This window comes from Parapedobacter sp., assembly GCF_053550995.1.
In genome coordinates, this window is record NZ_JBMQOC010000121.1 from 1 (window position 1) to 57,671 (window position 57,671).

Here is a 57,671-nt window from a genome sequence, read left to right on the forward strand (position 1 = left end):
ATAACCGGAGTCAACGGGTCTAGATTGATAGCCGAACTCAAAGGCCCACCGAACTCGCTGTTTGTGGCTAACGAACCTTGGCTGTTGATATAGGAATAACCTAAATTTTCACCGAAGCGTAGCCAACTTTTAATGCGATGTTCCGAATTGATACGCGCATTATACCGGTCATAGTTTGAAATTTCCGGCGTAACCACGCCGTCTTGTCCGAAATAGCCAAACGAGGTATAGAATGTAGAACGGTCATTCCCGCCACTGATACTCAATTCATGATTTTGAATCGGCGCATTGTTTTCGAATATGGTGCTCTGCCAATCCGTCCCTTCGCCCAATGCGGCTGGTTCGGGGAAAATGATGCCGCCTCCATCGTTGAGCGACACTTCGTTGCGTATGGTTGCGTATTCTGTAGCATTCAATAGGTTGAGTTTTTTGGCAGGAGCTTGTGTGCCATAATACCCATTGTAGTTAACCGCCATATCGCCTGCTTTACCTTTTTTGGTGGTCACCAAAATTACCCCAGCGGCTGCCCGCGTACCATAGATCGCTGCCGATGCCGCATCTTTTAGCACTTCGATGGATGCAATATCTGAAGTATTGAGGTAATCGATGCCACCGGCGTCTACAACTACGCCATCCACTACATAGAGTGGCGTATTATTGTTCATCGTTGTTACCCCTCTAACCAAAATGGAAGCACCCGATCCGGGTGCGCCCGAATTGGTGGTTATGGTGACGCCGGATGTACGCCCTTGGAGGGCGGTTTCCAAGCGGCCCACCACCTGGTTCTCGATATCGGAAGCACGCACACTCGTAATCGCACCGGTTACCACACTTTTCTTCTGTGTGCCGTACCCGATGACCACCACCTCTTCCAACGTACTCAAGTCTTCCTCCAACGACACGTTGACGGTGCCGCTGGCTGCCACCACGAGTTGTTGCGTGGTCATACCCAATTGCGTGAATACCAATGTGGCCCCCGCCTCGGGGACAGTAATCGAATACTTACCTGAGTCATCCGTGCTGGTTGCGGTGTTCGTTCCTTGCACGGTTACGGTTACGCCCGGCAAGGGCTTGCCGTCTGCCGTTACCGTCCCTGTTACCTGAAGGGCTTGTTGGGCGGTCAGCACAAATGGGAAGAAGCACATACATAGCACCATCAATGCATGTAAAACTCTTTCTTTCATAATAACTGCTCTTATTAAGGGTTAAAAAAATTGGTTCAATACGTTCGCCTATTCTAATGCGGAACCGTGAAACAAAACTAGATGATGGGATGCGGAACCTGTTTATAACTGCATGCTACAATACCCCTACAAGTAATCCAAAAAAAGGAGATAGCAGGTCGATTTAGGCCTACAATACCCCTACAACATGGTCTTAATTAACTGGTTGTTAAATATTTGTGAAGAAGGGGTCTTTTTTTTCAAAAGGTTACGTTTTGGCGGCGATATGTAACAAAAACTCATAGAGATTCTGGTCGGGATCGAGTTTAAGCTTCTTGCGGAGCCGGTATCGACCCACTTCTACCGCTTTGATGGTAATGTTCATCAATTGGGCAATTTCTTTGGAAGAAAGGTTCATGCGTAGAAAAGCACACAACTTTAGCTCGTTTGGCGTGAGGTCGGGGTACTGTTCTTTGAGGTTGGTGAAAAAGCCTTCATTTACATGGTTGAAATGCACACGGAACTGCTCCCAGTCTTCATCGGTCCGCTCAGCGTTCCGGATGAGGCGGATGAGTTGCCTGAAGTTGATGGAACTATCGGTGAAGTCATGTTTCTTGACGACGGACAGGATGGTTTCTTTTATTTTGGCGAGCACTTCGCCGCGCTGAACCAGATGCATGGTCATGTTGGCCAGTTCCTTGTTTTTAAAATCTATCTCGGTTTCCAGCTTTTCATTTTTCAACCGTACCACCTCTTTTTCGCGTCGGTCCAATTCCAGTTGGCTGAGGTATAGCTCGCGTTCGTGCTTCTGCTGTAGTTTCCTTTTCTGCCATTTGAACAGTAGGAAAATCAGCAGGCAAATCAGCACGCCGTAGCATGTATAGCTAATCGCGTTGGCATACCATGGTGGTGTTATAGCGAATGGGTAATCGCTTACGGCCGATTCGTTTCCTTCGGTGTTCCGGGATTTTACTTTAAACACGTAGCGTCCCGGTGGTAAGTTGGTATACTCCTTTTCGCTGCGGTGGTTCCATATAGACCATCCGTTATCAAAACCTTCCAGCATATAACTGAATTCTACATTGTCCTGCTGGTCATACAGCGTGGTGGCGAACGAGAAGTGGAAGGAGTTGGATGGGTAATCCAAGGTGGGCGAAGTGACCTCGCTGGTTTGGTGCCCGCCATATAGCACCTGTTCTTGTTTGTCGCCGTCGATTACCTTTACCTGGCTAAGCAATACGTCAGGCCGGCTGATCGCCATCTTGTACCGTTTGTAATTCAGGTGTATTGCCCCTTTGTTTGCTCCAATGAAAATGTTCTCGTTGTCGAGGGCATAGACGGTTTCAAATCCACCAAGCACTTTGCCGTTCAGTTCCGGGAAATAAGTGACCGTAAATGGTGCCGTGCCATGGGGCTGGCTGAAGTCGGCCACTCCTAGCTTTTTATGGCTTACAAACCAGACATTCCCGTCACGGTCTTCCTTCAGGTATTGCAGTTCCATTCCTTTGAAATGATCGTAGAACAGGGGCGAAGGGATAAAACTGTCGGAGGCCGCATCGTATTCATAAATACCGTCATTGGTGGCTACGGTAATTTTATTTTTGATGAGGAACAGGTAATTATATAATGTGGACGGTAGCCCTTCCGATTGGGTATAAGTTTTTTGGAGGTTTACTTTGGAGTAATCCGCCGACAACTGCATTTTGAATATGCCCCGATAAGGATGCGATGCCCAAATCGTGTGATAGTTGTCATCATAGTGGATAAACCGTAAGGACTCATAGGGACTGTCTACCCGACCAGAATCATGAAAATTATGGCCGGAATCGAAGGTAATATGTTGTAAACCAAGGTAGGTGCCTGCGATGATGTGGGTGGAGGGGAAGACGCGCGAAATGGGCTGGAACAACCATGTTCCGGGGACAGTGTAGATGCTGCGTGCTTCGCTGCCCACAATCTCAAACGCACCATCTTCATGTCCCATCAGCAGCCGGTTGTTGATTTCATTGAGCCCCCAGACCTGTCCTTCGGTATGGCGTACCTCGGTGAATTCCGCATCGGAAAGGCTGATGTCTGATTGTTTGGCATCAATAGGCGACATGTATAAGCCGTTGGATGTACCGATATAAAGCCGCCCGTCAAACATCCAGATAGCATAACTGCTTGTGGGGTTTGCCGTGTTGGGTTGGATGTATTTCACCGCACTGTTTACCGCGATAAAGTCGATGCCATCATCAAGCGCCAGCCAGAGGTTTTGGTTACGGTCGATGAATAAACCCCGGACATTGTTTTTTTGTAGCCCCTCGCCGTATACATATTGTTGTACCAGTTTATTGGCGCGGTTCATAATCAGTACGCCGGCAGATGTGGTGCCGTAGACAAACCAGTCGTTGTTGATGGGAAGCCCGCAATAAATACGATCCGCTGTAAACACGTGGTCCAGTGGCGTTTCTTTACGGATGAGTGTATGGTGGGTAAGGTAATAGAGCCCGCTTTTCAACGTACTTACGAGTAGCGTATCCTGGCTGTAGGGCATGATACTTGTTATCACGGTTCCTTCTAGGTCAGGGTGATTGGCTAACGGCTTCCAGAAACCCGCATCATACCGCATGATACCCTGATGCATGGACTGTGCGTAAAGTGCCCCTTCGGCCATACCAAGGAACTGCCATTCAGTCGTTGCCTTGTCAACCGTCATGCGTCCATCCTTATAATGCAAAATTTTGGTATTGGTCCTAAAGAATACTTCGTTGTTCCTGACGGCGATGTCCCATACATCAGCAAACTTACGCTCAGTTTCAGGAATGAGATCGACCATGGAATGGTATTGGAGCCTTCCCTTGGAATCCGCTTGGAAGTATCCAAGCTCGTCTTGCCCACCTACGTAAATCCGGTTATTTTTATCGATTGCCACCGATCGGACCACGGTTGCATTAGGCAGTGGAAAGATATTCCAATATCGGCCATTAAAGGTAAGAAGCCCTTCATTATTACCGAAATACATGATGCCCTGTGAATCCTGGGCGATATCCCAATTTTGCAGCCCCCCTTTGTATTGGTTGTTGTTATAGTTGATGATTTGGGGGATAGCTACCCGATGTTGGGCAACCCCATGGAAAAACGCAACGACAATACAGCAAGCTAATAAGGTTCTTTTCATGGGTTATCGTCAGAATGACAAAGGTAATGATAATTGGATAATTTGGGTGTTTTGAGTAAGTTTGTGTCAGATACGTAACAACAAACAGATTCGCATGGCTCAAAGAGTATCCCCCTTATTGTTGGGATTGCTTGCTTTACCGCTGCTACTGGTGGTGCCTGCCTACGCCCAAAGTCAAGTGTCCATTATCCCTAAGCCTACTGTCGTCGAAATGCACGAAGGGGCATATGTGTTTCCTTCGGCTACGCCATTAGCGGCATTCGATACATTTATGGATGTAGCCGGCTTGTTATACGATCACCCCGTTGTCAATTTCATGGAGGTGGAACGTATCAAGTCACATAAACGTATTCCCGAAAGCGGTGTACGCCTTGTCAAAGCACGGGATGAAGATCGGTTAGCCAACGATGCATATCGATTGGTGGTCGATACCTCTGGTATTGTCATTACGGCACACCAGGAGCCAGCGATGATTAACGGGATACTGACCGTTCTTCAATTGGCCTATACGCAGGCTGATGGGCGCCGATTGCCGGCCATGGTCATCGAAGATAAACCGCGGTTTGGTTACCGGGGCCTCCATCTCGACGTTTCCAAGCACTTCTACCCGATGTCCTTTCTAAAGAAGTTCATCGATCTGATGGCGTTGTATAAATTCAATACTTTCCATTGGCACCTCGCAGATGGGGCAGGGTGGCGACTGGAAATCAATAAATATCCCAAATTGACCCAACAGGCTGCGTGGCGGACCCATCCGGTCTGGAAAGAATGGATGCAGAATGGACAGCGTTATTTGCCAATGGGCCAACCCAATGCCAGTGGAGGTTATTACACACAAGCCGAGGCACGCCAACTGGTTGCCTATGCCGCTCGTAAAGGCATCACCATCATTCCTGAAATCGAAATGCCCGGCCATTCCGAAGAAGTATTAGCAGTTTATCCCGAGCTCTCTTGTACCGGTAAGCCCTATCGGCACCATACCTTTTGCGTTGGTAATGAGGCAACGTTTACTTTTCTCGAAGATGTGTTGACCGAAGTCATGGCCATTTTTCCATCGGAATATATCCATATCGGTGGTGATGAAGTTGATAAAACAGCATGGGCAACCTGTGATAAGTGTAACGCCAGAGTGGAGCAACTGGCATTGGACAGTATAGACGCACTGCAACGCTATGCCGTGAGTCGTATAGACAGTTTCTTGCGTACGCACGGGCGGAAGTCGCTAGGCTGGGATGAAACGATGGCTGGGGGGGCGCCGCCGGGCACTACCATCATGAGCCGGCATGGTGAAGCCACCGGTTTGAACGCCGCAACCGCCGGTTATGATGTCATTATGACCCCTGATACATACCTCGGTTTCGATCAATACCAAAGCGACCCGCGCACGCAGCCGGAAGCGGCCCAGGGCGATATCCCCCTATCGGCGGTGTACGCCTATGAACCTATCCCTGCAGGGCTGGCAGCTGACAAAGTTAAACACATATTGGGCGTTCAGGGGAATATCTGGACAGGATACATGCCCACCACGGAACAGGTCGAATACATGACCTTTCCACGCGCGCTCGCTTTGTCGGAAGTCGTATGGTCAGGCCCTGAGGGTCGCAACTGGGACGATTTCAATAAACGGTTGCAACGGCATTATCAATTGCTACAGCGATGGGACGTCAATTACTGCCGCCCTTCTTATGCCGTTGGTATCGATGTGGACTTCAATGCCGATACGTTGACCAACACGATAACGTTAGCTACGGTGCAATCTACCCCTGGCATCCGTTACACAACCGATGGGCAGGAACCGGACGCAGGGTCAGCACTTTATTCTAAGCCCATCGAGCTGGCGGTGCCGGCCACGATTAAAGCTGCTTTTTTTGTGGATTCAGCCCGGGTGGGGCCCATTGCTGCGGCGAAAGCGGATATCCACAAAGCAATTGGTAAAAACATCACCTACCAAACTGCGTGGGATGAATCATTTCCGGCACAGCATGACAGCACGTTACTCAATGGCCAAAAAGGCGGGGTACTCGCTAACGATGGACAATGGCAGGGGTTCGTGAACAATGTGGATGTTACCATCGATTTTCAACGTAGAGAAGCCGTCAAGTCGGTCGCGATCGATTTCCTTCAAGACCCGTCGGCCAATGGCTATCTGCCCGGCGACGTAACCGTCCTCCTTTCCGATAACGGCAAAAATTTCCGGGAGGCCGGTACGTTTTCAACCGAGGCATCGGCAACGGATACTTTTCGTGAGATTAAAACCTATGCGTTCAATTTTGAGGGCGCGCAGACCGCACGATATGTCCGGGTGGTGGCTACGAATACACAAAATGCACTATTATTTACCGATGAGGTCGTTGTATATTGAATGGTCGCCCATTAGCCTGTTATTTTTCGCTATGCCCATCGTTTTCGATAAACAGGGCTACCAACACCTGTGCATACCATCGGGATAAATAATCGTTGGTATGGTTGATGTTGTTGCCGGTCATGTCTTGGTATGACTTATGAGTGAGCAGCCATTTATGCCAATAGCTCATATCAGCTATTGCTACGCCGGTATTCTCCAATGCGAGCAAAGCCGGCCGATAAGTCTCTTGCAGCTTATTTTGGATAGCTTTGGGGTTCGCAAGCATGGGCGTGATTACAATGAATTCGCATGTTGGAAGTCGCCTACCCACAGCGTCCATCATGCCTTGGATCTGCTTGGTGAACAGATCGGACGGCACCCCCGCGGAGCCGTCGTTCATGCCAAAGCCGATTACGACTAGATGAGGTTCTTCAGCAATCACTTGATCGATATTTTCCAGACCCCACGCTGCCATTTTGCCGCCCACAGCAAGATTCTTGTAGGATACGGGCGTGCCGAAACGCCGCCGGAGCTGCCGAACGAACAGTTCGGTCCAATTGGGCATGAAAGGAGGCACATGCTGGAAGCCGCTGCTGTTTGCGCCGGTTTCGATGCTGTTTCCCCAAAAAACCACATGTAGGTTTTCGCGCCCATCAAGTTTACCCATGGTATGGGGCAAGTAGCTTGTTGGAGGAGGTAAGCGTTTGGTTGCCTCACTTCCACGTCGGTCGGGGATATAAGTTACCGCCAGTTGCTTAGACCGTATGAGTTCACCCTCGCTGAATAAGACGTAGGTCCCTGGTACGGAACCTGGCTGGGAAATACCTTCTTTGACTTCGTTGTAAACCAATTGATGGTTATGCCAGAATGGTATGCTTGATGAGTCTGTGAGCACAATTCGTTGGCCTTCCCACACCCAATCTTTTCCTTCTTCGTATACGGTGCCTAGGTACGTGTCGCGGACAGATAACACTGCCTGCACGGGGAATAACAGGCCTCCACTTGGTAAGGCGTGTCCGTTCTTGATGGGCATCACCAACTCATCGTAGATGGTGTCTGCCGTCAAAAACGGCTGCATATATTGGTCAAGATCAATATATGCTGGCCAATGCCTATTCAATGTATCAATAGACTGCGCTGCGAGGCGGTTGGCCGCTCCGCTAAGCGTCAAGGATAATACACTACCTACGATGAGTTTGCGTGACAACATGTGATTTTATTTATGTTTCTTAACTGCCAATAGATCAAATTCGGTGAATTCGAAGCCCGCGTCGAATGTGCCCGGAACTTCCCATCCGAGGTTCATCCCCGATATCCCGAAATCTTCAAAGAACGAGCCGGTAAGGTATCCCCTTTCTTTAGCAAGTTCTAAGGCCCCTACAATCAGTGGATAGATATCTTTTTCGATGGTTATCCAGTTTCCTGATTGAAACGACCCCTCCATAAAATCGGAGCTTCCTGCGCTGTAGATGAATTTCCCGGTGGCATCGCCCTTACCCACGTCTTGTGCTGCATATAGTGGGATTTGCTCATACCGATAGTCGTAAAATGGAATGCCAAACCACAAGTAATCTCCGTGATATGCGGAGGCAGGGTTCAGGTCCTGTACGGTGATAAAGAGCTGGAATTGTGCCGTATGCAAACCGGGGTTGAAGTCCTTTGCATCCATTTTCATTTCGGCACCCGTTAGTCGGCCTTTAAATTTTAACACCAGTCCTTCCAAATCTTTCACCAGTGGTTTTTCAGGGAACGACTGTTCAATCAATAGGTGGGGCCACGCTTGGTTTTGCTGGCGAGGGGCATCATACTCTGCTGAGGTATATACATCCATCCTAACTTTTACATTTCCTCCGTCCTTTTCAAAGGCGATAGCCTTTCCCGCATTCGCATAGGTGACGCGTCCGCCATCGTCGGTTGTTTTATCAGCCTCTTGTAACTCGTGCTTTGTCCCCCACTCAGCCATTTCCCATAGGGGTGGCGTTGTTGCAGCACCAAAGGGATAGATGTTTCCGGGAGATGGTATGTCGGCGCGCTTGCGTACAAGGCCACGTCCGAAAGCGCGGTCTCCCAAAACGGACAAGGTATCGTATTGGGCCGTGGTCGGTTGGGGGGGCGTCCCTGTATCGCCGCCGGCTGAGCACGAAGCAAGCAAACAGACACCGCTAAATCCGAGACATGCGGTTAGTGTTTTTATTGTTTTCATGGTTATATAAGTTATAGTAGTTCTAAGTGAAAATCATCGAAAGCGATTACCACGGGATTGGCCAACCCGAAGTAGTAGACGCCTGGAGAGCCGCCCAAATACGGGGCAGGGTCTTCTACGGCCTGTTCAAAAAGAATCCCATTGGTGTCTTTATTGGTCACCTTTATCCGGAAATTGCCGGGCTGCGATGAGGAAACCGTTACCTGGTACGGTACGTTTGGTGCAAATCCTTCAAATGTTTGATTCACCATAATGTTTACCCAATGACCTAGCCCATTCTCGCCCGTTTTCAAGAGCTGCAACATATTGTTTGTGGTACGGAGTAGATAGAAGCGCTTGTTATCGCTCTGTGCATTAAAAATGATACCGGCAAAAGACTCGGGGGAGCTGCTCATCGTTGCTGTCAGCTCAAAATAGCTGCCATCGCCCACCTGCATATCCAGGTCCGCGTCACGGTAAAGCATATAAGATTCCAACCCTCCCTCCGAACTGAATAACCGATTTTCGTTCAATGAGAATTTGCCATTGATAATCTGCCAGTTGGTGCCAAGCGGATTGGGAACCGTCGGCGATCCCACCGATGGGATGTCCGGTCGGTCAAAATTATCCTCGAATACCTTCGTGCGTACCAGCGAAAGATTTTGTTTGTTCGAGATCTTGCCTCGGCTACGGACCGATACGCCCACGATATTACCCTCCATCGCGGGTACGACTACCTGTATTAATGTGTCTGAAACGGCGATGGTTTCAATGATTGATTGGCCAAATTTGACTTCGTTTTCGGTAGCATTTTCCGAAAAATTGATACCAACAATCGCGAGGGTATCTCCCTCAGCGGCATTGGCAGGTTCCAATGCGAGGATACGTGGAATCGGGGCGGTGTTTATCGGTGCGGATTCCTCTTCTTCACAGCTGCCGGCAAGCAATATGCACGTGCAGAGGTATATTTTGAGAATGTTCGTTTTCATTTTATTATGAGTGTGTTCTGTTAATTGCCTTAGATGAGGTTATTCCCATCCCGGATTTTGGTCCCACAAGGGCATCAATGTCAGCTCGCTCAATGGTATCGGGAAAATCAAGTGGTTATCTGTCCACGATTTCCGCCGTCCGGTCACGATACGTTTTCCAGTAAATGTGTTTCCAGATTTTGTCCATTCCATGCCCGTCGTCAATCTATCAGTGCGGTCCAGTATTTTCCAGCGCCTTACATCCCAGAACCGGTATTCTTCGAATGCCAACTCCACGCGCCGTTCGCGGTGGATGCGCTCGCGCATCTCCTCCTTGCTCAATCCACTGGGCAACGCAGGCATGTTTACCCGGCTACGGATGGTGTTGATGGCGTCATAGACCTCCTGGGTAGGACCATAGGCTTCGTTTGCGGCCTCGGCATAGTTGAGGTATAGTTCGCCCAGTCTGTATTTCTTAAAACGCGCCGTACCCGTGTTGGGGTCCAACTGCGCGGGGTCGCGGAATTTCCTCAGGTAGTATCCATTACCTGTACGCTGCATGATGTTGGAAATCCCGTCGGCGCCGCCCAGATAAGATTGGATATAGTAGGGCTGCCCGTTGATTTCGCCATAATAGGCGTTATTATACCACACGGTAGCATAAAACCGTGGGTCGCGGTTCTCATAGGGCTTTGATTCGTCGTAACCCGATGCCGTATTGATGATGGGATAGAGGTGGTCTTCGTCATAGTAGCCCGTAATGGCGGGCTCGCCATTGACCATGTCGTAGCTATCCACCAACTCTTGTGAGGGGCTCACACCCGCTTTGTCACCACCCAATGTGGGAATGGCATGCATGCGGAACATCAAATGGCTGAATTCGTGTGCCCGATAAGGCTTGATCTCGAAGATGGTTTCTTTATCGGCCGGATTTGCACTGATATCCGTACGGCTGTCGAAATACGCTTCATAATCGGGGTGGAGCACGTAATTGTTGGCCAGTAATTCATCCAATGAGTTTTTGCTGGCTTCCGCGGCTTCGGCCCATCGTGTTTGGTCACCCGTATCGTTCCATAAGGGGCTCGCGGCGAATAACAACGCCTGCGATCGTATGGCATGTGCTACCGCCTTTGTAAATCGGCCGCGTTCCGGCTCTGTCGTAATGCGATAAGGTAGGTTACGTTCCAGGATAGCCTCATCGCAGTTCTGTTTAATGAAGTCGACACATGCTTGGAACGACTGCCTCGGTAATGACTCGAACTGGAAATCCCCACTGAAAGGCTTATCGACAACGGGCATGCCACCATACATCTTGATGAGTTCCCAATAGAAAAATGCCCGTAGCACTTTCACTTCCGCGATCAGGCGTGCTTTCATCTGTGGGTTAGCAAAAGGTGTACTGCTGATTCGTTCGAGGAAGACATTGGTCTGCCGGATGCCTGTCCAGTTTTTCCTGTAATAGTTCCCGTTTGACTCGGTATTTGAAGAACCGGTGGAAAATTGGATATCCAAGGGATTCCAATTTGGCCGCAATTCCCCATTGTACCAGCGGGAAGGGGCGCGAGCCATATCCTGCGGAAAGTCATTGTCGTGCGCTTCATCGGAGAAGCCGGCAAGCATGGTAAAATAATCATATGCCGTACCATATGGATTGATGTTATCGTACATGGTGTTCACATATTCCGATGCCATCATTTCATCGGCAAAGATTTCCTCCAGTGTGAGGCGCCCATCAGGCATGATATCCAGAGGGTCTTTTTGGCAACTTGTCGTTACCAGTATCAGCGCTATGAATAGCTTATATTGTAATCTTTTCATTTTCTCTTATCCCAAAATCATTAAAAAGTGACATTTACTCCGCCGTTGAATACCCGGTATACCGGATAGCTCAATGAATTGTTTACCTCCGGGTCGAAGTCGTCGGTACGCATCCAATCCCAAGTAATCAGGTTAAGTCCATTCACATAAAACCGAACCTCTTTTGCTGCAATACGGCCAGCAATGGAGGCGGGTAGTCGATAGCCTATTTCCGCATTTTTCAGGCGAATGAAGCTGCGGTCTTCGATAAAGAACGCATTGGCATCCCGTTCACTCACCGAGCTCCCCAAGCTTAGTCGGGGGTATCTGATTTCTTCGCCGGCTGCGGCCCGTTCAGCCGTCCACGCATACCGGTGTCGGTCCCTGAAATCATACATGCCCATCGTGCCATAGCCTGACAACGGCTGGGTAACGTTCATGATCCCCTGAAACAGGAATGAAAGGTCAAAATTCCGGTAGTTGACACTGAACGCCCCGCCAAAGGTATACTCGGGTATCCCCGAATAGCCAATGGGCACCATATCGCGTTCATCGATTATCCCGTCGTTGTTGGTGTCCTGGTATTTGAAGTCGCCCGGCCTTACCGTATAACCTACATAGTTTAGGCCTTCGGCTTCAATTTCCTCATAACTGGTATAATACCCCTCGCGTAGTGGATAGCCAAACACCTGACCGATCCGGTAGCCGGTTTGGCGGTAGCGGTATGCATAGTCATCGGGGTACTGCAACTCGTCTGAGTACACCACTTTGTTGCGTGCAAAGTTGTAATTCAGTTTGGAAAGGACAGACCAGTCGTCATTGATCTGTTTGTTGTAATTGAGTTCGATCTCATATCCATGGTTTTCTACCACGCCCATATTCACTGGGCTCATGCGAGATGCTTCCACACCATACACCATCGGTATCGTTTGCCGGTTGATTAAAATATTGTCGCGGTTTTCTTTGAATAGATCGACCATCAAGGTGAGTTCGTTCATCAATCCGATTTCCAACCCGACATTGGTTTTCTCGGCTACCTCCCATTGGATCAAGGGGTTTCCCAAGTAATTTTCGGCAATCTTGCCGCCCCTGCCGAGGGATCCACTATATCCGCCGCCGGTTTGGCGCTGAATGTCGTCGAGGTAAAGAAAGCGCCGGCCCCCTAATCGATCGCTGCCCACGCGGCCATAGGAAGCACGCAGTTTAAGCATGGTTAGGTATTCGTTTTCTTTCAAGAAATTCTCGTTGGAAATAACCCAGCCACCGGAAACCGTCGGAAAGAATCCATACCGGCGGCCTTTGGCGAATTGTTCGGATCCGTTATACCCCGCATTGAATTCGGCAAAATACGTGTTGTCATAATTATACATCGCACGTAGTGATACGCCCCTCAGATTAAATGGTAGCCGGTCGTTCGGCATCACTTTCATTTCCTGCTGGGCAAGGAGCATACCCGTTACCGTATGTTTTCCGTTGAACGTACGCTGGTAGTCAGCGGTGAACTGGAAGTTGAAAAACGATTGGAAATTTGAACCACTGCCAATGCTTAACGGAGTATTTTCCAATTCCAGAAACATCCGTCGGTACTCCACGCTATCCATGCCCAGATGGTTTGATGTGTTTGGGTCGATAACCTGTATCCACCGCTGGTATTCTTTAGCAGCGGTGAGCGAGTAGATGGTGCGCGTGTCAAATGATGCCATAAATTTGGCGGACAGTCCGTCGGTTACCCTATCGAGGTCCTGTTTCAACCCCCAGGAAGCGGTGATGTTGTTGCGTGTTTCTTTCCGGTATCCCGATCGGTTGATCAATGCCCACGGCGATACGTTATAATTGCCCGGTCCGATCAACACTTCACCCTCCGGGGTTAATGGTCCGGGCAACACCACAGGGAAATAACTATATGTCCTTCGGAAAATCTCGTCGGTATTGGCGTTCGGCGAGTTGACCTGTTCAAAATAGCCCGCCGCATTCAAGAACGTGCTCAATGTGCCCGACTTGTTCAGCTTGGCATCGATGTTGGAGCGAAAGTTATACCGCTTCAAATAACCGGCAGGATCATATTCCGTTACATCGGGACTTATTTTCCATTGACCACCTTGGTCGAGGAAGCCCACGTTGACAAAATATTGCACATAATCGCCACCGCCGCTGATGTTGAGGTTGTACCGTTGCTGGCCCACCCAGTCATTAAACAGCAATTCCTGCCAATTGGTATTCGGGTATGCCGTCGGATAATCCTGATACAGGAATCTATCGAGCGCGTATTCGGAGTATGGTGGTTGGTTTACGGGATCGTTGGGGTCCGCATGGGGGTTGTCGTTTGACCATGCTTGGTTACGGAGGCTGGCCCATTCATACGAGCTTAAAACCGATGGCGTGCGTGTGAAGCCCTGCAGGCCTTGTTCATAAGTAAGCCCAATGGTAGGACGTCCGCTGTCGCCGCGTTTCGTGGTTACCAGGATAACCCCGTTAGCTCCACGGACGCCGAACAATGCAGTGGAAGATGCATCTTTCAATATCGAGACACTTTCTACCTCGTTGGGGTCTATGTACGTCATTTCGCGCTCCACACCATCTACCAAAATAATGGGTGCGGTAGCGTTCAATGTGCCCATGCCGCGTAAGAACAGGGCCGTGTTATCCCGTCCCGGCTCGCCGCTACGTTGTAAAGCGGTAAGGCCAGGTAGCCGACCCGCCAATGTCACGGCTAGGTTGGCGGCGGGGCTTTGCTTGATTTCCTTGGTTTGGATGGAAGCTATGGCACCGGTCACCGAGATTTTTTTCTGGGTGCCGAATGCTACCACAACGACCTCGTCCAAATCACTCACAGAGGGGACCATAGAAACGTTGACGGTGTGATCGGTGTTGCCGATAGCAACCTCTATTCGTTCATATCCAACCAGTGAAAATACCAGTAGCTTTCCACTTTCCGGAAGCGTGATCTGATAGCTACCCTTGTCGTCAGTGGTGGTGGCCGTCACCGAACCTTGCACACTTACCGTTACCCCCTGTAACGGGCCACCTTCGGTATCCGTGACCTGGCCACTTATTATGCGCTGCGGTAACGGCGCGACGGGTATGGAGGCTGGTTGTGAGGATGTTGCCCGTTCCGTAATCACGATGGTATTTTCGGTGATATGGTAGGCCAAGGATACGGGTTTCAGCAGCACTTCCAGTGCTTTGGTCAATGACATGTCATTGACGTGGATAGAAACCGGGGTGGACCGGTTCAGTAAACGGTCGTTTGATATCACCATCAGGCTGGTTTGCTTTTCAATGGCCTGAAATACCTGCCCAATCGGTTGGTTTTTGACGTTTAAAGAAACGGTCTGCGATCGCGTTGCTGCGCTCAAGTGTAGGCAGACGGTCAAAAGCAATAGCGAGGTCAATTTCATAATTCGAAATACTGGCTTGATACCAAGAGGTATCTTTGTCTTTCCCAATAGGGAAAAATCATAATTTATCATTACGTTTGTGCGTTTAGATAAGTTAATTAACTAGTTTTAATTCGCGTTTTATTACTGGTTTTTCTGAACAGGGGAAGTGTTCGCTGCACTTCCCTTATTCATGTCAGGCTCGTGTTTATCCCATATCTTATTTTTTAAATTTATCTATCGGCTATTTCCGTTCCTTTCAGTTTATAATGATGCGTTTGTTTTCTAACGTTACATCAATCTTTGATAGTCGTAGGATGTCTATTACGCCTTCTAGCGAAACATCTCTCCTGAATTTTCCAGTGAATGTCTCGTTAGGTATTCCTTTTTTATAGACAATATGCACGTCATACCATCGGGCAATCTGTTTGAGCATTTCTTCCAATGGAGTAGATTCGAAATGGAATATCCCTTGTTTCCAAGCGATAATTTGATTGGTGTCCGCAGTTGTTATGTGGATGTTTCCGTCTTGTACAATAGACTGCTGGCCGGGCTTAATAGCCATGGGCGATCCGAGGTTCGTGCGGGATGCCACTTGTACGCGCCCGGTCACCAAAGTGGTTTTAGTATGCCGCTCATCGGGATAGCCGGATACGTTGAATTGGGTGCCCAGTACTTCCACTATCTGGTCGTCACTTATTACTTTGAAGGGCTTCCCCTGTTGTTTGTTGACCTCGAAGAAGGCCTCACCTTCTAATTCCACAATTCGCTCGTTACCATTGAATTTACTTGGATATTTCAATGACGAAGCAGCGTTTAGCCACACTCGCGTACCGTCGGACAGTACGATTTGGTAGGTGCCCCCTCTTGGCGTAACGAGTGCCAGTGGCACGCCGCCGTTATCCGTATGTGCCAAGGCTTGGCTGTCGATAACCCCGGTTCCATCGAGGTACGTCAACGAGTCGTTTATGGCTATGCCCGCATGATCCTCACTCAAAATCAACGTGCGGCCGTCGGCCAATGTCAGCGTTGCTCGGTTACCACCGGGTGGGGTATCCCGGGCGACTATTTCGAGCGCAGGCGTAGGGTCGGAAGCTTTATCTATACTATACCACACCCCAACGGCAGCCAACAATATCGCTGCGACATAGGGTAACCATCGTCGGATCAGTTGCCGGGTTACGTTCTTTGCAGGTCCGATTTTCTCCGTGAGTTGCCGATACATACGAGCTTTCAATTGTTCGGCATTGTCCCCGTCCATCGCCGATAATATTACGTTGGTATCGTCAAAACCGTTGTACCAGCGGGTTAACTCCGCTATCTCCGCGTCGGTGATGTTCCCGGCAGCTAATTTGGCAATCAGGCTATCGATGCGGTTTTCGTATTCCATCTACGTCTTTGTTTTTTCTATAGACACCAAAAAGATGGGGGAGGGTAGGTTATTTTTGAAAAAAATAGTAAAACACAGCCAACCACACCGTGACGTCGAGGTTTCCTCGAATGTTTCGATGGGCTTTCTTCAGGTGATATTTGACGGTGTTCTCAGAGATGCCTAGCTCGTCGGCAATCTGTTTGATGGTCTTACCCTCGTCCGTGCGCAAATCAAAGACAATCCTGCATTGGCTGGGCAGGTCTTTAATAGCGCTGTCGATGCGGTGTTGCAACTCTTGGACGATCAGGAGGTGTTCGGGAGAAAGGTTCTCCGTTTGCGGCATTTCATATCCGGTTGCACGCAAGCGCTCGCGGTGGCGTTTCAACCGGCGGTTGAATACCTGATTCCGCATCCCCACGGCAAGGTAGGCCGATAGGTCGTCGTTTTCGATATACAGTGTCTCGCGCAGTCGCCATAATTTGTATAGCACGTCTTGCACGCATTCTTCGGCTTCCTGGGTATCCCCCATGCGGTTGGCCGCCACCGCAAACAATCGGTCCCAATACCGCTCATATATTTCAGAAAGCGCAGCCTCATCGCCCTGCCTTAATTTTGCGACCAGTTCCTTGTCGGTATGGTATTGATAAGCGGATGCCATGGCGTTTGTAGGGGCACCTGAGCGCCCCGGGGCTATTGTATTTTATGGAGGCCTTCAAACATCCAGTAATGCTCTTTGATACCGATTTCGTCCATCAGGTTCCTGATTTCGATTGTTTCCCAGTTGTGCGTATTGTATCCTTTTCCGGCATCGTTGTCATGCAGCCACTTTGGCGTTGGCCATAGGCAAGCCCGGAAGGTTATGTTACGGTAAAAATCCTTGCTTACCCCATTCTGCCCATGGTGGGCCATTTGTAGGTAATCGCAGTTGAGTTCGCCGCGGTATGGGCCGTTCCACAATTTGTTGCCGCTTTCTGTTCCCAGATCGGCAAGGAATAGTGCCGATTTCTTGGTGTCCCATACTTTGATGACCACACTTTGGTTGTTATACGGGTTTATAGTGATTTCCTCGTTCTTTACCCCCAATACCTTGAATGTCGTTTTACCCATCTTGAGAACCAAGCCCGGCTCCTTCATGTCCACGACCTTTCCATCGAATTCCCTTAGTCTATCATAGAATTCTTTGGTTAATGCTTCACTCCCTTTCTCATATTGCTCCACAAACGAGGTTGAAAGTTCCGAATGGTAGATGCTGTGAATTTTTAGGCCGGCCGGTGTTTTCAGTATTTCATTCAACGCACCGATGTGATCACTATGTGGATGGGTGATGAACCACGCTTCCACTTCATTTCCCATGGCTGCGAGAAATCCCCTTAAATAGGGGGCATCTGCGGCTGTACCGCCATCCATTACACATAGCTTGCCGTTGTCGGTTAGCAACACATAGGAGTTCATTTGGGAGGGCGATTGCGCGGGCAATTGCCACAATGTAAACACGCCAGGTCTCTTCGCGCCCAAAGCGGTTGCACAAGAGATAAGGCCACATACGACTAGCGAAAGCCATAAATAACGAAAGTTGATATTGCTCATAATTTGAAGCTTAGGCGCCTAAAATAAGAATAAACTCCCACTATGCCATCCCGGTACATCCTGTATTCAAAGTCTCTGATTCCTTCGGTATCTGAGGCCAGTCTCGATTTTTGCGTTTATGACTTAAATTAAAAATATGTGTATAAAAAAAACTAGAATAAATACAAATATTGCTTGTTTAATCGATTAAATTTTTCCTTCTTTGTATCGATCAATTATATATAGCAATGTCAAAGAAAGTTTCCATGAAGCGTATAGCCACCGAACTAGGAGTATCGGTGGCGTTGGTTTCGTACGTATTGAATGGAAAGATGACCGACCGAATCAACGAAGATACGGCCAAACGGATTCTTGATTTGGCGAATAAGCTGAACTACCGGCCGAACCAGATTGCCAAGAGCCTGAAGAACAATAAAACCTATACTATGGGGCTGATTGTGGCCGATATCTCCAATTTCTTTTATTCACATTTGGCCCGTTACATTGAGGAAGAAGCGAATGCGCATGGCTATAATTTGATATTCGGAAGTGCTTATGAGGACCCCAAGCGATTCGAAAACATCCTGAATATTCTTATCGCGCGCCAGGTAGACGGATTGATCTTAGCGATTCCCGAAGGGGCGGAACATTGCATTTCCTATCTTAAAGAAATGGAAATCCCGTTTGTGCTTATTGATAGGGAGTTTCCACAATTCGAGAAAATTACAACCATCAACCTCGATAATTTCAAGTCGTCAAAAAGCGTCGCCAATCACTTCCTTTCACAAGGCTTTAAGCGATTGGGTGCCGTGGGCTTGTCGACCAAGCTGCACCACCTTCAAGAGCGCAAGCGGGGTTTTATGGAAACGGCTTTGGCGAGTTTACCGGCTGATGCCGTGCACAGCTATGAAATCATAGAAGAGCAATTAAATGAAGAAATAGAGCATGTAATCACAGCGGCCATACATCGCGATCGATTAGACGCGTTGTGTTTCTTTACCAATAAGATTGCCATGGCAGCCTTGCCAATAATTGTTAAACTCAACATAAAAGTACCCAATGACATTGCTATCATTTGCTTTGATGAGGCCGAAGCGTACAAGCTGTTTTCGTGTCCGCTTAGCTATGTGCGGCAACCGCTCCAAGCCATGAGCAATTTAGCGGTAAACCACCTTACGGATAGCGGGCGCCGTCTGGAGAGCAATCATATCAAATTCGATGCGGACCTTGTTATCAACAAATCATCTTTACGTGTCTAATACATCTTGTATTACTCAAACAGATAGCGACTAAGAACATGAAGCAAGCAACATTAACATCGCCGGGACACATTCGGTTTTCTACTGAACCGGCGCCGATTACCGTAGGTGAAAGCGAGGTGCTGATCAACATCAGAAGGATCGGAATCTGTGGCTCGGATATCCATGCCTACCACGGCAAACATCCCTTTACGCCGTTTCCCGTTGTTCAGGGGCATGAGTACAGCGGTGAAGTGGTGGCGGTGGGCAGCGAGGTGAAAACGGTGAAAGTGGGCGATAGGGTAACGGGCAGGCCACAGCAGGTTTGCGGAACATGTGGCCCCTGCCGGGCGGGCCGCTATAATGTATGTTCGCACCTTAAGGTGGAAGGTTTCCAAGCACCCGGTGTTGCACAGGATTACTTTGTCCTACCCGAAAATCGTACCTACGTTGTTCCCAGCGAAGTCAGTTTCGACGAGATTGCACTTTTGGAGCCTGCCGCCGTAGCCGCCCATGCTACCTCCATGGTTAAGGATATTGGAGAGAAGACCGTAGTTGTTGCGGGTGCAGGCCCCATAGGGAATCTCATTGCCCAATTTGCGAAGATACGGGGGGCGAAACGCGTCATCGTCAGCGACTTCAATCCGTTCAGGCTCGACCTTTTGAAGAGCTTAGGCATCGAAGATGGGATTAATTTATCCGAAGAAGGCTTTAGGGAAGGTATCAAACGGATTTTAGGTGAAGAAGCATTTCAGGTGGGCATTGAAGCGGTGGGCGCCGAACCGGCACTCCATAACCTCGTAGACAATGTGGAGAAGGGCGGACAGGTGCTTATCGTAGGTGTCTATGAAGAGTACCCCCGGTTAAATATGGGGTTCGTAGGCGAGCATGAGTTAACTGTGCAGGGTAGCATGATGTACAAACACGAGGACTATGTAAAGGCAATTGAATACTTGATATCGGGCCAACTGCAGCTATCGGCATTAATCACACATAGATTTGGGTTCACTGCGTATAACAAAGCGTATCAGTTCATCGACGAGAACCCGACTCAAACTTTAAAAGTATTAATAGATGTTAATTAAGTATGATAAACAACAGGAAAAGTTCCAGAAAAATGAGTATTAAATTTCAAATTGCAGGTCTGTTGATTGCCATGTCGCTACTTGGCACTACCGCTTATGCACAGCAAGCCGAAGTAAAGCTATTCGCGCACCGGGGGGGCGCGCACGAGTACGATGAGAACACCATTGGTGCTTTTCAGGAAACCTACAACAAAGGGCTGCGGGGGTATGAAACCGACGTAAGGCGCACAAAGGATGGTCAACTCGTTATTTTCCACGATGCCAATCTGAAACGGATTGTTGGTAATGAGGAAGCCATCGAAGACCTGACGCTTGCTGAGCTTAAGCAACTACGGACGAAGAAAGGGAACGAGATCCCAACGCTTGATGAGGTGCTTGCCTTCTTCAGCGATAAGCCATGGGTATATATCGAATTTGAAATGAAAACCAATAAACCCATGTACGATGAAAAAACGCTTACAGCATATTGCGACGAGCTTTATGAAAAAGTGTATGCCGCTATGCCCCCCACATCGAATTATGTGCTTACCTCTTTCGACACGCGGCCGCTCCGCTATCTAAAGAAAACATATCCTACCGTAGACTTATTGCTTATCAAGGGGGCACCGCTAAGCCAGGAAGTGCTTGACGAAGCAAAAGAAATGAACATAGACCGAGTAGGGTGCAACATCGATGGTACCACCCGTGCCATGGTAAAGAAAGCAAAAAAACAAGGCTTCAAGGTGAGCCTGTGGCCAGGGCACTCCGTGGCGGATTTCCTGCTGGGTGTGTCTTTGGGCAGCGATTACCTCTGCTCGGATGTGCCGGTGGCGGTTACCGACTGGGTAAACGCCAACGCCCCATGGATTACGTTGAAATAGCCAGCAAATATGTTATCTATGCGTGCAATCATTTATCATCGTCGCCGTGGCCCGGCTCTGCTGGGCGTATTGCTTATGCTGCTGCTCGCGGGTTGCCTACCTAAGGAGCAGGCCCGTAACGACGGCCCATCGGGAGGGGAAGCGGGCCTCCAGTATGTGTCGGCCCGAGATTTATCCAATATCAAGGTGGGTTACAGTGGTCCCTCAATGGTGGCTCCTTACTATGTGGCGCTAGAGACCATCGTAAAGCAGAGTGTAAAACACTACGGCATGCAGTATTACATGGCCGATGGGCAAGAAGACGTGGCTAAACAAGTTGCTGCTATTGAAGACCTGCTTTCCAAGGGGATCGATGTGTTGATCTTGAACCCACTGGACCCCAAGGCAGCCGTACCGGTTGTCAACCGGGCCGCCCAGCAGGGGGTTCGGATTTTCATCGTAGATTCGATGATCGATGACGGAGCCTCTTATATCTCGTCAGTGGTGGCAGATAATACCATGAACGGCGAGAAGTTGGGGTTATGGCTGGCGGAAAACAGTAACGAGGAATTGAAAGTGGCCATCATCAGTGGTAACCAGGGCAACCCCGTAGGGCGCGAAAAAAGGCTGGGGTTTGTACGGGGACTGGTGGATGGCCAGCTGCACAAGCAGGCCAAGACGGATTTTTCAATTGTGGCCCACGGCTGGGGGCAATGGAATAATAACGGGGGATTGAAAGCCATGGAGGATATCCTGGTTGCTCACCCGTATGTCAACGTGCTTCTGGCTGAGAATGACGCCATGGCCATCGGAGCCCTCAAGACCATCCGCGAAATGGGAAAAGAAGAGCAGATTACGGTACTGGGATTTGATGGTCAAAAAGAAGCCTACGAGTTGATTGAATCCGGTTCTTTTGCCGCAACAGCTCAAAACAGTCCGAAGATACTAGGTGAAATGATTGTGCAAATTGCGGTCAAACACCTCAATGGCGAAGAGGGAATCGCCAAAACCAATTATACACCCTCTGTATTGATATCGAAGGATAACGTGGGGGCATTTTATGATCCTAATGCATTGTTTTAATGCTGGTTTTAGAAAAAATATCCAAATCGTTTGGGGGCGTGAGAGCGCTAAGTGACGTCGATCTGGACGTTCGTGCCGGCGAGATTCACGCGCTGCTCGGCGAAAACGGCGCAGGTAAATCGACGCTGATGAAAGTGATTTCGGGTGCCCACGCGGCCGATAGCGGCCGGATCATCATCGATGGTGAAGTCGTTGCCCACAACGATCCCCATCGTGCCAAGGCGCGCGGTGTCAGTATTATCTATCAGGAGTTTTCACTGATTCCCGAGCTAACGGTTTCCGAGAATATTTTTTTCGGAAAAGATGGGGGATGGCTCGACCGGAGAAAAATAGATAAAGATGCTGAGGCATTGATCCAATCGCTCGGCTTTGACATTGATGTGAAAAAGCGGGTAGCCCAGCTGAGCGTCGCCCATCAGCAAATCGTCGAAATTGCGAAGGCACTATCGCGGGATGTGAAACTGTTGATTTTGGACGAACCGTCGGCCGTGCTTGGCACCAAAGAGGTGAAAAAGTTATTCAGCCTGCTTTTTGCACTCCGCGACAAGGGGGTAGCCATCATCTATATATCGCACCACTTGGAAGAGCTGTTGGCGCTTACCGATCGGGTTACTGTTTTGAAAGATGGAAAGACGGTCGACACATTGTCCACGTCTACGGTTGATAAAGACCAGTTGGTCAGCTTGATGGTAGGTCGGGAGTTGACGCAGCTATACCCCGAGAAGCTGGGTACCCCGTTTGCCCACGAAAAAATCGTTGTCGATAATGCGTATGGCAACAACGCTAACCAACCGCTATCCTTTGAAATCAGAAAGGGCGAAATCCTGGGCTTGGGAGGCTTGGTTGGTGCAGGGCGGACGGAGCTATTGGCAAACCTGTTCGGTGCACTACGGCAGCAACCGGCCAAGTTGCGCTGGAAAGGCCAGTCCATAAGCTACCGCTCGCCGCGTGAGGCTATCCGCGGAGGGTGGGGCATGGTGCCCGAAGACCGGAAAAAGCACGGTGGTGTTCTTAGCCTGAGTATACGTGACAACATCAGCCTGGCAAACTTGCGCCAGGTAGCCAACCGGTGGGGGTTTATCAACCATCGCCGGGAAGACGAGATTGTCCGCGAATTGATTGGGCGGCTCCGTATCAAAGTGGGTGATATCAACCATCCACTCGCCACGCTAAGTGGCGGTAACCAGCAGAAGGTGGTTTTGGCCAAATGGTTGAACCGCAGTCTGAATGTTCTATTGATCGACGAGCCCACCCGTGGTGTAGACGTAGGTGCACGTGCAGAGATCTACCAGATCATCCAGCGGTTGGCCGACGAAGGGATGTATGTTGTCATGGTATCGTCCGATATGGATGAATTGCTGGGCATGTCCGACCGCATCATCGTGATGAAGAACGGCGTGTTGCAGGGAACCGTTGATCGACCCAATTTTAGCGAAGAAAATATCTTGAGGATGGCCATCGGGGCCAATTAAGTAGATGTGCAATGAAAGAAAAGCTCCTTCAAAATAACACACTGATTATATTTCTATTGTTGCTCGTGGTTTCGAGCTTCACGTCCGATTCGTTTTTAACGATGACGAATGTCACCAACCTACTGCGCCAGGTGGCCCCTATCGGGCTCATCAGTATCGGCATGTTCCTGGTCATTCTAACGGGTGGGATCGACCTATCCGTTGGTTCCATCGTAGCGTGTATCGGTGTGGCTTTCGCGCTGCTCTCGTATGAGGTATATTTCAGTGCCGCACTGCTGCTAGCGCTACTGTTGGGTATTGCTATTGGTGTTGTCTCCGGTTACTTGGTGGCCTACCGTGGCGTGGCTGCTTTTATCGCCACATTGGCGCTTATGACCATTGTGCGGGGGCTCGGGTTTCTGCTATCAAAAGGGGCACCCATCACCGTAGGGCCGCATTCGTCAGCAATACTCAGCTTGGGCACGGGCAGTGTCCTCGGCGTACCGCTTTCGGCCATCCTGCTGGGCGCGGTATTCATCATCGTGTTTATTGTGCTTAAGTACCATGTGTATGGTAGGCAGATTATCGCTGTAGGCTCCAATGAAGAAGCTGTGCGGTTATCAGGCATATCGGTAGAGCGGATCAAATTTTCGGTCTATGTCATTGCTGCATTCCTTACCGCGCTGGCCGGTTTATTAATGGTGGGGCGCACGGGGGTAGGCACACCCAATATCGGTGTTGGTTTGGAACTCGATGCCATCGCTGCCGTCGTCATCGGCGGAGCCAGTTTGTTCGGTGGCAAAGGCTCCGTGATGAATACCTTACTGGGGGTTTTGATTCTGGGTATGATCGGTAACATCATGAACCTACTCGATATTACGGCTTACATGCAGCAATTGATCAAAGGGGTGATTATCATTTTGGCGGTCATCTTCCAAAAGGCACAACAATAGCAATGGCAAGGTTAAACAAGAAAACATTAGGTCAGCTGCCCGTAGCGGTACAAAAGCCCTCGCCCACTAGCGGCAGAAGCAAAAACCACATCCTGCATATTGGGGTCGGGGGATTCCATCGGTCGCATCAAGCCTACACGTGGCATAAGCTGCGGCAACGGTATCCGCAGCAATACGCCGATTGGACCATTCTAGGGGTATGTCTTATGCCCGCCGATAGGGCTTTCGTACAACAATTTGCGGAACAGGACTACCTATATACCCTGCGTATGCGGGCTGCCGACGGGAACGACGACGTCGTGGTCATCGACAGTATTACCGAAGTGCTATACGGTCCGGACGATACGGCTGCCGTTGTCCATGCAATAGCCCATGTCGATACCCGGATCATCAGTTTCACCATCACGGAGGGTGGTTATAATACCGATTTCGATAACCATCAGTTTATCTGGTCGAACGCCCATATCCAACACGACCTCGAACCCGGCAATCCACCTAAAACGGTGTTTGGTTACCTCGCAAGAGGCCTTGCTGAACGCAAGGAAAAAGGGGTAGGAGGCTTGGTATTGATGTCGTGCGATAACATCCAAGAAAACGGGCATGTGTTGCGACATGCGCTGCTTGCTTTTCTAGAGAGGTATGACCCGGTTTTGAAAAAATGGGTAGCCGATCATGTATCCTTTCCCAATAGCATGGTCGACCGCATTACGCCCGTTTCTACGCCTGATGATAAAGCCGACTTTGAGGCACGTTTCGGCTTGCATGATGACATGTTGGTGGTGAGCGAAGATTTTTTTCAATGGGTGCTGGAGGATACCGGGCTTACCGATATTCCGCCGATAGATGAAGTGGGTGTTCAATTGGTAGGCGACGTGCGCCCATATGAGGCTATGAAATTGAGTATACTCAATGCGGGTCATTCCCTGGTCGGCTTACTGGGAGATGCTTTAGGTTATACCAAAATACATGAAGCGGTAAAAAATCCGGTAATAGCTGCAATATTTGAACGGTACGCCCTGCGGGAGGCCATCCCCGTATTGCCGGCAGTTGCTGGTGTCGATTTGCGAGTTTATTTCCGAACGGTCCGCTCGCGCTTTTCCAATGCGATGATCAATGACGCTACGGCACGGATCATCTCGGGCTCGTCCGACAAGATTCCGAAGTTCTTGCTTCCGGTGGTAGATAAGAATTTACAACGGGGTGATCCACAGGTGACCGTGGCTGTCTTGGTGGTTGCGGCCTGGTGGTATTATCTCCATCGTGCCAACAAGCAAGACGGCATGGCGGCAGTGGTGGATAATAAACGGGAAGAAATAAAAGTTCTTTTCGCGGATGAATCCACATCGGCCGATCAGTTTTTGCAGTACCGGCCGGTGTTTGGGGACTTGTCAGCCAATCCGGTATTTGTAACAAATTATACGAAATGTGTTTCCATGTTCAGGAAGGAGCAAGTAACGGAATTACTTAACCATGTATTGGAAGGTGCATAATTGATATGGGAAAAAATAATCGAATTTTCTGCTTCGGTGAAGTGTTATGGGACGAAGTGAATGGAGCTGACTACCCTGGTGGGGCTCCGTTGAACGTGGCGTACCACATGGCAAAAGATGACCGCTTCGATGTGTACATGATCAGTAGCGTTGGAAAAGACGCCGCTGGGAGCCGTATGTTGGCGCTTATCGATGGCTGGTCTATCGACAGGCGGTTTGTAGAAGTCACCGATCGTTATGCCACCGGTCGGGTGGTGGCCAACGTATCAGATAAGAATAAAGTGTCTTATGACATCTTGCGGCCCGTGGCGTGGGACGATATCCATGAAGATAACGCACTCGTCAACGATATCCAGGCTGATGACTGTTTGGTTTTCGGTAGCCTTGCTTGTCGGAACGCTGTTTCTAGGCAGACTTTGTTCACGTTGCTTTCAGAAAAATGTTTCCGGGCGTTTGACGTCAATTTGAGGGGCAACTACTATGACAAAGAGATGCTTACTGTTCTGCTTGCCGATACCGATTTATTGAAAATCAGTGATGACGAATTACCGGTGGTAACCGGTATAGTAAACCCATCTGCGGTGCGGACCGCCGAGAAGGAGCAACTCGACACCTTGATGGCTTATTTTAACATCGGCGAGGCGATTGTGACCCGAGGAGCGGATGGTGCAAGTTATTACAAGGCAGGGAAGCAGGTGGATGTGCCTGGTGTAGCGGTGGCGGTGGTAGATACCATCGGTTGCGGCGATGCGTTTTTGGGCACCTTTCTGCGCTACCGTCTCACGGGCACTTCATTGGACACGGCACTGAATAATGCCATGCTGACCGGAGCGTTTATCGCTACGCAAAAAGGCGGTTGTCCACCATATGCATTGGCTGATTTGGAAAAGTTTATCATGGAATATAACAAGTGACAAGGAGTGGTGATGATGCATAGAATTAACAGTTTAGTTATCGTATGAAAACATCAAAATGGATATTTTTGCTGCCAATTTGTTTAATCGTTTAAACATGTGAAATCTATCGATATGGTGCTGTCATCAATTCGTCCATTTAACGCTTGATATGAAAGGATTCATTAAACATTTTCTTAGGGGTACGCTATGTTGTGTCGTTTTATCATCTCCATCAGATGGTTGGGGCAAAAGGGCCCATATACCAACAGATACTACGCAGCGAGCAACCCAGGTAGAATCTATTGAATTTCTAAAAGAGGAGTTGACCAAGCCACGAAGTAATTACGTCATGGTAGTTGCCCATAGGGGGGACTGGCATGGGGCGCCAGAAAACTCGATTGCTGCCATGGAAAAGGCTATGGATCTTGGTGTCGATATGGTGGAGGTAGACGTTCGACAGACCAAAGACGGTGTTCTCGTTCTTATGCACGATAAGACGCTCGATAGAACAACCAATGGCGCTGGTTTAGTCGCTAACCATACGTTGGAAGAAATAAAAAAACTAAGGCTCAAGAACCATAAAGGTAAACTTACCAAACACCGCATTCCCACGTTAGAAGAAGCGATGAGGTTTGCTAAAGGGAAGGTATTGGTCAACATAGATAAAGGGGATGGCTACTTCGAAGAAATTGGCGAAATCCTGAAGGAAACCGGAACTTTTGATATAGCGGTGCCGAAATCGGGATTAGGCGTTACTGCTATTGCATCTCGGATGCCGTATATCAAGGGATCACCCTTTATGGCCGTAATTTCTTTGGACAAGAATGTAAAGCCGCTACAAAAGATCGATGACTACATAGCCGCTTATCGACCAAACGTGATGGAAATTTCTTTTCAGACCGAGAACTCGGCATTTTTTCAGCAGTATGAAGATTTACTTTCACGCAATGTGAAGATATGGATGACGCCATGTGCGGCACAGTGGTCGGCCGGTCACCACGACGACCGAGCCATAAACGGTGACCCGGACGGTGCCTGGGGTTGGCTTATCGATCACGGAGCAACCATTTTACTGACCAACGAGCCCAAAGCACTCATTGAATATTTGGAAAAAAGCGGACGTCGTTAATAAATGAATTTAGGCAAAAAATATAAGTTATGGAAAATTACGTGTTAAGATCCCTAGTTGTCGTTTCTGGTTTATGGTTCCTGTCGGCTCCTGCCCTTGGCCAGCAAAAGCTGCATACCATCCCTATCCACAACTTCTCCGAATTGCAGCAGCATTTCCACTATGATGCGAGCAAACCGGTGATTATCTCTGGCCACCGGGGCGGTATGCTACCCGGCTACCCAGAAAACAGTATCGAGGCTATGGAACAAACGTTGACGTACCTGCCGTCGTTCTTCGAAATCGACCCGCAAATGACCAAAGATAGCGTGATTATTTTGATGCATGACAAAACACTCGACCGTACTACCAATCTCCGCGGCGCAGTGAGCGATTATACCTATGCGGAGCTCCGCGACGCACGGTTGAAAGATCGGCAGGGTAACCTCACCGAATTCAAGATACCAACGCTTGTGGAAGCATTGGAGTGGGGCAAGGACAAAACTATTTTTAATTTGGATAATAAGCGCGTGCCGTGGGAAAAATATGTCCAGTTGTTTCAAGACAGCGATTACCACAACATCGTGCTTTCCGTTCGCTCCATGGAAGAGGCGCTGTTTTACTATGATCGGCTAGACCAGGTGATGCTTTGTGTGGCTATCATGAATCAAGCTGAGTTGGACGCTTTTATCGCAACCGATATCCCTTTTAACAGGATTATGGCCTATGTTGGCTATACCATGGATCCGCAGTATGAAGCCGTCTATGATTATTTGCGTAAAAAAGGGGTGATGTGTTTCATTTCTATTCACCCTACCGCCGATAAGAAAAAGACAGACATAGAACGTGTGAAGGCGTATAGCGAAGAACTAATAAGAAAGCCCGATATCATTGAGACAGACTTCCCCGCGATGTTTGTAAACAAAAAATAATGCAGGCGCTGTATTGCGATATCCGGCAATTACATTGAACCATTAAAATAATGTGTATGGGAAAATAAAAATGCAAAACGAAGGGAGTGCGGCTAACACTCCCCCAGTTGTTCGGAGAAGTGCCGTAGGAAGGCACTTCGTAAACTGATTATTTATTTACTAAAATGTTCAAACGTAATGATTAATTATGGATTTTCCGAATCGGGTGCTATATCGCCCGCCGGAAGAAAGGACCAATTATGGCGCACACTAAAATTATCGGCATTTCTGATCTTATGCGGATGTCTGCATCTTCGTGCCAACGTACTTACGGTAACTGGTGTTGATTCCAACCAGCAGCGCTTCGTGTCTGGCACAGTTACCGACGAGGAAGGAAATACCCTAGAAGGTGTAACCGTAACCCTGAAAGGGACAACCCAGGTGGTCACCACAGGTGCCGAGGGCTACTATCGGATTTCGGTTCCCCAGCAAGGGGCTATTCTGTCGTTTTCCATGGTAGGGTTCGAAACGTCGGAGCAGGTCATCGGAAGCCAAACAACCATCGATGTGACGATGAAAACATCGACTAGCGATTTAGACGAAGTCGTTGTGGTGGGGTATGCCACCATGAAAAAAAGAGATCTAGTCGGTGCGGTTGAGCAAGTAACGGGTGAAGTACTCGCTAATCGGCCCACGGCAAACCTGGCCCGTTCTTTACAAGGCGAAGTAGCGGGGCTTAATATATCGTTTATCGATAGCAAGCCCTCCAGGTCCACCTCGCTCAACGTGCGGGGCGAAACATCCATTGGGGCCGGCGGTTCGTCCCTCGTATTGATCGACGGTGTTGAAGGTAGTCTGAATTCAGTAAATCCACAGGATGTCGAGAGTGTTTCCGTGTTAAAGGACGCTTCGTCCACGGCAGTATATGGGGCCAGAGGAGCGTTCGGTGTCATCTTGATAACCACTAAGAGTCCCAAAAAGGGAACACCTGTATTGAATTATAATGGCTCGGTATCGGCCAACAGGCGGACTGTTATTCCCGAATCGGTTACCGACGGGCTTGATTGGATCAACTGGTGGATCGACTCCTACAACGGATACTATAATTTCTCCCGCGCTATCCTTGATCATATTGATAGTACCGTGCCGTATACGGAGGAAATTCATCAGATGCTTATTGCCCGTAGAGAAGATCCTTCGCTGCCCTCCGTCATGCCCTTGGAAGGGCACAGTCAGTTCGAATGGGCATATCTGGAAAATACCGATTGGTACGATTTGTTCTATAAAGACTTCAACATGTCACACGAACACAACCTGTCCATCTCCGGCGGCAATGAGGTCTCTGATTATTATATATCAGGGCGCTTCTATGATGTTGACGGCATCTATAAGATTGGCAATGAAAACTATAAGAAATACGATTTCCGAGCCAAAGGGTCCCTGCAAGTAAGGCCATGGTTTAAAATCACCAATAACACATCGTTTTCGAGTATCAACGACTATCAGCCGAAGCATCCGCGCAATAATTTCAATATACAGCGCGCCATCAATCACGTCGGCTATCCGCTTTCGCCGGTCAAGAACCCCGACGGCAGTTGGACAACCGCTGCCGCCATCACCGGCTATGCGTCGTTCAGCGAAGGCACTTCGTCCAGAGAAAACGATTACCTCTACCTCCGGCAGAAAATCTCGGCTGATATCGATATTATCGAACATACCTTGAAATTCCAGGCTGACTATTCATACAATTATACGAACCGGAAAAGAGTGGATATGCAAGTGCCTATTGAGTTTTCCAAGCGCCCTGGTGTCATTCTTTACGAGTCGGCGTCTGCAGGTGCAAAGTTGGAGCAAGTCGGTTACAATACGCATTACCAAGCAGCCAATGCCTATCTGACTTACTCGCCTACGTTGGGACCAGACCACTCGTTGACCGCCCTGCTGGGTTGGAACGTCGAAAACCAACGATATGAAACATTAGCGGTTTCCCGTGCTGATTTTATAACCACCACCAAACCATCGTTCTCGCTCATGGATGGTGTTTCAACCGACCCGATATCTGGGGGCAATGCTTGGTCGTACATGGGCGGCTTCTACCGGCTCAATTACAGCTACCAAGGTAAATATTTGGCCGAAATCAGTGGAAGATACGATGGCTCTTCGAAGTTTCCGCTCAATCAGCAATGGGGCTTCTTCCCTTCCGCTTCTGTCGCATGGCGTATTTCCGATGAATCTTGGATGTCGTGGTCGGAGCGGGTGGTAGACAACGCCAAGATTAGGCTTTCAGCCGGCTCTATGGGCAACGGCAACGTAAGCCCATATTCGTATACCTCCGAAATGTCGGTGGCTACCGCTAGTAACATTGTGCTGGGCGGCTCCCTTCCCACATACACTTCTGTCGGAACCATCACGCCCGTTTCTCTAACATGGGAAAAAGCCTCCACGTATAATGTAGGGCTTGATATGGATTTCCTCGTGAACAGGCTCTCGTTTACGGGTGACGTGTATCGCCGGAATACCACCGACATGTATACACAGAGCGTCAATCTGCCCTCCGTGTACGGTGCGGCACCACCCAAGGGCAACAATGCCGAGATGAGGACCGACGGCTGGGAGGTTTCCCTACAGTGGAGAGACGAAGCACAACTTGCCGGCAAACCATTCAACTACAGTATTAAGGGGATGTTGTGGGATAGCAAATCGGTCATCACCAAGTACGCCAACGAGACAGGAACACTCGGTTCCGTAAGTGGTTACATCGCCAACGGCGGATCGCCCTCGTCTTTTTATCCGGGCATGACCGTTGGCGAAATCTGGGGGTATGAGGTGGTAGGTTTGTTCAAAGACCAAGCCGACATCGACAATTCGGCCATCCACGAGTTTAGGCAAGCTTCCGATATGGTAACCCGTCCGGGACAGGTTAAATTTGCCGATCTCGACGGAAGTGGCGTAATCGATCCCGGCAATTTCGAGGTCAACAACCACGGTGACCTCCGTATTATCGGCAACCAATCGTCCCGGTATCAGTTCGGGCTCAACCTTTCGTCTAGTTGGAACGGTATCGGTCTTTCCGTGTTCTTCCAAGGCGTATTGAAAAAGGATTATTACCCGGGCTCAGACGCCGGCTACTTCTGGGGTAAATACGGTCGACCGTTTTTCTCGTTTATTCCCAAGAACCATATGGATCCTGACCAGGTGTATAGCGAAGAGCGAGACAACTGGGATACCGCCTACTGGCCGCGAATTACCACCTATCAGTCAAACGGTAACCGGAACTGGACCAAGGCGCTCGAAATACCCAACACCCGGTATATGCAGAATGCATCATTCGTTCGGGTGAAGAATATCCAGCTGGATTATACGTTCGATACACGCTTAGCCAACCGCATCGGGCTCCAGGGCCTCAATATTTACCTGAGCGGTGAAAATCTATTTACATTCACGCCGCTGCATAAATATGCGCCGAACTTCGACCCCGAAGGGTTGTCGTATGATACCGATTTCGCGTCGGTAGCAGACGGCTACACCTATCCGATGTTAAAGAGCCTCACCATGGGCCTTAATATTACATTCTAACAGCAGGAGGATAAAACCATGAAAAAATTACATTATTTCGTTATTGCGATCTTATTCACCACCATATCTTGCGAAGATTATTTAGTGCAAGAGAATCCTAATAGATTGGAGAGTGAAACCTTCTTTGCCGACGAGGCATCGCTCGAGATCTATACCAACGGGCTTATCCGGAGTTTCGCCCCGGCTATCAATACCTTTATCGATGGAGATAATTACTCCGACACCCATTTCTGGCAAGGGCAATACGCTTATTTTACGGATAGCTATAGCCCCAGTGAAGCATCAAATTGGGGAACAGGCAACTGGTCACAATTACGTTCGATAAACTACTACCTCGACAATATGCGCGAGGCCAATGCAGAACCCGAAATCCTCGATCATTACGAAGGTGTGGGGCGGTTCTTTCGTGCGATGTTTTATTTCGAAAAGATCCAGACTTTCGGAGCGGTGCCCTGGTACGGAACGTCGATCGACGTGAACGATACCGAGTCGCTCTTCAAAGACCGCGATAACCGGGAGTTCATTGCTTCGAAAATTCTAGAGGACCTCGACTACGCGGTTACCCACTGCCTCACCTCGCCAAAGTACCGCGCCCGCGCATCCTACATCCATCGCTACGTGGCACTCGCCTTAAAAGCGAGGTTCACACTCTATGAAGGCACCATGCGTAGGTACCACGAGCTAGATCCCTCAACAGACGAACCGTGGACGGCCGACGAAAGTGAAATGTACCTCCGTGAGTGCATCGCCGCATGCGAAGCCCTTATGCAATCCGGGGTGTATTCACTGTACGACAATCCAAGCAAACGTGCATCGCAATACCGCGAAATGTTTACCCATGAGGATGGCGCTGGCGCCTACACCAATGCGTTCATCTGGGCTCGCGATTACGACCTCGATCTGCTGGTCACTTATGCCATCAACAACCAGTTTGTCAACTCCCAGCATGCCAACCGAGCATACACCCGGCAATTTGTCAACACCTATTTGATGCGAGATGGCACCCCGTTCACTAGCAAGTACAGCGATTACAACAGCGTCGACTTCTCCACGGAGACCATCGACCGGGACTACCGGCTCGCCCAGACCATCCGTACCCCTGGCTTCACGCGCGATAACGGTACCACGCAGTGGGCACCGGATGTCACCTTCGCCAGAACAGGCTACCATGCCATCAAGTTCCTTACTGACGAATCGGAGAAAGATACCCATGTCTCGGCAATCGCTACCGACGTCCCCATTATGCGTTACGCAGAAATACTCCTCGCCTATGCCGAAGCGAAAGCCGAGCTCGGCGAGATGACCGAAGACGTGTGGAACCTAACAATCAAGCCCTTACGTGAGCGGGCTGGGGTAACGAGCATTTACCCTGTGCAAGCCGATCCGTATATGGTGGAGTACTTCCAAGGCAAAGTAACCGATCCGTTTATTTTAGAAGTGCGTAGGGAAAGGGGCATCGAGCTTACCATGGAAGGGTATCGCTATGATGATATCATCCGTTGGCGCCAAGGCGAACTGTTCACCCGGCAGCGCATGGGTATATGGGTGCCGGCTATCGAAACGCCCCTGGACTTCGACGAAAACGGCAAGCCCGAAACAATTGTGACGACAAACAGTAGCCTCATATCCACCTTGAATATCCTGCAGATTGACGAGGCTTCCGAGGCCGGCCACAAATTGTCGGAAGGCACGAAGGGTAACATCCTGCCCAGTACGGCCATCCAGCACACATGGCGCGACTACAAATATGTCCGCCCGGTGCCCACAACAGCCATCCAGGAGAATACAGGTCTCTCACAAAACCCCGGATGGGAATAGCACATCGTTATGCCACCAGCATCAACCGTGCTGGTGGCATAATTTTTTGACGGTTACATAGAAATACGATAACAAATGAACACTATCCAACAACTACTATTAGCTGGCTTGTTTTTGGTTACCACATTCGGTTGCGAGGCACAAACTCCCCCCAATATCGATACCCCCAAAACCGATGAACCAGCACGGGTATACAAAGTGGTTGCCCATCGCGGTGGGTACCTCGAATGCGGTAAGCCGGATTGCTCCATCGCTTCCCTCCAATATGCCATGCAGATTGGATGCTACGCATCCGAATGCGATATCGTGCTTACTGCCGACAATGACATCATTGTAGCCCATCCCGTGAGCGGACATCTCATCAATGGCCTCGAGCCCTATGAACATACGGTGGCCGAAATCCGTGCAGCGGGTACGTTGGCCAATGGCGAAAAAGTACCCACCCTCCGCGACTTTATCGCAGCTGTAAAAGATAAAAAGCAAAATCCCAACGGCATGAAGCTCTGGCTAGATGTTAAAAAACTCACCAAAGAAGGAAGTAGCGTGGGGCTCGATTACTCCATCGATGCTTGCCTCCGGGCGTGCGAAATCATCAAAGAGATGGATGCCGAAGACTACTGCGAGTTTCTCATCCCCACCGGCAACGAGATGATCAAAGCCGTGCGCGACAAGGTGGCTGACGAGTACAAAATAAACATTGCATGGATGACTGCCACCCATCCAACAAATTACCACCAAGCGTGGGCCCAGTTGTCGTATGGGAAAATTTTTGGAGAGAATACTACGTATAAGCCGTCGGATTACATCGGTGCAGGAGTACCTTTAAGTGTTTACGGCGTGGATACTTATGAGACGATGGATAAAGTAATCCCGTATTACCCGGAACTTAAGGCTATCTTTTCGAACTATCCAAAAATGTTAATACAACGACTAAAAGAGAAAGGATACGAGTAGCTGCTTACAACTTCCTATATCACTTCACTTGTCGCCGACAATGCGTTGAATGGTTAGAACCACTTTATTCCCGCTACCGCACACCCGTGTATTGCTTTTCCTCCCGCCGTGGGCTGCAGGTCATCAACGGGCTCGTCATCGTAACCCGGCACTAATTGGATAGGCGACGAAGGATCGGCGGGCACGATTCTTAGTTCACTGCAATCGTTGGTGGTCGCTTGGTCACTGAAGCCCAATACCAGGTATTTCCCATCCGGGCTCCACCCTGCATCCCACTCATTGAAACGGGAATCGGTGACCTGCTTGTGCTCGGCACCTTTCGTAAGTAACAACGTATAAATGTGGTTGTTGAAGGTGTAGGCTATCGTGGCCCCATCTGGCGAAATGGCAAGGTCGACCGGTACCGTGCTATAATCGGCAAACGTGCGGATTACGTTGGATACGGCTTGTCCTTCCACAGCAAAGTCGCTTATTTTGGCAATGGCATAACCTGCCGGATTTCCCTGGGCATCCAGTGCTTCTGCCGCAATGATCAGATCGTCGCCATCGGGCGAGAAGGCAAAATCCTTGACATGTGGAACCATGGCCAGGCTTTTGCCCGCACGGTCCATCAAATGGAAGTCTGTACGGAGTAATGGCTCATCGGCCGATTTTACCAACACCCCCAAGGATTCGCTGCCTGGCCTGAAGTCCGGCGTTTTTTCAATCGCGTAGGGCGCAGTGAAGCTATCGCTGGATTCGACGTCGTCGAAGCGATGGATATGGATGGTAGACTCGCTTTCGAAGGCGTTATAGTCGAACCATAGGAACATGCTACCGTCGGCGGAGACGTTGTATCCGTACCCTGCTGAAAAAACCGTCCGTTCGATTTTATCCGCAAAGGAGTACACCATCAGCTCGTCGGCCGAGGGATACACCAATGTGCCTTTCATCGACGGATCTTGGCCGGTATTTCCCCGATTATCGTCTTTGGTGCACGACATAAAAAAGGCAAAGGCGATGAACAAAATCAATGACATCCTCATTTCGATATTATTTAAAGAACTGTTACAAATATACGTAATCCGACAAAACCCGATAAATCCCGCGGAAACAGGAAGTTTTTCTAAAATAGGTGCGCCTATGCCTACACTGATTCCATCGGTTTTCACGCGAACAGAGGTTCAGGATATGCCGCACTGAGTTCTGGCCATACCGGCATGAGTCCATGTTACACCGACATGAGTTCATGTTACACCGACATGGGTTGATGTTGCGCCGACATGGGTTGATGTTGCGCCGACATGGGTTGATGTTGCGCCGACATGGGGCCATGTTGTGCCAGACTGGGTTCTGCCAGACGCAAGCTGAAACCGGCTTCGTTCCACATGGGTTCGGGTAGGCTTCACCCGGCTCCCTTTTGGTTCAATCTGGATCCGGCCGGACGCGTAAGTAAACCATGTGCGTTTCACATCGATTCATGGCAGCTCAAACCCAATCCCAGATGACCCAACCTGAACCCACCTTGATGCAACCTGAACTCAAGATAAGCTCACCCTAACGCATGATGACTCCACCCGAACCCAAGGCGGCTTCACCACAATCCCCTCAGGGTGCAACCGGACCCGGGTGCGTTCGGCATGAACCCCTGTCGGTTCCACATGGATCGTTGTCCATTTCACTTGAACCCAGTCGGGTGTCACCCGGGTTCAGGTGGCGTAGGGATGGAACCAGATTGCGTTGTACAGGGTTCGGGTCGGTGTTTCCTGAACCCGGTGCGGGATATCCTGAACCCATTGCGGTGTTGCTTAGGGAGACAGTGCCTTGTTGGTTTATCTTTTTTCATATAGCCGGTCGAAAAAGGATTATCTTTGGCCCATTCCTTATGTCGAAAGGAAAACAAATCCGAGTTTGATACAAAACCCCTATTGGGAATAATAAACACTTCATTATGATCTCAAGAAAAATCATCCCGCTACTGGGGTTCAGTATGGTTCTACTGGCGAATTGTCCATCGGTGTCGGGGCAGGAAAAGCGATACGATGTGGTCATTTACGGCGGAACCTCCGCCGGAGTTGCATCGGCCATACAAGCATCGAGGATGGGTAAATCGGTCGTGGTCATCGAGCCGACCCACCGTTTGGGAGGACTTACCACCGGTGGGTTGGGGCAAACCGATATCGGCAACAAATATGTCATTGGCGGCATATCCCGGGAGTTCTACCAATATATCCGGGCGTATTACGATGACCCGGCAAACTGGAAATGGCAACGCCGGGATGAATACATCGACGAAGGGCAGACCCGTACGGATGCCGGTGAAGATGCCATGTGGACCTTCGAGCCCTCGGCTGCCTTGGAGGTTTACCGCCGGATGCTGGCCAAAGAGGAAGTCGAGGTCGTATACGGCGAACAGCTGAACCGGGAAACCGGCGTCGATAAAGAAGGTAACCGTATCGAATCGATTGAAATGGAAAGCGGGGCAAGGTATGCCGCGAAAATGTTTATCGATGCTACTTATGAAGGCGATTTAATGGCCGCCGCGGGAGTCAGTTACCGCATCGGACGGGAAGCCAACCGCGAATACGGTGAAACGCTGAACGGCGTGCAGGCCAATAAAATAAGCCGTACACTGAACTGGACGCTTTCCCGGAACGCCTACAACCACAACTTTATCGACCGGGTAGACCCCTATGTGGTGAAAGGCGATCCGCAAAGTGGGCTACTACCTTATATTGCAGAAGGCCCCCCTGGGGTGGATGGTGAAGGTGACGATAAGATACAGGCGTACTGTTTCCGGATGACGTTGACCGACCATCCTGACAACCGTATACCTTTCAAGAAGCCAGCGAATTACGACGAGCGAAATTATGAATTGCTCTTCAGGAACTATGAGGCAGCCCCGGGACCCATCGAAAAGATGTACCCATATGGCGACAAGCTGGTACCCTGGATCAACTCGCCGATGCCCAATCGAAAAACGGATACCAACAACCAAAAAGGGTTCTCCACCGATTTCGTCGGGCAAAACCACCGCTACCCCGAAGCAAGCTACGAAGAGCGGGAGCGGATCGTGCAAGCGCACAAAGATTATCAACAAGGTTTGATGTGGACATTGGCCTACCACCCGCGGATACCGGCAAAGGTGCGGGCCGCCGTATCAAAATGGGGCACATGCAAAGATGAGTATGGGGAAGGGAGCGGCGGTTGGCAACAGCAGCTCTATATCCGCGAGGCACGGCGCATGGTGGGCGGTTACGTGATGACCCAGAAAAACTGCGAACGGATAGACGTGGTGGACGATCCGGTAGGCATGGGCGCGTACGGGATGGATTCGCACCACATACAGCGGTATGTGGACGTGAACGGTTTTGTACAGAATGAGGGAAATGTGGAAGCCCATGTGAAATATCCGTATCCAATCAGTTACCGTTCCATTGTGCCCAAGGAAACGGAATGTGGTAATTTGTTGGTGCCGGTCTGCGTAAGCGCAACACATATTGCCTTTGGCTCCATCCGTATGGAACCCGTGTTTATGGTGTTGGGACAGTCGGCGGCTACGGCAGCATGCCAAGCAATAGACGAGGGAGTGGCTGTGCAGGATATCGATTATGCGGTATTGAAGAACATGTTGTTAAAAGACAAACAGATACTGGAAATCCAAATCGATGAATAAGAACTACGCATACACTTATAAAGCCGGTAGATAAAACGATGTTATGATACGAACGACACAATCATGTTGGTTTCTATTGGTGGTTGCTATTTCCGCCTTATCCTGTAAAAAGGAGGATTCATTCGATGCGGATATCATCATCTACGGTGGCACGTCGGCCGCCATCACGGCGGCGGTACAGGCCACGAAGTCGGGCAAATCAGTCATCGTGGTGTCGCCCGACAAGCACCTTGGCGGCCTGTCGTCGGGCGGGCTGGGTTTCACCGACACGGGCGACAAATCGGTGATCGGTGGCCTAGCGCGCGATTTCTACCACCGGGTGTACCTGCATTACGAAGACAGCACTGCATGGCGATGGCAGCAGCATGCAGAATACGGCAACAAGGGCCAGGGCACACCGGCCATGGACGGTGCCGCCCGCACCATGTGGATATTCGAGCCGCATGTGGCCGAGAAGGTCTTTGAGGATTATGTGAAGGAATATGGAATTGACGTTCGCAGGGACGAGTGGCTCGACCGCGAAAGTGGGGTGGCCATGGAGGGAACCCGCATCATGTCGATTACCATGCTCAGCGGTAATACCTATACGGGCAAAGTATTCATCGATGCAACCTACGAGGGTGACCTGATGGCCGCGGCCGGGGTGAGCTACCATGTGGGCCGGGAGGCGAATAGCCTATACGGCGAAAAATGGAATGGTGTGCAGACAGGGGTACTGCACCACGGCCATTGGTTCAAAAGCGACATCAGCCCGTACAGGGTGCCGGGCGACAGCACCAGCGGGTTGCTGTACGGCGTATCCGCCGAACATCCAGGCGAGTACGGTGCCGGCGACCACCGCGTGCAGGCCTACTGCTTTCGGATGTGCCTGAGCAACCACCCTGATAATCGCGTGGCATTTCCGAAGCCCGATCACTACAACCCCGATCACTATGAATTGCTGGTCCGGGTGTTTGCCTCGGGCTGGCGGGAGACATTCCAAAAGTTCGACCCGATACCCAACCGGAAGACGGACACGAATAACCATGGCCCGTTTAGCACGGACTTTATCGGGATGAACTATGACTACCCGGAGGCGAGCTACGAGCGCCGGCGGGAAATCATCAAGGAACATGCGGATTACCAGAAAGGGTTGATGTACTTTCTGGCGAACGATCCGCAGGTACCGGCGGAAGTACGGGACGAGATGGCCCAGTGGGGGCTGGCCAAAGACGAGTTCACGGATAACGGGAACTGGCCACACCAGCTATACATTCGCGAGGCTCGGCGGATGGTGGGGCAGTATGTGATGACCGAGTACGATACGTTCAGCGAACGTGAGGTCGCAGAGCCGGTGGGCATGGGCTCCTATACGTTGGATTCTCACAACGTGCAGCGCTACGTAAAGCCCGATGGGTACGTGCAGAACGAAGGGGATATCGGGGTGCACCCGAAGCAGCCGTACCGGATTTCGTACGGCTCGTTGGTGCCCAAGCAGGACGAGTGCACCAATCTGCTGGTGCCGGTGTGCCTATCGAGCTCACACATTGCTTTCGGCAGCATCCGTATGGAACCGGTATTCATGATACTCGGGCAAAGCGCGGCGTTGGCAGCTTCGCTGGCCATCGACAACGGGACGGACGTGCAGGGAGTGGCGTATGCGGCGCTTGAAAAGGAGCTGTTGGCGGCTGGGCAGGTTTTGGCTGTGCCCTCCAAATGATTGATTATCTTCGCATAGCCGCCACCCCATCAATCACCAACACCCAATCGTTGCCGAAACCCAATGTGGGTGTTGTCAATTCGAGTGAACGCGTATGTTCCACCGGTCCGATATCGACGGTATCGGCCGTAGCCGGATTGAACCACCACCCCCGCAGGGCCCCGGCGTTGAGGGACGTTACATCTACCGTAATGGTGCGGCCCTGCGGGATGTAAGCCATGAGGTAGCTGCCTGCGCCATCCCTAAACGCCCGGATATGCTGGCCCTTTTCCCCCTGTCCGTTTACAATGATGGTCTGGTCGGGGATGCGGTCAGCAAATGGGCGCGATTCGATGAGCCGCCGCAGGTAGCCGACTTGGAAAGCTCCTGGTCGATCCAGCGCTTCGGTCCAGTACCGGTCGGCATGGTTGATTTTTTCTTCCCTTTCGCTCCAGAATTGCCAGATACTGTGGTGGCCGTAGGTAACGCCGCAGGCACCTGCAAAGACCGAACGATAGGTTTGTTTGCGCACATCATAATCGTCGAAATACCCGTTCTTTGGGTCCCACTGCGGCCACGGATTTACGGGATGATCTTCATAATTGGGCTCGGAATCCAGCGTGGGTTTGGTAGGCATCATGGCCCGGTCGCGCGTAATCCATTCCCATACGGGAACGTCGTGGCCCGATCCATGGCCGGATTGCATCATGTTCACCTGCAGCCAGGGTTCGCGATGGATTTGCTGTGAGGTGGACTGTTTGCCCCCTGAAATATGGTAGGTGATGAGGGCCTCGCCAGCGGTAGCCTCGAGGATTCCCCGCGCTATCTCGCGCCAGATGGGGCGTGTATCTACCGAATCGTGGATGGCCGGCCGGTCACCACCCAGTATCCAGATGATATTTTCTTTTTCCCTATATCTGTCGCCCAGCCAACGGCCGTAATGATATGCATTTTCGACCGAGAACACCTCAGGGCCACCGCCCCACATACGCGTTACCTTATCGCCCCACGTTGGCAGGAGCCCCATGCAAAGTTGCCTTTCGGCGGCCATTTGCAGCACGTCATCCACCAGTTGGAAATAAGATTCGTTCGGCTTTTCGGGGTCTTGGTCCACCAATGGGATATCCCCATATTGGTTGGGTGTAAACAGTCCGTCCATCTCTGCCAATACCACAGCCTGGATCACGTTGAATCCCTTTTCCTTCCGGTTATCGAGGTATTGGCCGATTTCCTCCCGGGTAAGGCGATGGAACAGCTCCCACGCGGTATCTCCAAGCCAGAAGAATGGCGTTCCGTCTTCATATTGCAGGTAATGGCCGTCGGGTGCCACAGTGACTCGACCGTGCGGCCATTTTCCTTGACCATACACAGCCAAGGTGACCATAAAGGCAACAAATGCCAATGAAAATGAGCGGAGTGGATGCATAACGAAATTATGGTAAGAAGTTTACGATATATTTATTTATAACCATGTGTTATTTAGCATAAAAGTAATAAACAATGGCGAAAACTAACGAAATTGTATCCGATCCGATCCAAATAAATTGCAGAGTCCTACGGGTTTTGGTAGTTTTGTAGCGTCACACAAAATGAATGAATTATGTTAAAAGGATTTTTCAATGTTCCCGCGCCGGTCAATGAGCCGATTTTGTCTTATGCCGTCGGGAGCAAAGAACGGAAGCTGTTGCAACAAGCTATCCAGGCCGCACTCGCCCAGGAAGTGGATATCCCGATGTATATTGGTGGTAAAGAGGTGCGCACGGACCGGAAAGTTTCCATCCACCCGCCCCACCAGCACAAACATACGTTGGGCTACTACTCCGAAGGCGATAAAACCCATGTGAAAGCAGCGATCGACGCCGCATTGGCGGCCAAGGAAGATTGGGAGAACCTGCCTTGGGAGCAGCGCGCAGCCATATTCCTGAAAGCTGCCGACCTGATTGCGGGGCCTTATCGCTATAAAATCAATGCGGCAACGATGCTTGGGCAGTCAAAGAATGCATTCCAGGCGGAGATAGACGCTGCCTGTGAAATCGTCGACTTCCTTCGCTTCAATGTGCAATACATGAGCGAAATATATAGGCAGCAGCCGCCAGTTTCGCCAAAAGGTAGCTGGAACCGCGTCGAGCAGCGTCCCTTGGAAGGGTTCGTGTTTGCACTCACCCCCTTCAACTTTACCGCGATAGCGGGCAATCTGCCCACTTCGGCCGCGATGATGGGGAACGTGGTGGTGTGGAAACCCGCCAATACGCAAGTCTATTCAGCCAATGTACTCATGGAGGTCTTCCGCGAAGCGGGCGTACCCGATGGGGTCATCAACCTTGTCTACGTAGATGGGCCGTCGGCCGGAGAGGTTATTTTCAACCATCCCGACTTTGCCGGAATACATTTTACCGGGTCTACCGCCGTGTTCCAGCACATTTGGAAGACCATTGGCGAAAACATCCACCGCTACCGTTCGTACCCCCGTATTGTGGGCGAAACCGGGGGGAAGGATTTCATATTGATACATCCCTCCGCCGATGTCAAAGCCTCGGCAACGGCCATCGTGCGAGGAGCCTTTGAGTACCAAGGGCAGAAATGTTCGGCCGCCTCCCGCGTCTATATCCCCGAGTCGCTTTGGCCAAAATTGAAGGAGTTGATCGTTTCGGATGTTAAGTCCTTCAAGATCGGGCCCACAGACGATTTCAGTAACTTCATCAATGCGGTCATCGATGAAAAGTCCTTTGATAAGCTAGCCAAATACATTGATCAGGCTAAGGAAGACAGCGAGGCCGAAATCATAGTAGGTGGTACGTACGACAAGAGCGAGGGTTATTACATCCACCCCACGGTGATCAAGGCCAGCCGGCCCGATTATGTAACCATGTACGAGGAACTGTTTGGCCCGGTGTTGACCGTCTATGTATACGCCGACGATCATTGGGAAGAAACACTAGAAATAATCGATAACACATCGATCTATGCGCTCACCGGGGCTGTTATCGCACAAGACCGCTATGCCATCAGCCAGGCTACGCACGCACTTCGTAATGCCGCGGGCAACTTCTATATAAACGATAAATGCACAGGCGCCGTGGTTGGCCAGCAGCCATTCGGAGGAGCTAGGGGGTCGGGCACCAACGACAAGGCGGGTTCGATGATCAATCTGCTGCGATGGGTGTCGCCACGTACCATTAAAGAAACCTTCGATCCGCCAACGGATTATCGGTATCCGTTTTTAGGGGCGGAATAAAATATTAAGAAAGGGCGTCTGCCCATTGGTAGACGCCCTTCTCGCCCTACTTATAGGCAAACACTTTGCCTAATCCCAAACTATCCGTAAATGTGATGTCGAGGTCGATCAACTTACCGGTGGCGATATCGATGACCATGCCATGTACCGCCAGGTCATTGCGCTCTTTCCATGCATTCTGCACGATGGACGTGGTGCACAGGTTGAACACCTGCTCAGCCACATTGAGTTCGACCAGCCGGTTTGTTTTTTGTTTCTCATCGGTAATGGCATCTATCTCATCGCTATGGAAACGGTATACATCTTTGATGTGGCAAAGCCAGTTGTCGATGATGCCGAATTGCTGGCGACTCAGTGCTGCCGCCACGCCGCCGCAACCGTAGTGTCCAGCTACAACAATGTGTTTTACCTTCAATACGTTTACCGCATAGTCAAGCACGCTGAGCATATTCATGTCCGAATGGACACACATATTGGCGATATTGCGGTGTACGAAAACTTCGCCGGGCTGTGTATTCGTAATCTGGTTGGCCGGTACACGGCTATCGGCACAACCAATCCATAACAGTTCCGGATATTGGCCTTCCGCCAATTGCTTGAGTTTCCCAGTGGTATCTTCTTCCACCTGCTTAATCCAATCGGCATTGCCGGCAAGGATTTTTTCGAAACTCGCTTTTAATTCGGGATTATTTAATTGTTTTTTGAACATAGCTTTATTGTGATTCATCAGATTGTCTTTGAAGTTCGTTTGGCCGCCCGGCGTTTCAGCGAGTCGTTTTGGAGGATGCTTTGGGTAAAACGCCTGATGTTAGGTACATTTTTCTTGTTTACAATACCCACCAATTCGATGGAATTTCCTCTGCTTACCGCATGCTGTTCGAAATCCCGCAGGACTTCAATCACGTCTTTATCGATAAAGCGGCTCTGTGACCCGTCAATGATAATCTCATTTATACGGCGCGGGAGTCCGTATAGCGCTTTTTGTATGGCCGCCTTATTGAGGAATGTCACTTCTTCGGCTAAGGTAAAGGTTATTTTGGCTCCGTCCTCATTTTCTTCTACAAGAAATTCAAATACATTGGAAAGATTGTTTCGGAGGATGTAAAACATAGCCACTAACAACCCTATTCCCACACCGGTGAGCAAATCGGTGAATACCACCGCTATAATGGTCACCATAAAAGGAATAAATTGATCCAAGCCCTTATGCCACATACGTTTGAAGGTGGAAGCTTTCGCCAATTTGTACCCCGTGTGGAGCAGGATGGCCGCCAAACACGCGAGTGGAATGAGGTTGATGACCGCGGGAATGAGCAACACCGCCAATATAAGCCAAATGCCATGGAGCATGGCGCTCTGTCTTGATCGTCCACCAGCATTTACATTGGCAGAAGACCGCACGATGACCGCGGTCAGCGGAAGCCCACCCAACAGCCCCGAGGTCATATTGCCGACACCCTGTGCCATCAATTCCCGGTTGGTAGGTGAGATACGCTTGAACGGATCGATTTTATCAACAGCTTCCAAGCTAAGCAGGGTTTCCAAACTAGCGATGATGGCAATGGTGATGGCTACCATCCACACATCTTTGTTGGCTATTTGGGAGAAATCGGGGAAGGTGAACAAGCCGAGGAACTCACCGAAAGAATCGACGACCGGAATGACCACAAGGTGATTGGGCGACAGTTGGAGGTTGCTGCCAGCAAAAAGCAAGCCCAGCAATACACCCACAACGACAACGACCAGCGGGGCAGGTATCGAGCGCAGTTTTTTGAACCGCGGCCATGCAATCAAAATTGCCAATGAGACGGCGCAGATGATGAAAGCACCATAGTTGATGGCACCGAAGGCTTTTTGCAGCGCGGAAAAGGTATTCTCATTATCCAGCTGAACGAAACTCTCCTCGCCGAAAAAACTGGAGTCATATCCAACGGCGTGTGGCACCTGTTTTAATATAATGATAATACCAATGGCTGCCAACATACCGATGATGACTGACGACGGAAAATAGTTGCCAATCATCCCTGCGCGGACTATCCCAAGGGCAAGCTGGATTAGCCCAGCCAGCAAAACTGCCAATAAGAAGGTCTCGAAGGCTCCCAATTGCTCGATGGCCCCCAATACAATGACGGTAAGGCCAGCGGCGGGCCCGCTGACACTGAGCTGTGAGCCGCTGAGTGAGGCGACAACAATGCCGCCGATAATTCCGGTTAGTAGCCCGGCGAATAGCGGGGCTCCGGATGCCAAGGCTATCCCCAGGCATAATGGCAAGGCGACGAGAAAAACCACGACGCTTGCCGGTAAGTCGTATTTTAAGTCCCGTCTTGACAATTTCAAGAACGCAGACGTACGTGTACCAAACATAATGATATAAAATAAGTGCAAAAATGTAAGCTAATCGCTAAAAATCCCCATCGATTGATGGGTTCACATTTACGCCAGACGGTTCGGAGGCGGGGTGGGTACGGTTGGATAGTAAGCACGGATATGCCGGGCATCATCCGTGATGATATTTGTTTCGATGGTGTAATCGGCAGGTGGTTGGAGGCTAAATACAGTTGCCAGTTTGAAATAACCTTTGGCGAAAATGTCTTTCACTTGATCACCTTGCCCGGATTTACCATTATTGTTTTCTATTTCGAGCTGTAAAACCACCTGCAATAACGCTTCTTTGTCAAAATTGTGAAAAAAAATAGGGGTAGTGGAGATAACCATCTTCGCAAAAAAGATGGCAAAGAAGAGTTTTGAATAAATTTCCCTTGTTATTGCGGTCGACATCTGTATATTATGTACCGTTCAGTTGCAAAAAAAAGAAAAATGCGAGGCTTTTTGGGTATGCTGATTAAAAAAGTTACATAAAAATAACACAAGCAGTGAAATGATGCCAAACGGCTTTCTGCGTGGTACTCGGTTTGGGCTGCGCCATTGAAAAGGGATGTTTATAAACAAATTCGGCAGAAAATATACGAATATCCGTTGTTTTGCTTAGCATTGTCCATATCTTAGCTGAAAAAAAAGATACTAACAGTATAACACAAACAAAATGATTAAGACTATTTATTGCACCCTTTTCTTCTTATCCTGCTTCCTGCTGGAGCAACTTAATGCACAGGAACCCAACGCATGGCAACCTGTCGGGGACAAAATCAAATCGACTTGGGCCCAAGATATCGATGTAGCAAGCCCGTTGCCAGAATACCCAAGACCCCAACTGGTGCGCCAAGAATGGCAAAATTTAAACGGCCTCTGGGATTACGCCATCGTGGCCGGTAAATTGGGTGCTGTCCCCAAGAACTACGACGGCCAACTACTGGTTCCCTTTGCCGTGGAGTCGGCGCTTTCCGGTGTTGGAAAGACGGTCGGTAAAGATAGCTCCCTATGGTACCGGCGTACGGTGACCCTCGATAAGAAAATACGTAAACAACAGGTAATCCTGCATTTTGGTGCCGTGGATTGGAAGTGCGAGGTATATGTGAACGGCCAGAAGGCCGGTGCGCATGAAGGTGGATACGATCCCTTTTCCATCGACATTACCCCCTACTTGACAAAGGGTGCTAAGCAGGAAATTATTGTAGGCGTGTGGGACCCTACCGATGAAGGTCCGCAACCCAACGGCAAACAGGTCGTGCGCCCACATGGCATTTGGTATACGCCGGTTACCGGTATCTGGCAAACGGTATGGATAGAAGGGGTACCCGAAACGCACATCGTGGCTACCAAGCAAACACCCGATATCGACCAGGGTACGCTTTCTGTACAAACAACCGTGGCAGGTGCGCGCGAGAGCGACCAAGTGCGGGTTTCCGCATGGAAAGACGGAGCAAAGGTGAGCGAAGAGACCGTGGCGGCAGGTGCGGAAGCCACGTTGAGTATCAATAACGCACAGCTGTGGTCGCCGACATCACCGGCATTATACGACCTCAAGGTTGCCGTGGTGCGCAAAGGGAAGGTCGTGGACGAAATCGGCTCCTATTTTGCCATGCGCAAGATATCGATGGCCAAAGATGCAAATGGTATACAACGGATGCTGCTTAACAACGAATTTGTATTCCAGTATGGACCGCTCGATCAGGGCTGGTGGCCAGGAGGCCTGTATACCGCGCCAACGGATGAGGCCCTGCGCTTCGATGTGGAAAAAACCAAGGCAATGGGCTTCAACATGATCCGCAAACACATCAAAGTAGAGCCGGCACGTTGGTATTACCACTGCGATCAGCTGGGAGTATTGGTGTGGCAGGATATGCCAAGCGGCGATCTGGGTGGCAACAAGTGGGATATGCGGCCCGGCATCACGTCCGGCCTCCAGCACGACAAGGATCGTAGCGCTGAATCCGAAGCGATATACCGCAAGGAGTGGAAATCCATTATGGACGCGTTGCATAACTTTCCCAGCATCGTCGTATGGGTGCCCTTCAACGAAGCATGGGGACAGTTTAAAACCGAAGAAATCACGGAATGGACCATGGCCTATGATCCCTCCCGGCTGGTGAACAGCGCAAGCGGTGGCAACTTTTACGAAACCGGGCACATCATCGACATCCATAACTATCCGGATGCCGTAATGCCGCGCCCCGAAATATACGGCGATACCCGGATCTTGGTACTTGGAGAATTCGGTGGGTTGGGATTGCCCATCGAAGGACATACCTGGCAGAACAAGGACAATTGGGGTTACCAAAGCTTCAAGAACGTCGACGAGTTGAAGCGCCGCTACAGCGGATTGGTCAAAGATTTGGCCCGCTTGATACCCTTGGGCCTATCAGCTGCCGTATACACGCAGACGACCGACGTGGAAATAGAGACCAACGGATTGATGACATATGACCGTGCCGTGGTGAAAATGCCGGCGGAGGAGTTGCATCAATGGCACCAGCAGTTATATAAGATAAAGGTGGATTAATATTATAAACATGGATGTAATACCCCGATTGGCCTCAGCCAGTCGGGGCTTTATTATGGTTTTTGGCCAATGTCGCAATCGGAAAGCAACATTAAGAACCTACAATTACCTAGCAACTAGGTGGGTCGTAGCATAATGGAAGGCTATGTGCGATGAGGGATAATATGGATAACAAATAGGATATATTATGCAAATGAAGACGATTCTCTTTATCATATTTGTGGGCAGTGTCAATGTGCTGGCCAGTTCGTCGGTCGTGACTGGCGAATGGCCGAGCGTATCTCCCAACCCGGTGGAAACCAATGTGTTTCTCGGCGACCCTTTCATTTTATTGCACGACGATACTTACTACGCCTATGGCACATATGCTGGCGATGGAATTGCAGTTTATGTGTCACAAGACCTTTTAACGTGGGAAGCCGTGCAGGGCAACCGATTGGCATTGGACAAAAAGGATTCGTGGGGCGATCGTTGGTTTTGGGCGCCCGAAGTGTACCATGTGGACGGCAAGTTTTATATGTATTATTCCGCTGACGAACATATCTGTGTAGCCACCGGTGACAGTCCGCTCGGTCCGTTTAAGCAGGACGTCCAGCGACCCATGATCGCCGGTGAGAAATGCATCGATAATTCGCTGTTCATCGATGATGACGGCAAACCTTACCTCTTCTACGATCGGTTTAACGACGGCCTGAATATCTGGGTTGCTGAACTCGCCGATAACCTGACTGAAATCAGGCCGGAAACAGCAGTCAAGTGCATCAACGTATCGCAAGCGTGGGAAGAAGTATGGCCGCGGGTCAATGAAGGGCCTTTCGTGCTAAAGCATGATGGGAAATATTATATGACCTACTCGGCAAATAGCTATGAGAGTCCATTCTATGGCATTGGGTACGCTACGGCTGATAAGGTAACGGGGCCCTGGACAAAGTATGCGGGTAACCCGATTTTACAAAAGCCGGGAGCCCTGGTGGGGGTAGGCCACAACGCCATGTTCAGAGATAAGGCAGGGGATTTAAGGATTGTATTTCATGCGCATCACAGTGAAACGGAGATACATCCACGTGCCATGCATATGAGTACAGTAACCTTTGCCGAAAAAGACGGCAAAACCATTATGCAGATCGATGAGGATTTCATGACACCGGTGCTGTTGCCGTGATGTTTTCCTCATGATTTATCATCAAGCATGTTTGGAAACTTTATACGATGGTATAATTTGACCATAAAGAGGCAATATACCACGGTTTTTAGGTAGCCCAACCGCTTATTTTTGGAAGATGGATAATAGTATAAAAAGCATGGTTCTATGTAGTGTCCTGGTGATTATGGGGCTATTTGCCCCAAGTATTCACCTCGTGGCACAGGAAGAGCAAGAATTGTTCTTTGCCGACCCAACGATATATGTTGAAAATGGGAAATACTATCTCACCGGCACAGGTGGAAACGGAAGGGCAGCGTCGGCCGGGTTCGCTATGTTGGAATCGACCGACCTAAAAAGTTGGTCCGTGCCCAGAGGTGCACAGGGCCCGACACACATGATCCTCTCGAAAGGTGAGCAAGCTTTCGGCACCCAAGGCTTTTGGGCACCGCAACTATTCAAGGAAGGCGGGACATATTATTTAACCTATACCGCCAATGAGCAGACGGTATTGACCCATTCAAGCGCCTTACTGGGCCCGTATAAACAGACGGAGGTAGCCCCTATCGACGGCACGGAGAAAAATATCGATTCCTACATTTTTAAAGATGATGATGGTAAACATTACCTTTACCACGTTCGGTTTGCAAGTGGCAATTACCTGTGGGTGGCCGAGTTTGATATGGCAACGGGTAAAATCAAGCCAGAGACGTTAACGAAATGTTTTGACCAAACCGAGCCGTGGGAAGCTACCCCAGCCTATGAATCGGCACCCATCATGGAAGGTCCTACTGTCATCAGGTTAAAAGATAAATATTATATGTTCTATTCTGCTAACCATTACATGAATATCGACTATGCTGTCGGGTACGCTGTCGCCGATTCGCCGTACGGTCCGTGGATAAAGCAAAGCGACAGCCCGATTATCCACCGAACGATCGTCGGTGAGAACGGCTCCGGACATGGCGATTTGTTTGAAGGGCTAGATGGGCAATTGTATTACGTGTACCATGTCCATTTCGGCTCGGAACAGGTAACGCCGCGGCGGACGCGGATCGTTCCCATCAGTAAACGGTGGGATGCGGCGGGTGGTCACTATAAGTTTCGTATGGCAAGCGATAAGGTGATTAAACCGATGTTGAAAGAATAAACCTATTTTCATTCAAGTCCAAAGGAAATGTTGATCTATAATTTTCTCGTTGTTTTACTTATATTGATGGGGTGCGTACGTACTGATAAGCAACCGGGCACGCACGATTCACCGCGACCGGATGCATCCGCGACCAGGTATACCAACCCGGTTTTCGAACCCATCCTTGCAGATCCGACAGTTATCCGCGATCCGAAAACAGGACTTTTTTATGCGTATGGTACCCAAGATAACTGGGGCGATGGGCAAGGTAGTCGGCTCGTGCCCATTCTACGGTCGGCCAATCTCGTAGATTGGCAAGTGGTAGGGGAGGCGTTTGGTGAAAAACCACGTTGGAAGGAATCCGGGGGTATATGGGCTCCCGATGTAACCTTCGTGAATGGGAAATACCATCTCTACTACGCCTATTCTGTCTGGGGCGACCCCAACCCGGGTATAGGCGTGGCCATAGCGGACCGGCCGACAGGTCCTTTTATCGACCATGGTAAAGTATTTACCAGCGAGGAAGTAGGTGTGCCCAACTCCATCGATGCCTTCTATTTCGAAGAAGAAGGAGAAAAGTACCTTTTTTGGGGTAGCTTCAGCAATGCACCTTCACAAGGCACCTATGCGGTGAAATTGGCTGATGATGGGCTTTCCGTGCATGATCTGTCGCAAAAAGTGAAAATAGCGGCGGGCGACTTCGAAGCCGTGATGATTCACAAGCGCGGCGACTATTATTATTTCTTCGGTTCCAAGGGTAGCTGTTGTGAAGGGGCCGATAGTAAATACCATGTGTTGGTGGCTCGGTCGGAAAACCTGATGGGGCCGTATGTGGATAAAGCGGGCGATACTATCACCGAACGGGGCAAAGGAACACTTTTCATAAAAGGCAATGCACGTATTGCGGGCCCCGGTCACAATGCACGGCTCATTGCCGACGATGAGGGAGTGGATTGGTTTCTTTACCATGGCATAGACCGCACCAAAGGCAAGGTGTCGAGCGGGGCCAGCCGGCGCATGCTGATGCTCGACAAAGTCACCTGGCGCAATGGTTGGCCAGAAATCGTGGGCCAAGTGCCGAGTACGACGCCGCAGGCAGCGCCGGTATTTCAATGATACTGATGGTACGAATCCAGCACAACCTTCTGGTATTCATTGCGGTACTGGTGGGGTTGTTTGCCGGTGACTTTCTTGAATTGCTTGTTGAAATTGGTCATGGATTGGAAACCGCATGCAAAGCCGATGTGGTCGATATTCATCTTGTCTTCCTTAAGCAATTTGCAAGCATATTCGATACGTATTTCTTTTAGGAAGTCTGAAAACGACTGATTGACGCGCGATTTGAAATAGCGGCTGAATGAAGTGTTCGTCATGCTGGCAATGGAAGCAACTTCTTCCAGATGGATTTTCCGATGAAAGTTTTTCATGATGAACTCATACACCTTATTCATCCGGTCCGTTTCGGCCTCCGTATTGTACGATTTGGAATGCGTATCGGTAATGAGGTGGCATTCATCAGATAGCGCAATGGTATTGAGTATTTTCAAGAGTTGGATGATGCTGTCGGCCCCCTTCAATTCGAGCAATTCGACCATCATGCGCATGACGGCGAGCTTGGTTTTACCCGTAATCTCAATACCGCATTGCGACCGCTGGAAGAGATGTTTGATACGCTCGAATTCTTCTTTCTCGTGGATGTTTTCGCCAAGGAAATGGTCGAGGAAGTAGATAACGATGACGGTGGTGCTCAACTGGCTATCCTTTTCGAAATAACTGTTGTGGCTGCGCCAAACATGCGGTAGGTTGGGGCCAATCAGCACCAGGTCATTTGCCTTGAACGGTTTGATACTATCGCCCACAAACCGGTTCCCTTCACCTTCCATCACATAAGATAATTGAAACTCGGGGTGTAGATGGAAAGTAGGATCGAAATAAGGCTCCACCTGTTTGCGCACTACAAACGTTCGGTTTTCCGGAATGAGTGCTTTGGGAATAACGTGCGTTTTCTTCATGATTTGTCATTGCAAATATATAAATTTAATGAACTATGGTATAATTTGACTATAAAGAGATAATATACCGCGGTTTTCTTGTGGGCTGGTCGCCTACTTTTGTGTTTGTTTACGGTTATAGAACTATTTATATGAAATTTATTCCCTACTTGTGTATTGCTGTTTGCTGTCTGTTGCTGATTCAATGTACGGATGTTAGCCGTGATTATCCGCGGCGCGCAGAGGTATTGTTCGTGGGCAGCGCAGCTGAGGAGGTCGAGGCCAGTAAATATGCATCCTGGTTGGCCATTGAATTGTTCCAAAGCGGCATCAACCTCACCTACACCGAGGATTTGAGCGACCTAAACAAGAAGAGTCTTCGCGTATACGATGGTGTCGTGCTTTTTGCAGTCTCGGATTCGATAGCGGCGGACGAGCAACGGGTCTTGGCCGATTTCGTGTCGGATGGAAAAGGCCTGCTGTCTTTCGGCACGGAATCCTTGGTTATCGATGGTGCTAATCCTGCAGAAGCGAAAGATGGTGCAGCCGATTCGGTGCAGTATCTGGTAAAAGGGAGTGGACGTATATTCCATACGGCACTCGGCGGAGAAACGGCAACCTGGAAGCAACTGGACTTCTTGCGGTTAATCAACAATGCTGCGCAATGGGCGTTGGGCGATGAGGTGATGGGGTGGGTGGCCAAGTTGGATATTCCCAGTGTAAGTATTTATGAAGATACGATCGCCGACTTTACGGCGCGGCATTTTGTGCCCAAGATGCAAGATGCATTATCACCGGAAGAATCATCGAGGCTTACCCAGATTCCCCTAGGCTTCGAACTGAAACTATTTGCATCGGAACCCGATATCGTTAACCCGATAGCGATGAGCTGGGATGAGAGGGGGCGGTTGTGGATTATCGAAGCCATGGACTATCCCAACAATTTTGTAGAGCTTAAAGGTGCAGCGAATGACCGTGTGAAGATATGTGAAGATACCGACGGGGATGGTGTGGCCGATAAGTTCACGGTATTTGCAGACGGGCTGAATATTGCCACGAGTTTCACGTTCGCCAACGACGGTATCATCGTATCGATGGCGCCCCATTTCATCTTCCTTAAAGATACCGACGGTGACGATGTAGCCGACCTGCGTGATACCATCATGACCGGTTGGAATAAGAACGACACCCATGCAGGCCCTTCCAACCTGCAATACGGATTTGATAACAAAATTTGGGGTGTTACGGGCTATGCCGGATTCGATGGTTACATCGACGGCAAGCGGCTGGCTTTTGGCCAAGGGGTATATCACTTCAAGCCTGACGGAACCGATTTTGAGTTTTTGGCTACCACCAGCAACAATACGTGGGGGTTGGGGATGACCGAAGATAACAACGTATTTATTTCCACGGCAAACAATACCCATAGTGCTTACTATTCGATGCCCGAACAACTGGTTCAGCGCCGCCTTCGGAGTGACGACCAGCGGCAACCCGTCAATGCGGTGCAGAAAGTCGATGGCCATTATGAAGTACATGCCATGACGCCCAATCTGAGGCAGGTGGATGTGGTCGGTGGCTTTACGGCCGCGGCAGGGCACCATTTCTATACCGCACGCGATTATCCGCAAAGCTATTGGAATAGGGTAGCCTTTGTTACTGAGCCAACCGTACGCTTGGTACACAACGCGGTCATCGAACCGGATGGTGCAGGCTTCAAAGAGCACGACGGCTGGAACTTGGTTGCAAGTTCGGACGAATGGTTTGGCCCTATCCATTCGGAAGTAGGTCCGGATGGCGCCGTGTGGATACTCGACTGGTATAATTTCATCATCCAGCACAACGTGTTCGTGCCTGCACAGGCACCATCAGACAAGGTGTTGCCCTTTATCGAGCAACCCCATGGTCCGGGTAATGCGTTTGAAAGTGACCTGCGTGATAAGAAATACGGACGGGTGTACCGGCTGGTGTATAAAGACGCCAAGCATAAAAACGGATTTAAGCTGACTAAAGACGATCCGGATGGCCTGCTGAAAGCGTTGAAGAGCGATAACAAGTTTTGGCGTACGCATGCGCAGCGGTTGCTGGTAGAGCGGGGGCAAGACGACGTTGCCGAAGATCTGATTCGCATTGCGGGCGACCGTAAGGTCGATAAAATCGGACTGAATGCACCAGCCATCCATGCCCTGTGGACGCTACAGGGGCTGAACCTGATTGGTGAGCGCGAAGATGTGGCCGACGCCGTGATAGCAGCTTTGCAACATCCGTCGGCAGGTGTACGTAAAGCGGCGGCACAGGTATTGCCCGTAGCGGATAAGTTCCGCGATGGGTTGCTGGAAAGTGGCGTACTGGCCGATACCAACCTCAATACGCGGCTCGCGGCATTTGTGAAACTGACGGAATACCCCGTATCCGAGGCCGTTGCGCAAGCCTTACTTGAAGCCACTAAAGATTCGGCCAATGAACAGGACCGGTGGCTTTCCCAAGCGTTGTTTGCGGCTATCGCGCACCACGAAGATCCGTTCTTCAAACTGGCGTCAACACCGGGTGCAAGTAGCTTTGCTACACGGATACTGGAGTCGTTGGCTAACGAAGAATACACGCTCGGTCGCCGGAGCCGCTTTCCGTTTTCGCCCGATGTTTCCAATAAGGAAATCCACCTCCAAATGGAAATACAGCGGCGCGACAACGAGCCCTATAATGGGCTGATTGTAGGGCAAGGTGATAAGAGCGGTGGATATGCCGTTTATGCAAAAAATAACCGGCTCTTTTTCGAAGTATACCAACACGGCCAAACCGCAACGGTGGTATCACGCGGTAACCTGCCACGCGAATTTGTTGCCGATGCCCGCTTACTGGCGGATGCCTCAATGGAACTGCTGATTGACGGCGTAAGCCAAGGCACGGCCAAGGCCATGCACCTCTTTGCCGAGTCGCCCGAACTGAACCTGCGCTCAGGGGAGGATTTTGACGAAGCACATGCTTTTGCTGATTACGGCGGTTCATCCGGATTCACGGGCAATGCCAACCGCATCACGGTGAAGTTGTCTAGAGCAAACCGCTCAGCTGTCTCGGCGCAAGGCGATGCCCAAGCTACCGACCCCGCGGCCAGTGTGCCTTCGGAACGGATCGAGTTGAAAGCGGTGAAAGACATCATGCAGTATGATAAGAAACTGATTACCGTTCCTGCCGGAAAGCGGATAACCCTGGTATTTGAGAACCCCGATGGGATGCAGCATAACCTGCTGATTATCCAGCCGGGCACATTAGACATCGTGGGCAAGGCAGCGGATGATATGTTGCGTTCGTCTGAGGCTTACGAAAAGCAATACATCCCGTCGGTTCCGGAAGTACTGCACCATACACCCCTGGTGAATCCTGGAGAAAGTTTTACCCTGGAATTTACCGCGCCTACCGAACCAGGAGATTACCCTTACCTATGTACGTTCCCAGGGCATTGGCGCGGAATGAATGGTATTATGCGGGTAGTTAAATAACGAAGAGAAACCAAAAATGGATTTTAAGATGATAAAAACGATGAAACTATTGATGGGATTGGCGTTGTTGCTAATCACAGCGGGCACAGCAATTGGCCAGACCAAACCCACGCGGATTTTGATGGTGGGTGGCGGCGGCTCCCATGATTTCGGCCGCTGGTATGGTGAGGAAGACAAGAAAGCAATCGAGGCAGCCGGTAATTACCAGGTAACGTATACCGAGAATACGGATTCTATACCGGCCTACCTGAAACAATCCGATCTCTTGATTTTGACGAACAATCAGCCGATTAACACAGCGGGACAGGCGGCGATTACCAGGTTCGTCGAAAAAGGCCACGGGCTGTTGCTGCTGCATGCCGCCGTATGGTACAACTGGGCCGACTGGCCGGCGTACAATCTGAATTATGTAGGCGGCGGAAGCAAGAGCCACGAGAAGCTCCAGGACATCAAAAATTTTGTAGTGAATGCCGGTCACCCAATCACACAGGGCGTTCCGGCGAAATTTGATTTTGTGGATGAATTGTACCGTTTTATACCCGATCCGGCCGCCAAGGGGATTGAAGTCTTGGTTATTGGTCAATCCAAGGAAACCGATGCGGTTTATCCGGGTGTGTTCACCGTGAAGCACCGAAAGGCAAAAATAGCCGGAATTACCACGGGCCATGATGAGCGTAGCCATCACCACGAAGCATACAAAACATTATTGATCAACGCGGTCAACTGGATTGCAAAATAACAAAACGATATAATTAGCTAAAAACAAGAACAGAACATGTCACAAATCACTGTCGTTATCGTAGGAATGGGTTTCGGGAAAGAATTTATACCCATCTACCAAAAACATCCGAACATCAAAGCTGTGGGGATTTGCACCCGCAATGAAAATACCCTTAACGAGCTGAAGACAAAATTCAACCTCGATGATGATTTGGTATTCACCGATTTCGAAGATGTCGTAAAACGTGAAGATGTGGATGCCATCCACGTGGTAACCCCTGTGCCGGAGCATGCGCGCATGACGTTGGCATCGCTCAATGCGAATAAGCATACAGCTTGTACCATCCCGATGGCGATGACGGTGGAAGACTGCGAAGCAATCGTTGCCGCC

At 49.9% G+C, this 57,671-nt stretch carries 41 protein-coding genes (1 of these 41 running past the window's edge); 25 read left to right on the forward strand and 16 right to left on the reverse strand.

Translation table 11 applies throughout. The annotated features are described in order from the left end of the window. Both ACO1NT_RS16430 and ACO1NT_RS16435 read right to left on the reverse strand, forming a co-directional pair. A partial coding sequence (locus tag ACO1NT_RS16430) for a SusC/RagA family TonB-linked outer membrane protein (protein ID WP_449049824.1) occupies positions 1-1,184 on the reverse strand: 1,184 nt, incomplete at its 3' end. Between the two features lie 247 nt (positions 1,185-1,431). Further along, the gene (locus ACO1NT_RS16435) at positions 1,432-4,323 is read right to left on the reverse strand and encodes a triple tyrosine motif-containing protein (protein ID WP_449049825.1); all 2,892 of its coding nucleotides are present in this window, start codon (positions 4,321-4,323) and stop codon (positions 1,432-1,434) included. A 94-nt stretch (positions 4,324-4,417) separates the two neighbouring features. Here ACO1NT_RS16435 and ACO1NT_RS16440 point away from each other — a divergent pair, with 94 nt between their 5' ends. Beyond that, positions 4,418-6,685: a glycoside hydrolase family 20 protein gene (locus ACO1NT_RS16440; protein WP_449049826.1), complete on the forward strand. Its 2,268-nt coding sequence runs from the start codon at positions 4,418-4,420 to the stop codon at positions 6,683-6,685. A 19-nt stretch (positions 6,686-6,704) separates the two neighbouring features. Here ACO1NT_RS16440 and ACO1NT_RS16445 read toward each other — a convergent pair whose 3' ends face one another. The 8 genes from ACO1NT_RS16445 to ACO1NT_RS16480 form a co-directional block, all read right to left on the reverse strand. Beyond that, entirely contained in the window at positions 6,705-7,877 is a 1,173-nt protein-coding gene (locus ACO1NT_RS16445) for an SGNH/GDSL hydrolase family protein (RefSeq protein ID WP_449049827.1), read from the reverse strand. A gap of 6 nt (positions 7,878-7,883) precedes the next feature. Further along, positions 7,884-8,870 carry a hypothetical protein gene (locus ACO1NT_RS16450; protein WP_449049828.1) on the reverse strand — a complete coding sequence of 329 codons (987 nt, stop codon included), beginning with the start codon at positions 8,868-8,870 and terminating at the stop codon, positions 7,884-7,886. An 11-nt stretch (positions 8,871-8,881) separates the two neighbouring features. Continuing rightward, positions 8,882-9,838, reverse strand: a complete 957-nt coding sequence (locus ACO1NT_RS16455) for an IPT/TIG domain-containing protein (RefSeq protein WP_449049829.1) — start codon at positions 9,836-9,838, stop codon at positions 8,882-8,884. Between the two features lie 39 nt (positions 9,839-9,877). Further along, on the reverse strand, positions 9,878-11,635 hold the full coding sequence (locus ACO1NT_RS16460; RefSeq protein ID WP_449049830.1) for a RagB/SusD family nutrient uptake outer membrane protein: 1,758 nt from the start codon (positions 11,633-11,635) through the stop codon (positions 9,878-9,880). 20 nt (positions 11,636-11,655) lie between these two features. Then, positions 11,656-15,012: a TonB-dependent receptor gene (locus ACO1NT_RS16465; RefSeq protein WP_449049831.1), complete on the reverse strand. Its 3,357-nt coding sequence runs from the start codon at positions 15,010-15,012 to the stop codon at positions 11,656-11,658. Positions 15,013-15,250: 238 nt separating this feature from the next. After that, positions 15,251-16,381, reverse strand: coding sequence for a FecR family protein (locus tag ACO1NT_RS16470; RefSeq protein WP_449049832.1), 1,131 nt, complete (start codon positions 16,379-16,381; stop codon positions 15,251-15,253). 49 nt (positions 16,382-16,430) lie between these two features. Further along, complete coding sequence (locus ACO1NT_RS16475; RefSeq protein ID WP_449049833.1) at positions 16,431-17,021, reverse strand: RNA polymerase sigma factor; 591 nt, start codon at positions 17,019-17,021, stop codon at positions 16,431-16,433. A 32-nt stretch (positions 17,022-17,053) separates the two neighbouring features. Further along, positions 17,054-17,950, reverse strand: coding sequence for a ComEC/Rec2 family competence protein (locus ACO1NT_RS16480; protein WP_449049834.1), 897 nt, complete (start codon positions 17,948-17,950; stop codon positions 17,054-17,056). A gap of 227 nt (positions 17,951-18,177) precedes the next feature. Here ACO1NT_RS16480 and ACO1NT_RS16485 point away from each other — a divergent pair, with 227 nt between their 5' ends. From ACO1NT_RS16485 to ACO1NT_RS16545, 13 genes are all read left to right on the forward strand, one after another. Next, positions 18,178-19,188, forward strand: a complete 1,011-nt coding sequence (locus tag ACO1NT_RS16485) for a LacI family DNA-binding transcriptional regulator (protein ID WP_449049835.1) — start codon at positions 18,178-18,180, stop codon at positions 19,186-19,188. Positions 19,189-19,226: 38 nt separating this feature from the next. Then, positions 19,227-20,252: a zinc-dependent alcohol dehydrogenase gene (locus ACO1NT_RS16490; RefSeq protein WP_449049836.1), complete on the forward strand. Its 1,026-nt coding sequence runs from the start codon at positions 19,227-19,229 to the stop codon at positions 20,250-20,252. A gap of 32 nt (positions 20,253-20,284) precedes the next feature. Continuing rightward, positions 20,285-21,112, forward strand: a complete 828-nt coding sequence (locus ACO1NT_RS16495) for a glycerophosphodiester phosphodiesterase (protein ID WP_449049837.1) — start codon at positions 20,285-20,287, stop codon at positions 21,110-21,112. A gap of 18 nt (positions 21,113-21,130) precedes the next feature. Then, entirely contained in the window at positions 21,131-22,174 is a 1,044-nt protein-coding gene (locus ACO1NT_RS16500) for a substrate-binding domain-containing protein (protein ID WP_449049838.1), read from the forward strand. Next, positions 22,174-23,646 (forward strand): sugar ABC transporter ATP-binding protein, encoded by a 1,473-nt coding sequence (locus ACO1NT_RS16505; protein ID WP_449049839.1) that lies wholly within the window; start codon positions 22,174-22,176, stop codon positions 23,644-23,646. Before ACO1NT_RS16500 ends, ACO1NT_RS16505 begins: the two co-directional genes overlap by 1 nt. A gap of 11 nt (positions 23,647-23,657) precedes the next feature. Beyond that, entirely contained in the window at positions 23,658-24,578 is a 921-nt protein-coding gene (locus tag ACO1NT_RS16510; RefSeq protein ID WP_449049840.1) for an ABC transporter permease, read from the forward strand. A gap of 2 nt (positions 24,579-24,580) precedes the next feature. Further along, entirely contained in the window at positions 24,581-26,068 is a 1,488-nt protein-coding gene (locus tag ACO1NT_RS16515; RefSeq protein ID WP_449049841.1) for a mannitol dehydrogenase family protein, read from the forward strand. A gap of 5 nt (positions 26,069-26,073) precedes the next feature. After that, positions 26,074-26,982 carry a PfkB family carbohydrate kinase gene (locus tag ACO1NT_RS16520; RefSeq protein WP_449049842.1) on the forward strand — a complete coding sequence of 303 codons (909 nt, stop codon included), beginning with the start codon at positions 26,074-26,076 and terminating at the stop codon, positions 26,980-26,982. 151 nt (positions 26,983-27,133) lie between these two features. Then, positions 27,134-28,093, forward strand: a complete 960-nt coding sequence (locus tag ACO1NT_RS16525) for a glycerophosphodiester phosphodiesterase family protein (protein ID WP_449049843.1) — start codon at positions 27,134-27,136, stop codon at positions 28,091-28,093. Between the two features lie 29 nt (positions 28,094-28,122). Then, positions 28,123-29,004, forward strand: a complete 882-nt coding sequence (locus tag ACO1NT_RS16530) for a glycerophosphodiester phosphodiesterase family protein (protein ID WP_449049844.1) — start codon at positions 28,123-28,125, stop codon at positions 29,002-29,004. Positions 29,005-29,181: 177 nt separating this feature from the next. Beyond that, complete coding sequence (locus tag ACO1NT_RS16535) at positions 29,182-32,559, forward strand: SusC/RagA family TonB-linked outer membrane protein (RefSeq protein WP_449049845.1); 3,378 nt, start codon at positions 29,182-29,184, stop codon at positions 32,557-32,559. An 18-nt stretch (positions 32,560-32,577) separates the two neighbouring features. Further along, positions 32,578-34,377, forward strand: coding sequence for a RagB/SusD family nutrient uptake outer membrane protein (locus tag ACO1NT_RS16540; RefSeq protein ID WP_449049846.1), 1,800 nt, complete (start codon positions 32,578-32,580; stop codon positions 34,375-34,377). Between the two features lie 75 nt (positions 34,378-34,452). After that, positions 34,453-35,331 carry a glycerophosphodiester phosphodiesterase gene (locus ACO1NT_RS16545; protein ID WP_449049847.1) on the forward strand — a complete coding sequence of 293 codons (879 nt, stop codon included), beginning with the start codon at positions 34,453-34,455 and terminating at the stop codon, positions 35,329-35,331. A gap of 53 nt (positions 35,332-35,384) precedes the next feature. Here the strand turns inward: ACO1NT_RS16545 and ACO1NT_RS16550 are convergent, their stop codons facing one another. Continuing rightward, a complete protein-coding gene (locus tag ACO1NT_RS16550) occupies positions 35,385-36,350 on the reverse strand; it encodes a TolB family protein (RefSeq protein ID WP_449049848.1) in 966 nt (321 codons plus the stop codon). Between the two features lie 787 nt (positions 36,351-37,137). On the opposite strand from ACO1NT_RS16550, the gene ACO1NT_RS16555 reads away from it, so the two are divergent. The 3 genes from ACO1NT_RS16555 to ACO1NT_RS16565 are packed head-to-tail and all read left to right on the forward strand — an operon-like array spanning position 37,138 to position 40,685. Next, the gene (locus ACO1NT_RS16555) at positions 37,138-37,248 is read left to right on the forward strand and encodes a RagB/SusD family nutrient uptake outer membrane protein (RefSeq protein WP_449049904.1); all 111 of its coding nucleotides are present in this window, start codon (positions 37,138-37,140) and stop codon (positions 37,246-37,248) included. A 13-nt stretch (positions 37,249-37,261) separates the two neighbouring features. Next, the gene (locus tag ACO1NT_RS16560) at positions 37,262-38,986 is read left to right on the forward strand and encodes an FAD-dependent oxidoreductase (RefSeq protein ID WP_449049849.1); all 1,725 of its coding nucleotides are present in this window, start codon (positions 37,262-37,264) and stop codon (positions 38,984-38,986) included. A 43-nt stretch (positions 38,987-39,029) separates the two neighbouring features. Next, positions 39,030-40,685 (forward strand): FAD-dependent oxidoreductase, encoded by a 1,656-nt coding sequence (locus ACO1NT_RS16565; RefSeq protein WP_449049850.1) that lies wholly within the window; start codon positions 39,030-39,032, stop codon positions 40,683-40,685. A 4-nt stretch (positions 40,686-40,689) separates the two neighbouring features. Here the strand turns inward: ACO1NT_RS16565 and ACO1NT_RS16570 are convergent, their stop codons facing one another. Further along, on the reverse strand, positions 40,690-42,090 hold the full coding sequence (locus ACO1NT_RS16570) for a glycoside hydrolase family 140 protein (RefSeq protein WP_449049851.1): 1,401 nt from the start codon (positions 42,088-42,090) through the stop codon (positions 40,690-40,692). A gap of 174 nt (positions 42,091-42,264) precedes the next feature. On the opposite strand from ACO1NT_RS16570, the gene pruA reads away from it, so the two are divergent. Then, a complete protein-coding gene (pruA, locus tag ACO1NT_RS16575; protein WP_449049852.1) occupies positions 42,265-43,899 on the forward strand; it encodes an L-glutamate gamma-semialdehyde dehydrogenase in 1,635 nt (544 codons plus the stop codon). A 46-nt stretch (positions 43,900-43,945) separates the two neighbouring features. On the opposite strand, the gene ACO1NT_RS16580 is transcribed toward pruA, so the two are convergent. From ACO1NT_RS16580 to ACO1NT_RS16590, 3 genes are all read right to left on the reverse strand, one after another. Beyond that, entirely contained in the window at positions 43,946-44,608 is a 663-nt protein-coding gene (locus ACO1NT_RS16580; protein ID WP_449049853.1) for a carbonic anhydrase, read from the reverse strand. A gap of 17 nt (positions 44,609-44,625) precedes the next feature. Next, complete coding sequence (locus ACO1NT_RS16585) at positions 44,626-46,263, reverse strand: SulP family inorganic anion transporter (RefSeq protein WP_449049854.1); 1,638 nt, start codon at positions 46,261-46,263, stop codon at positions 44,626-44,628. Between the two features lie 69 nt (positions 46,264-46,332). Then, positions 46,333-46,677, reverse strand: a complete 345-nt coding sequence (locus ACO1NT_RS16590) for a hypothetical protein (RefSeq protein ID WP_449049855.1) — start codon at positions 46,675-46,677, stop codon at positions 46,333-46,335. Positions 46,678-46,942: 265 nt separating this feature from the next. Here ACO1NT_RS16590 and ACO1NT_RS16595 point away from each other — a divergent pair, with 265 nt between their 5' ends. The 4 genes from ACO1NT_RS16595 (at position 46,943) to ACO1NT_RS16610 (ending at position 52,188) form a co-directional block, all read left to right on the forward strand. Further along, complete coding sequence (locus tag ACO1NT_RS16595) at positions 46,943-48,799, forward strand: glycoside hydrolase family 2 protein (RefSeq protein WP_449049856.1); 1,857 nt, start codon at positions 46,943-46,945, stop codon at positions 48,797-48,799. A 193-nt stretch (positions 48,800-48,992) separates the two neighbouring features. Then, positions 48,993-49,961, forward strand: a complete 969-nt coding sequence (locus ACO1NT_RS16600; RefSeq protein ID WP_449049857.1) for a glycoside hydrolase family 43 protein — start codon at positions 48,993-48,995, stop codon at positions 49,959-49,961. 118 nt (positions 49,962-50,079) lie between these two features. After that, entirely contained in the window at positions 50,080-51,090 is a 1,011-nt protein-coding gene (locus ACO1NT_RS16605; protein ID WP_449049858.1) for a glycoside hydrolase family 43 protein, read from the forward strand. A gap of 66 nt (positions 51,091-51,156) precedes the next feature. Continuing rightward, entirely contained in the window at positions 51,157-52,188 is a 1,032-nt protein-coding gene (locus tag ACO1NT_RS16610; RefSeq protein ID WP_449049859.1) for a family 43 glycosylhydrolase, read from the forward strand. Here ACO1NT_RS16610 and ACO1NT_RS16615 read toward each other — a convergent pair. Continuing rightward, the gene (locus tag ACO1NT_RS16615) at positions 52,182-53,084 is read right to left on the reverse strand and encodes an AraC family transcriptional regulator (protein ID WP_449049860.1); all 903 of its coding nucleotides are present in this window, start codon (positions 53,082-53,084) and stop codon (positions 52,182-52,184) included. The genes ACO1NT_RS16610 and ACO1NT_RS16615 overlap by 7 nt on opposite strands. 131 nt (positions 53,085-53,215) lie before the next feature. Between ACO1NT_RS16615 and ACO1NT_RS16620 the strand changes: the two genes are divergently transcribed. The 3 genes in view from ACO1NT_RS16620 to ACO1NT_RS16630 are tightly spaced (at most 40 nt apart) and all read left to right on the forward strand, a layout consistent with a single transcriptional unit that may run on beyond the window. Then, positions 53,216-56,560, forward strand: a complete 3,345-nt coding sequence (locus tag ACO1NT_RS16620) for a PVC-type heme-binding CxxCH protein (protein ID WP_449049861.1) — start codon at positions 53,216-53,218, stop codon at positions 56,558-56,560. 40 nt (positions 56,561-56,600) lie between these two features. Beyond that, positions 56,601-57,299, forward strand: a complete 699-nt coding sequence (locus ACO1NT_RS16625; RefSeq protein WP_449049862.1) for a ThuA domain-containing protein — start codon at positions 56,601-56,603, stop codon at positions 57,297-57,299. A 36-nt stretch (positions 57,300-57,335) separates the two neighbouring features. Beyond that, positions 57,336-57,671, forward strand: the 5' portion of a protein-coding gene (locus tag ACO1NT_RS16630) for a Gfo/Idh/MocA family protein (RefSeq protein WP_449049863.1). Its footprint extends 774 nt past the window's final position; only the first 336 of its 1,110 coding nucleotides appear in the window; it begins with the start codon at positions 57,336-57,338; its stop codon lies off the right edge, out of view.

What these genes read in the sequence shown, in the direction of transcription:
- ACO1NT_RS16565 (WP_449049850.1), top strand. Translation starts at nt 39,030, where the DNA reads ATGATACGAACGACACAATCATGTTGGTTTCTATTGGTGGTTGCTATT.
- ACO1NT_RS16480 (WP_449049834.1), bottom strand. Translation starts at nt 17,950, where the DNA reads ATGAGCAATATCAACTTTCGTTATTTATGGCTTTCGCTAGTCGTATGT.
- ACO1NT_RS16465 (WP_449049831.1), bottom strand. Translation starts at nt 15,012, where the DNA reads ATGAAATTGACCTCGCTATTGCTTTTGACCGTCTGCCTACACTTGAGC.
- ACO1NT_RS16455 (WP_449049829.1), bottom strand. Translation starts at nt 9,838, where the DNA reads ATGAAAACGAACATTCTCAAAATATACCTCTGCACGTGCATATTGCTT.
- ACO1NT_RS16570 (WP_449049851.1), bottom strand. Translation starts at nt 42,090, where the DNA reads ATGCATCCACTCCGCTCATTTTCATTGGCATTTGTTGCCTTTATGGTC.
- ACO1NT_RS16500 (WP_449049838.1), top strand. Translation starts at nt 21,131, where the DNA reads ATGCGTGCAATCATTTATCATCGTCGCCGTGGCCCGGCTCTGCTGGGC.
- ACO1NT_RS16450 (WP_449049828.1), bottom strand. Translation starts at nt 8,870, where the DNA reads ATGAAAACAATAAAAACACTAACCGCATGTCTCGGATTTAGCGGTGTC.
- ACO1NT_RS16435 (WP_449049825.1), bottom strand. Translation starts at nt 4,323, where the DNA reads ATGAAAAGAACCTTATTAGCTTGCTGTATTGTCGTTGCGTTTTTCCAT.
- ACO1NT_RS16610 (WP_449049859.1), top strand. Translation starts at nt 51,157, where the DNA reads ATGGGGTGCGTACGTACTGATAAGCAACCGGGCACGCACGATTCACCG.
- ACO1NT_RS16585 (WP_449049854.1), bottom strand. Translation starts at nt 46,263, where the DNA reads ATGTTTGGTACACGTACGTCTGCGTTCTTGAAATTGTCAAGACGGGAC.
- ACO1NT_RS16515 (WP_449049841.1), top strand. Translation starts at nt 24,581, where the DNA reads ATGGCAAGGTTAAACAAGAAAACATTAGGTCAGCTGCCCGTAGCGGTA.
- pruA (WP_449049852.1), top strand. Translation starts at nt 42,265, where the DNA reads ATGTTAAAAGGATTTTTCAATGTTCCCGCGCCGGTCAATGAGCCGATT.
- ACO1NT_RS16520 (WP_449049842.1), top strand. Translation starts at nt 26,074, where the DNA reads ATGGGAAAAAATAATCGAATTTTCTGCTTCGGTGAAGTGTTATGGGAC.
- ACO1NT_RS16445 (WP_449049827.1), bottom strand. Translation starts at nt 7,877, where the DNA reads ATGTTGTCACGCAAACTCATCGTAGGTAGTGTATTATCCTTGACGCTT.
- ACO1NT_RS16460 (WP_449049830.1), bottom strand. Translation starts at nt 11,635, where the DNA reads ATGAAAAGATTACAATATAAGCTATTCATAGCGCTGATACTGGTAACG.
- ACO1NT_RS16440 (WP_449049826.1), top strand. Translation starts at nt 4,418, where the DNA reads ATGGCTCAAAGAGTATCCCCCTTATTGTTGGGATTGCTTGCTTTACCG.
- ACO1NT_RS16560 (WP_449049849.1), top strand. Translation starts at nt 37,262, where the DNA reads ATGATCTCAAGAAAAATCATCCCGCTACTGGGGTTCAGTATGGTTCTA.
- ACO1NT_RS16600 (WP_449049857.1), top strand. Translation starts at nt 48,993, where the DNA reads ATGAAGACGATTCTCTTTATCATATTTGTGGGCAGTGTCAATGTGCTG.
- ACO1NT_RS16470 (WP_449049832.1), bottom strand. Translation starts at nt 16,381, where the DNA reads ATGGAATACGAAAACCGCATCGATAGCCTGATTGCCAAATTAGCTGCC.
- ACO1NT_RS16545 (WP_449049847.1), top strand. Translation starts at nt 34,453, where the DNA reads ATGAACACTATCCAACAACTACTATTAGCTGGCTTGTTTTTGGTTACC.
- ACO1NT_RS16625 (WP_449049862.1), top strand. Translation starts at nt 56,601, where the DNA reads ATGAAACTATTGATGGGATTGGCGTTGTTGCTAATCACAGCGGGCACA.
- ACO1NT_RS16475 (WP_449049833.1), bottom strand. Translation starts at nt 17,021, where the DNA reads ATGGCATCCGCTTATCAATACCATACCGACAAGGAACTGGTCGCAAAA.
- ACO1NT_RS16490 (WP_449049836.1), top strand. Translation starts at nt 19,227, where the DNA reads ATGAAGCAAGCAACATTAACATCGCCGGGACACATTCGGTTTTCTACT.
- ACO1NT_RS16590 (WP_449049855.1), bottom strand. Translation starts at nt 46,677, where the DNA reads ATGTCGACCGCAATAACAAGGGAAATTTATTCAAAACTCTTCTTTGCC.
- ACO1NT_RS16580 (WP_449049853.1), bottom strand. Translation starts at nt 44,608, where the DNA reads ATGTTCAAAAAACAATTAAATAATCCCGAATTAAAAGCGAGTTTCGAA.
- ACO1NT_RS16510 (WP_449049840.1), top strand. Translation starts at nt 23,658, where the DNA reads ATGAAAGAAAAGCTCCTTCAAAATAACACACTGATTATATTTCTATTG.
- ACO1NT_RS16595 (WP_449049856.1), top strand. Translation starts at nt 46,943, where the DNA reads ATGATTAAGACTATTTATTGCACCCTTTTCTTCTTATCCTGCTTCCTG.
- ACO1NT_RS16605 (WP_449049858.1), top strand. Translation starts at nt 50,080, where the DNA reads ATGGATAATAGTATAAAAAGCATGGTTCTATGTAGTGTCCTGGTGATT.
- ACO1NT_RS16495 (WP_449049837.1), top strand. Translation starts at nt 20,285, where the DNA reads ATGAGTATTAAATTTCAAATTGCAGGTCTGTTGATTGCCATGTCGCTA.
- ACO1NT_RS16530 (WP_449049844.1), top strand. Translation starts at nt 28,123, where the DNA reads ATGGAAAATTACGTGTTAAGATCCCTAGTTGTCGTTTCTGGTTTATGG.
- ACO1NT_RS16615 (WP_449049860.1), bottom strand. Translation starts at nt 53,084, where the DNA reads ATGAAGAAAACGCACGTTATTCCCAAAGCACTCATTCCGGAAAACCGA.
- ACO1NT_RS16525 (WP_449049843.1), top strand. Translation starts at nt 27,134, where the DNA reads ATGAAAGGATTCATTAAACATTTTCTTAGGGGTACGCTATGTTGTGTC.
- ACO1NT_RS16550 (WP_449049848.1), bottom strand. Translation starts at nt 36,350, where the DNA reads ATGTCATTGATTTTGTTCATCGCCTTTGCCTTTTTTATGTCGTGCACC.
- ACO1NT_RS16485 (WP_449049835.1), top strand. Translation starts at nt 18,178, where the DNA reads ATGTCAAAGAAAGTTTCCATGAAGCGTATAGCCACCGAACTAGGAGTA.
- ACO1NT_RS16540 (WP_449049846.1), top strand. Translation starts at nt 32,578, where the DNA reads ATGAAAAAATTACATTATTTCGTTATTGCGATCTTATTCACCACCATA.
- ACO1NT_RS16620 (WP_449049861.1), top strand. Translation starts at nt 53,216, where the DNA reads ATGAAATTTATTCCCTACTTGTGTATTGCTGTTTGCTGTCTGTTGCTG.
- ACO1NT_RS16505 (WP_449049839.1), top strand. Translation starts at nt 22,174, where the DNA reads ATGCTGGTTTTAGAAAAAATATCCAAATCGTTTGGGGGCGTGAGAGCG.
- ACO1NT_RS16535 (WP_449049845.1), top strand. Translation starts at nt 29,182, where the DNA reads ATGATTAATTATGGATTTTCCGAATCGGGTGCTATATCGCCCGCCGGA.